The 57,671-nt window shown below is 43.3% G+C and carries 47 protein-coding genes and 9 tRNA genes (2 of these 56 cut by a window edge); 42 read left to right on the top strand and 14 right to left on the bottom strand.

Going from position 1 to position 57,671, the window contains the following annotated elements; translation table 11 throughout:
- From aspS to GSF13_RS16985, 20 genes are all read left to right on the top strand, one after another.
- Positions 1–1,089 carry the 3' portion of an aspartate--tRNA ligase gene (gene aspS, locus GSF13_RS17080; protein ID WP_174170097.1) on the top strand. It extends 696 nt beyond the left edge of the window, so 1,089 of the gene's 1,785 nt are visible here — the last part of the coding sequence; its start codon lies off the left edge, out of view; the stop codon is at positions 1,087–1,089.
- 123 nt (positions 1,090–1,212) lie between these two features.
- Complete coding sequence (ruvC, locus tag GSF13_RS17075; RefSeq protein WP_010605128.1) at positions 1,213–1,734, top strand: crossover junction endodeoxyribonuclease RuvC; 522 nt, start codon at positions 1,213–1,215, stop codon at positions 1,732–1,734.
- Positions 1,735–1,736: 2 nt separating this feature from the next.
- The gene (gene ruvA, locus GSF13_RS17070; RefSeq protein ID WP_010605127.1) at positions 1,737–2,354 is read left to right on the top strand and encodes a Holliday junction branch migration protein RuvA; all 618 of its coding nucleotides are present in this window, start codon (positions 1,737–1,739) and stop codon (positions 2,352–2,354) included.
- Positions 2,355–2,356: 2 nt separating this feature from the next.
- Positions 2,357–3,361, top strand: coding sequence for a Holliday junction branch migration DNA helicase RuvB (gene ruvB, locus GSF13_RS17065; RefSeq protein ID WP_010605126.1), 1,005 nt, complete (start codon positions 2,357–2,359; stop codon positions 3,359–3,361).
- Between the two features lie 993 nt (positions 3,362–4,354).
- Positions 4,355–5,059 carry a protein TolQ gene (gene tolQ, locus GSF13_RS17060; protein ID WP_010605125.1) on the top strand — a complete coding sequence of 235 codons (705 nt, stop codon included), beginning with the start codon at positions 4,355–4,357 and terminating at the stop codon, positions 5,057–5,059.
- Positions 5,046–5,474 (top strand): protein TolR, encoded by a 429-nt coding sequence (gene tolR, locus GSF13_RS17055; RefSeq protein ID WP_010377593.1) that lies wholly within the window; start codon positions 5,046–5,048, stop codon positions 5,472–5,474. Before tolQ ends, tolR begins: the two co-directional genes overlap by 14 nt.
- On the top strand, positions 5,474–6,415 hold the full coding sequence (gene tolA, locus GSF13_RS17050) for a cell envelope integrity protein TolA (protein ID WP_010605124.1): 942 nt from the start codon (positions 5,474–5,476) through the stop codon (positions 6,413–6,415). Before tolR ends, tolA begins: the two co-directional genes overlap by 1 nt.
- A 9-nt stretch (positions 6,416–6,424) precedes the next feature.
- A complete protein-coding gene (gene tolB, locus GSF13_RS17045) occupies positions 6,425–7,783 on the top strand; it encodes a Tol-Pal system beta propeller repeat protein TolB (RefSeq protein WP_010605123.1) in 1,359 nt (452 codons plus the stop codon).
- A gap of 40 nt (positions 7,784–7,823) precedes the next feature.
- On the top strand, positions 7,824–8,360 hold the full coding sequence (gene pal, locus GSF13_RS17040; RefSeq protein ID WP_010605122.1) for a peptidoglycan-associated lipoprotein Pal: 537 nt from the start codon (positions 7,824–7,826) through the stop codon (positions 8,358–8,360).
- A 12-nt stretch (positions 8,361–8,372) separates the two neighbouring features.
- Entirely contained in the window at positions 8,373–9,125 is a 753-nt protein-coding gene (gene ybgF, locus GSF13_RS17035) for a tol-pal system protein YbgF (RefSeq protein WP_211866468.1), read from the top strand.
- 149 nt (positions 9,126–9,274) lie between these two features.
- A tRNA-Lys gene (locus tag GSF13_RS17030) sits at positions 9,275–9,350 on the top strand.
- 29 nt (positions 9,351–9,379) lie between these two features.
- A tRNA-Lys gene (locus tag GSF13_RS17025) sits at positions 9,380–9,455 on the top strand.
- 29 nt (positions 9,456–9,484) lie between these two features.
- Positions 9,485–9,560 (top strand) — tRNA-Lys (locus GSF13_RS17020).
- A gap of 29 nt (positions 9,561–9,589) precedes the next feature.
- Positions 9,590–9,665 (top strand) — tRNA-Lys (locus GSF13_RS17015).
- Positions 9,666–9,820: 155 nt separating this feature from the next.
- A tRNA-Lys gene (locus GSF13_RS17010) sits at positions 9,821–9,896 on the top strand.
- Positions 9,897–10,051: 155 nt separating this feature from the next.
- Positions 10,052–10,127 (top strand) — tRNA-Lys (locus GSF13_RS17005).
- Positions 10,128–10,282: 155 nt separating this feature from the next.
- Positions 10,283–10,358: transfer RNA gene (locus tag GSF13_RS17000), tRNA-Lys, on the top strand.
- Positions 10,359–10,513: 155 nt separating this feature from the next.
- Positions 10,514–10,589: transfer RNA gene (locus GSF13_RS16995), tRNA-Lys, on the top strand.
- A gap of 133 nt (positions 10,590–10,722) precedes the next feature.
- On the top strand, positions 10,723–11,766 hold the full coding sequence (gene nadA / locus GSF13_RS16990) for a quinolinate synthase NadA (RefSeq protein WP_010605119.1): 1,044 nt from the start codon (positions 10,723–10,725) through the stop codon (positions 11,764–11,766).
- A gap of 89 nt (positions 11,767–11,855) precedes the next feature.
- Positions 11,856–11,946, top strand: a tRNA-Ser gene (locus GSF13_RS16985).
- 350 nt (positions 11,947–12,296) lie between these two features.
- On the opposite strand, the gene GSF13_RS16980 is transcribed toward GSF13_RS16985, so the two are convergent.
- Positions 12,297–13,652, bottom strand: coding sequence for a hypothetical protein (locus GSF13_RS16980; protein ID WP_206470994.1), 1,356 nt, complete (start codon positions 13,650–13,652; stop codon positions 12,297–12,299).
- A 372-nt stretch (positions 13,653–14,024) separates the two neighbouring features.
- Here GSF13_RS16980 and GSF13_RS16975 point away from each other — a divergent pair, with 372 nt between their 5' ends.
- The 3 genes from GSF13_RS16975 to GSF13_RS16965 all read left to right on the top strand — a co-directional run bounded on the left by GSF13_RS16975 (position 14,025) and on the right by GSF13_RS16965 (position 16,013).
- A complete protein-coding gene (locus GSF13_RS16975) occupies positions 14,025–14,576 on the top strand; it encodes a hypothetical protein (RefSeq protein ID WP_211866466.1) in 552 nt (183 codons plus the stop codon).
- An 82-nt stretch (positions 14,577–14,658) separates the two neighbouring features.
- Positions 14,659–15,060 carry a hypothetical protein gene (locus GSF13_RS16970; RefSeq protein ID WP_211866464.1) on the top strand — a complete coding sequence of 134 codons (402 nt, stop codon included), beginning with the start codon at positions 14,659–14,661 and terminating at the stop codon, positions 15,058–15,060.
- A gap of 137 nt (positions 15,061–15,197) precedes the next feature.
- Positions 15,198–16,013, top strand: a complete 816-nt coding sequence (locus tag GSF13_RS16965) for a hypothetical protein (protein WP_211866462.1) — start codon at positions 15,198–15,200, stop codon at positions 16,011–16,013.
- Here the strand turns inward: GSF13_RS16965 and GSF13_RS16960 are convergent.
- Positions 16,010–16,588, bottom strand: coding sequence for a TetR/AcrR family transcriptional regulator (locus GSF13_RS16960; protein WP_010605113.1), 579 nt, complete (start codon positions 16,586–16,588; stop codon positions 16,010–16,012). The genes GSF13_RS16965 and GSF13_RS16960 overlap by 4 nt on opposite strands.
- Positions 16,589–16,744: 156 nt before the next feature.
- Here GSF13_RS16960 and GSF13_RS16955 point away from each other — a divergent pair, with 156 nt between their 5' ends.
- The 5 genes from GSF13_RS16955 to recD all read left to right on the top strand — a co-directional run bounded on the left by GSF13_RS16955 (position 16,745) and on the right by recD (position 28,058).
- Positions 16,745–17,785 carry an alkene reductase gene (locus GSF13_RS16955; RefSeq protein WP_211866460.1) on the top strand — a complete coding sequence of 347 codons (1,041 nt, stop codon included), beginning with the start codon at positions 16,745–16,747 and terminating at the stop codon, positions 17,783–17,785.
- Between the two features lie 305 nt (positions 17,786–18,090).
- A complete protein-coding gene (locus GSF13_RS16950) occupies positions 18,091–19,116 on the top strand; it encodes a GGDEF domain-containing protein (RefSeq protein ID WP_010605111.1) in 1,026 nt (341 codons plus the stop codon).
- A gap of 287 nt (positions 19,117–19,403) precedes the next feature.
- Positions 19,404–22,661 carry an exodeoxyribonuclease V subunit gamma gene (gene recC, locus GSF13_RS16945; RefSeq protein ID WP_211866458.1) on the top strand — a complete coding sequence of 1,086 codons (3,258 nt, stop codon included), beginning with the start codon at positions 19,404–19,406 and terminating at the stop codon, positions 22,659–22,661.
- Positions 22,648–26,184 (top strand): exodeoxyribonuclease V subunit beta, encoded by a 3,537-nt coding sequence (gene recB / locus GSF13_RS16940; RefSeq protein ID WP_211866456.1) that lies wholly within the window; start codon positions 22,648–22,650, stop codon positions 26,182–26,184. Before recC ends, recB begins: the two co-directional genes overlap by 14 nt.
- Positions 26,181–28,058: an exodeoxyribonuclease V subunit alpha gene (gene recD, locus GSF13_RS16935; protein WP_211866454.1), complete on the top strand. Its 1,878-nt coding sequence runs from the start codon at positions 26,181–26,183 to the stop codon at positions 28,056–28,058. Before recB ends, recD begins: the two co-directional genes overlap by 4 nt.
- Positions 28,059–28,194: 136 nt before the next feature.
- On the opposite strand, the gene GSF13_RS16930 is transcribed toward recD, so the two are convergent.
- Together GSF13_RS16930 and GSF13_RS16925 are read right to left on the bottom strand one after the other, a co-directional pair.
- The gene (locus GSF13_RS16930) at positions 28,195–30,381 is read right to left on the bottom strand and encodes a cation:dicarboxylase symporter family transporter (RefSeq protein ID WP_029215785.1); all 2,187 of its coding nucleotides are present in this window, start codon (positions 30,379–30,381) and stop codon (positions 28,195–28,197) included.
- Between the two features lie 94 nt (positions 30,382–30,475).
- Entirely contained in the window at positions 30,476–30,964 is a 489-nt protein-coding gene (locus tag GSF13_RS16925; RefSeq protein WP_102057025.1) for a malate synthase, read from the bottom strand.
- A 145-nt stretch (positions 30,965–31,109) separates the two neighbouring features.
- Here GSF13_RS16925 and GSF13_RS16920 point away from each other — a divergent pair, with 145 nt between their 5' ends.
- Positions 31,110–32,600 (top strand): DUF3612 domain-containing protein, encoded by a 1,491-nt coding sequence (locus GSF13_RS16920; RefSeq protein ID WP_211866452.1) that lies wholly within the window; start codon positions 31,110–31,112, stop codon positions 32,598–32,600.
- Between the two features lie 81 nt (positions 32,601–32,681).
- Here the strand turns inward: GSF13_RS16920 and mnmC are convergent, their stop codons facing one another.
- Positions 32,682–34,667: a bifunctional tRNA (5-methylaminomethyl-2-thiouridine)(34)-methyltransferase MnmD/FAD-dependent 5-carboxymethylaminomethyl-2-thiouridine(34) oxidoreductase MnmC gene (mnmC, locus tag GSF13_RS16915; protein ID WP_211866450.1), complete on the bottom strand. Its 1,986-nt coding sequence runs from the start codon at positions 34,665–34,667 to the stop codon at positions 32,682–32,684.
- A gap of 176 nt (positions 34,668–34,843) precedes the next feature.
- On the opposite strand from mnmC, the gene fabB reads away from it, so the two are divergent.
- On the top strand, positions 34,844–36,058 hold the full coding sequence (gene fabB / locus GSF13_RS16910) for a beta-ketoacyl-ACP synthase I (RefSeq protein ID WP_010379118.1): 1,215 nt from the start codon (positions 34,844–34,846) through the stop codon (positions 36,056–36,058).
- 82 nt (positions 36,059–36,140) lie between these two features.
- Here fabB and smpB read toward each other — a convergent pair whose 3' ends face one another.
- Positions 36,141–36,623, bottom strand: coding sequence for an SsrA-binding protein SmpB (smpB, locus tag GSF13_RS16905; protein WP_010379116.1), 483 nt, complete (start codon positions 36,621–36,623; stop codon positions 36,141–36,143).
- Positions 36,624–36,764: 141 nt separating this feature from the next.
- Here smpB and GSF13_RS16900 point away from each other — a divergent pair, with 141 nt between their 5' ends.
- On the top strand, positions 36,765–37,199 hold the full coding sequence (locus GSF13_RS16900) for a type II toxin-antitoxin system RatA family toxin (RefSeq protein ID WP_010605103.1): 435 nt from the start codon (positions 36,765–36,767) through the stop codon (positions 37,197–37,199).
- Positions 37,199–37,534: an RnfH family protein gene (locus GSF13_RS16895; RefSeq protein ID WP_102057020.1), complete on the top strand. Its 336-nt coding sequence runs from the start codon at positions 37,199–37,201 to the stop codon at positions 37,532–37,534. The genes GSF13_RS16900 and GSF13_RS16895 overlap by 1 nt, the downstream gene beginning before the upstream one ends.
- 58 nt (positions 37,535–37,592) lie before the next feature.
- On the opposite strand, the gene bamE is transcribed toward GSF13_RS16895, so the two are convergent.
- Positions 37,593–37,952: an outer membrane protein assembly factor BamE gene (gene bamE, locus GSF13_RS16890; protein WP_010605101.1), complete on the bottom strand. Its 360-nt coding sequence runs from the start codon at positions 37,950–37,952 to the stop codon at positions 37,593–37,595.
- Between the two features lie 181 nt (positions 37,953–38,133).
- On the opposite strand from bamE, the gene GSF13_RS16885 reads away from it, so the two are divergent.
- On the top strand, positions 38,134–38,466 hold the full coding sequence (locus GSF13_RS16885) for a GIY-YIG nuclease family protein (RefSeq protein WP_102057019.1): 333 nt from the start codon (positions 38,134–38,136) through the stop codon (positions 38,464–38,466).
- Here GSF13_RS16885 and GSF13_RS16880 read toward each other — a convergent pair.
- From GSF13_RS16880 to ilvC, 4 genes are all read right to left on the bottom strand, one after another.
- On the bottom strand, positions 38,394–39,329 hold the full coding sequence (locus GSF13_RS16880; RefSeq protein WP_174168678.1) for a M20/M25/M40 family metallo-hydrolase: 936 nt from the start codon (positions 39,327–39,329) through the stop codon (positions 38,394–38,396). The two genes, GSF13_RS16885 and GSF13_RS16880, sit on opposite strands and share 73 nt — an antisense overlap.
- An 8-nt stretch (positions 39,330–39,337) precedes the next feature.
- A complete protein-coding gene (locus GSF13_RS16875) occupies positions 39,338–40,540 on the bottom strand; it encodes a tetratricopeptide repeat protein (RefSeq protein ID WP_174168680.1) in 1,203 nt (400 codons plus the stop codon).
- 195 nt (positions 40,541–40,735) lie between these two features.
- Positions 40,736–42,637: a methyl-accepting chemotaxis protein gene (locus tag GSF13_RS16870; RefSeq protein WP_211866448.1), complete on the bottom strand. Its 1,902-nt coding sequence runs from the start codon at positions 42,635–42,637 to the stop codon at positions 40,736–40,738.
- 270 nt (positions 42,638–42,907) lie between these two features.
- Positions 42,908–44,380 (bottom strand): ketol-acid reductoisomerase, encoded by a 1,473-nt coding sequence (ilvC, locus tag GSF13_RS16865; protein ID WP_039497351.1) that lies wholly within the window; start codon positions 44,378–44,380, stop codon positions 42,908–42,910.
- Positions 44,381–44,485: 105 nt separating this feature from the next.
- On the opposite strand from ilvC, the gene ilvY reads away from it, so the two are divergent.
- The 7 genes from ilvY (at position 44,486) to GSF13_RS16835 (ending at position 52,943) form a co-directional block, all read left to right on the top strand.
- Positions 44,486–45,379 carry an HTH-type transcriptional activator IlvY gene (gene ilvY / locus GSF13_RS16860; RefSeq protein WP_010605095.1) on the top strand — a complete coding sequence of 298 codons (894 nt, stop codon included), beginning with the start codon at positions 44,486–44,488 and terminating at the stop codon, positions 45,377–45,379.
- A 63-nt stretch (positions 45,380–45,442) separates the two neighbouring features.
- Positions 45,443–46,138, top strand: coding sequence for a response regulator transcription factor (locus tag GSF13_RS16855; RefSeq protein WP_010373828.1), 696 nt, complete (start codon positions 45,443–45,445; stop codon positions 46,136–46,138).
- A 309-nt stretch (positions 46,139–46,447) separates the two neighbouring features.
- Positions 46,448–47,707, top strand: a complete 1,260-nt coding sequence (locus GSF13_RS16850; RefSeq protein WP_249122692.1) for a DUF4856 domain-containing protein — start codon at positions 46,448–46,450, stop codon at positions 47,705–47,707.
- A 215-nt stretch (positions 47,708–47,922) separates the two neighbouring features.
- On the top strand, positions 47,923–48,288 hold the full coding sequence (locus GSF13_RS24795; protein ID WP_249122691.1) for a hypothetical protein: 366 nt from the start codon (positions 47,923–47,925) through the stop codon (positions 48,286–48,288).
- Positions 48,289–48,370: 82 nt separating this feature from the next.
- Entirely contained in the window at positions 48,371–49,639 is a 1,269-nt protein-coding gene (locus tag GSF13_RS16845; protein WP_211866446.1) for an imelysin family protein, read from the top strand.
- Complete coding sequence (locus GSF13_RS16840) at positions 49,632–51,839, top strand: TonB-dependent receptor (protein WP_211866438.1); 2,208 nt, start codon at positions 49,632–49,634, stop codon at positions 51,837–51,839. The genes GSF13_RS16845 and GSF13_RS16840 overlap by 8 nt, the downstream gene beginning before the upstream one ends.
- 117 nt (positions 51,840–51,956) lie before the next feature.
- The gene (locus GSF13_RS16835; protein WP_010605091.1) at positions 51,957–52,943 is read left to right on the top strand and encodes a sterol desaturase family protein; all 987 of its coding nucleotides are present in this window, start codon (positions 51,957–51,959) and stop codon (positions 52,941–52,943) included.
- A 150-nt stretch (positions 52,944–53,093) separates the two neighbouring features.
- Here GSF13_RS16835 and GSF13_RS16830 read toward each other — a convergent pair whose 3' ends face one another.
- The gene (locus tag GSF13_RS16830) at positions 53,094–53,381 is read right to left on the bottom strand and encodes a hypothetical protein (protein WP_010605090.1); all 288 of its coding nucleotides are present in this window, start codon (positions 53,379–53,381) and stop codon (positions 53,094–53,096) included.
- A 276-nt stretch (positions 53,382–53,657) separates the two neighbouring features.
- Positions 53,658–55,229, bottom strand: a complete 1,572-nt coding sequence (locus GSF13_RS16825) for a cation:proton antiporter family protein (RefSeq protein ID WP_010605089.1) — start codon at positions 55,227–55,229, stop codon at positions 53,658–53,660.
- 131 nt (positions 55,230–55,360) lie between these two features.
- Between GSF13_RS16825 and GSF13_RS16820 the strand changes: the two genes are divergently transcribed.
- Both GSF13_RS16820 and GSF13_RS16815 read left to right on the top strand, forming a co-directional pair.
- The gene (locus GSF13_RS16820) at positions 55,361–56,104 is read left to right on the top strand and encodes a sporulation protein (RefSeq protein ID WP_010605088.1); all 744 of its coding nucleotides are present in this window, start codon (positions 55,361–55,363) and stop codon (positions 56,102–56,104) included.
- A 106-nt stretch (positions 56,105–56,210) separates the two neighbouring features.
- Positions 56,211–56,657, top strand: coding sequence for a GNAT family N-acetyltransferase (locus GSF13_RS16815; RefSeq protein ID WP_211866436.1), 447 nt, complete (start codon positions 56,211–56,213; stop codon positions 56,655–56,657).
- Positions 56,658–56,692: 35 nt separating this feature from the next.
- Here the strand turns inward: GSF13_RS16815 and GSF13_RS16810 are convergent, their stop codons facing one another.
- Positions 56,693–57,671, bottom strand: partial view of a sodium-dependent transporter gene (locus tag GSF13_RS16810; RefSeq protein ID WP_102057009.1) — the 3' portion only. Its footprint extends 368 nt past the window's final position; the window shows 979 of its 1,347 coding nt (coding positions 369–1,347); its start codon lies beyond the right edge, outside the window; it ends in the stop codon at positions 56,693–56,695.

The raw sequence follows: 57,671 nt of genomic DNA, 5'->3' as shown, positions 1-57,671 counted from the left end.
GATATCGAAACGTCATTTATGAGCTCAGACCAAGTTCGTGGCGTGACAGAAAAAATGATCCGTGAAATGTGGCAGTCTTTCCTAGACGTTGATTTGGGTGAGTTCCCTGTGATGCCATACAGCGAAGCGATGAGCAAATATGGTTCGGATAAACCAGACCTACGTAACCCGCTTGAGCTTATCGACGTTGCAGACATCGTAAAAGACGTTGAATTTAAAGTACTAAGTGGCCCAGCGAATGACGAAAAAGGTCGTGTTGCAGTACTATCAGTACCAGGTGGCGCACAACTTTCACGTAAGCAAATCGATGAATATACTAAGTTTGTAGGTATTTACGGTGCGAAAGGCCTTGCTTGGATGAAAGTGAACGACCGTGATGCGGGTAGCGAAGGCGTACAGTCACCAATCGCTAAGTTCTTGAATGAAGAAGTGATCAATGCACTGCTTGAGCGCACAGGCGCAAACACAGGTGACATTATTCTATTCGGCGCAGACAAGCGTAATACTGTAAACGAAGCGATGGGCGCGCTACGTCTGAAGATTGGTCTTGATTTAGAAATCACAGATCTAACTAAGTGGGCACCACTTTGGGTTGTTGACTTCCCGATGTTCGAAGAAGACGACGAAGGTAACCTACACGCGGTACACCACCCGTTTACCGCGCCTAAAGGCGTAAGTGCTGCGGACCTTGAAGCAAATCCAGCAGGTACACTTTCTGATGCATACGATATGGTACTTAACGGCTACGAAGTCGGTGGCGGTTCGGTTCGTATTCACAACAACGAAATGCAACAGGCTGCGTTCAGGATCCTAGGCATTGAAGAGTCTGAGCAGCAAGAGAAGTTTGGTTTCTTACTTGATGCTCTGAAGTATGGCACGCCTCCGCACGCAGGTTTGGCATTCGGTCTTGACCGTTTGGTGATGCTACTGTGTGGCACTGACAACATCCGTGACGTTATTGCGTTCCCGAAAACGACGCAAGCGTCGTGCTTGATGACTGATGCGCCAAGCCCTGCAAACCCAGATGCGCTAAAAGAGCTTGCTATCTCAATAGAAAAGCAGTTAACAGAGCAAGGTGAAGGCGAGTAAGTTCGTCAACCTGATGTAAAAGAGGCGACTTAGGTCGCCTTTTTTGATCAGATGAACTAGCTTATAACTGGTAATCTATACAGTATTTTGGCATTATAACCAAAAAACCAAGAGACGATGCGTTTGGCTGTCATTTTAGGAATTGATCCGGGGTCAAGATTTACAGGCTATGGTGTGATTGCTCACCAAGGTGCAAAGTTCCAATATTTGGGGAGCGGTTGCATTAAAGTTGGTGAACATGACTTTCCCACTCGATTAAAAATGATCTATCAAGGGATCACACAGCTCATAGAGCAGTTTTCGCCGAGCGACTTTGCGATTGAGCAAGTGTTCGTTGCGCATAATCCAAGCTCAGCCTTAAAACTTGGTCAAGCGCGAGGTGCGGCCATTGTTGCAGCGACCATGCAGTCAGTGGTTGTGAGTGAATATTCGGCAAGGCAAGTTAAACAAGCCGTTGCGGGTACCGGTGGTGCAGACAAAGCCCAAGTACAGGAAATGGTAAAGCGCATATTAAAATTGCCAGGCACACCCCAAGCTGATGCAGCAGATGCGTTGGCGGTGGCGATTTGTCACGCGCACTCAAGGCAAAACTTAATAAAAATGGCAGGCGCAGCGCGTAAAACCGTAAGAGGAAGGTTGAGATAACGATGATAGGAAAATTAAGCGGAACACTGTTAGAAAAGCAGCCACCAGAGATATTAATTGATGTTGCAGGTATAGGTTATGAGGTACAAATGCCAATGACCTGTTTTTATGAATTACCGAGCGTGGGCGAGCCGGTTTCCGTATTTACTCACTTTGTGGTGCGTGAAGATGCGCAGTTACTGTTTGGTTTTAATACCAAGATAGCACGTGCATTGTTTCGCACGTTAATTAAAGCAAACGGAGTCGGTCCAAAGCTCGGACTTGCAATTTTGTCGGGCATGTCGGCAGAGCAATTTGTTAGCTGCGTGAATCATGGCGATGCAACGACTTTGGTTAAGATCCCAGGAGTTGGTAAAAAGACCGCTGAGCGCCTAGTGCTTGAAATGAAAGATAAGCTAAAAGACTTTGGCAATGACTTACTCACACCGTTTAGCGATGCCGCTGTACTTGCGCCGCAAGAGCATCCGACGGTAAGTGATACCCCAGCAGATGAAGCGATTGCAGCCTTAATGGCATTAGGGTATAAACAAGTTCAAGCACAAAAAGCGGTAAAAGCCGTAAACAGAGAAGGCATGACGACCGAGAGTATCATTAAAGACGCTCTTAAATCGATGATGTAACTATGATTGAAGCAGATAGATTAATTGAACCTGAGATCCAAGGTAATGAAGATTTAGTAGATAGGGCGATTAGACCTAAATTACTAAATGATTATACCGGTCAGCCGCATGTCAAAAAGCAAATGGAAATTTTTATAGCGGCGGCACGTTCAAGACAGGAAGCCTTAGATCACTTGCTGATATTTGGTCCGCCGGGTTTAGGTAAAACCACGCTTGCGAACATTGTCGCAAACGAGCTTGAGGTTAATATAAAAACCACCTCGGGACCTGTGCTTGAAAAAGCGGGAGACTTGGCCGCATTGCTCACTAACCTTGAAGAAGGGGATGTGTTATTTATTGATGAGATCCATCGTTTAAGTCCTCAGGTGGAAGAAATTCTCTATCCCGCTATGGAAGACTACCAATTGGACATCATGATTGGTGAAGGCCCTGCAGCACGCTCGATTAAACTGGATTTACCGCCTTTTACTTTGGTTGGCGCAACGACACGTGCCGGCTCATTAACCTCACCATTAAGAGATCGTTTTGGTATTGTGCAGCGCTTGGAGTTTTACTCGGTTGCGGATTTGTCTTCGATTGTAACGCGCTCAGCGCATCATTTAAATCTAGAGATCAGCGAGTCGGGTGCAACTGAAGTGGCGCGTCGAGCGCGCGGTACACCACGAATAGCAAATCGTTTACTACGCAGGGTAAGAGACTTTGCTGAAGTGAAGGGCGATGGCTCTATCACTGAAGAGATTGCACACTTGGCGCTGGATATGGTCGATGTTGATAAATGTGGCTTCGATTATATGGATCGCAAATATCTGCTGGCAATCATAGAAAAGTTTACCGGTGGCCCGGTTGGTCTTGATAACCTTGCTGCGGCGATTGGAGAAGAAAAAGAAACCATCGAAGATGTGATAGAACCATTTTTGATCCAACAAGGCTTTATTCAACGCACGCCAAGAGGACGTATTGTCTCTGATAAAGCCTATATGCATTTTGAGCTAAGCAAGCCAGAATAATCCAAGCTGGGTAACAAACACCTTTGTTCTTCATAGCCGAGTATTCACTCGGCTATTTCATTTCTACATTAGAGTTTTGCAAATCACGTTTGCATAAATCCATAATTTTGTATCAGCTCAATTCAAGCAAGATTCATTACCGCTGAAGTAATTTACCTGTGTGTTATACGTTGCTTAAACTATTTGTAGATTGCCTCGTCCTTTAAACCAAGTGCTAAATAAAAACCGCAAAATAATCGAGTGTTAAAGAAAACGAGGAGAGTAATAAGGGGCGTGCACCAAATTTCAGGCAAAAAAAAGCCCGCAAATAATGCGGGCAAAACAACAAGTTGAAGGAAGTAATCCAGGGAACAAGATGAGTTACTTTGGGTTTTATCCACAAAATGCATCATCTAAGCAATACGAAAAATCAGAATCCTATTGCAAGTAACTGTGCTTTGCTGAAACTTCAGCTGCTCGCTCAGTACAGGGTGTATATTAAAGAGGTTTTGGTTTTTCATCAAACTAGAAAAATTCTTTTTTCAGATAAAAAAAACTAATATCAGAATTTTTATTGAGGCTAAAAAGTGAGCTTAAATGTGGCGATGTATTTGTATAAGTTTATGTAAAATATGGGGTTGTATGTTAAATGCGCAAAATGTAAATATTAGATAATCTGTTGTTAATTGGTAAGACCAATCTGTTTTTTGAGGTTTTATTCTCTATTTTTGCATAAAACTCCTATTTTATGCAGTTTTGGGTCATATTTAGAGACTGTGATGGAGATTGCCGAATTTGCTTAAGTTTGGGTAAAGCAAAGGGAGTTACACTGTTTTGCTCTATTTATCGTCAAATACAATGAATTCGCAGTATTGAGATTGTAAGGTATTTGTAGTGTGGTTAAACTAGCTGAACCTTTTGGTAGTAAATCTAGTCTATTTCTAGATATTGCTCAGTAGAGCGCAAGAATATAAATGGCTACCATTGCCGAAACACTTTTGGGAGTATAATAACGTGGAATCGGGACTAAATTTTGTCGATCTAATTTTAAAAGCCAGTTTTTTGGTACAACTTGTAATGTTGACCCTGGTGGGATTGTCTATTGCTTCTTGGGCAATTATTTTTCAACGTAAAACTGTCATTTCTCAAGCCCAAAGCCAATCAAAGAATTTCGAGCAAAAATTTTGGTCCGGTATGGATCTTAGCAAACTCTATAATGAAATAGCTGCAAGGGCTGGTAGTGCAACAGGGTTAGAAGCGTTATTTGTATCCGGCTTTAAAGAATTTGCAAAGCATAAAAAAGGCAATATCCAATCTCCTTCGATTGTTGTTGAAGGTACTCACCGTTCAATGCGTGTCGCGCTTTCTCGTGAAATTGAAAAGTTAGAATCAAGCCTCTCTTTCTTAGCGACAGTTGGCTCTATCAGTCCTTATATCGGTCTATTTGGTACCGTTTGGGGGATCATGAATGCTTTCATCGCGCTTGGCGAAGTGAAACAAGCGACACTGCAAATGGTTGCACCAGGTATTGCTGAGGCGTTGATTGCAACAGCCATGGGTCTGTTTGCGGCAATTCCAGCGGTTATGGCGTATAACCGATTTGCCAAAAATGTAGAAAAGCTAGAAACTCAGTACATTAACTTTATGGAAGAGTTCGCTAACATTCTTTATCGTCAGGCTGCAACACAAGTAGAGGCAAAACAAAATGTATCAGCGTAAGAGACGTCGTCCCGTCGCGGAGATCAACGTCGTTCCTTATATTGATGTTATGTTGGTGCTGTTAATCATTTTTATGGCAACGGCTCCACTTATCCAACACGGCGTAAAAGTAGACTTACCTCAGATGGAAGAGTCTGAATTGGTTGAAACCAAAGACTCGCCACCGATTATTGCCACCATTGATGCTGAAGGTCGCTATTTTGTTACTGTCGGTACCGATCCTGAAGCACCGATGGATGCCGTAGAAGTAGCTGCGGTGATTAAACTAAAGTTAGAACAAAATCCAGATACTCCTGTGATGATCAAAGGTTCAGGCAGAGTGTCATATCAAGAAGTACTCTATTTAATGGACTTCTTGAAAAAAGCGGGTGTTCCTTCTGTTGGCTTAATGACTAAATCATTTGAGGATGAGTAATGAGTTCATTATCTAGCAGCGTAGTTAAGTCAGTATTGCTTCATGGCGCGATTGGCGGTCTGCTATTTGCTACGGCAAATTTTCAAGTTGAAACACCTACTGTGATGGAAGTCACCTTAAATCCACAGCAGAAAGATCAAAAGCCTGAAAGGGCGGTTTCTGCAGTGTCGGTTGATCAGCAAGCGGTTGAGAAAAAGATTGCTGATTTAAAGAAGCGTGAAGAAGAAAAGCAAGCTGCTGAAGATCGCCGTATTCGCGATCTTGAACAGCGAGCACAGCAAGCTAGAAAAGACCGTGAAGCCGAAGCTCGGCGCATAAAAAAGCTGGAGCAAGAGCGTCAAGCTAAGTTGGAAGAGACTCGCCAAGCTGAGGCGCAAGCAAAACGCGCTCGCGAAATTGAGAAAAAGCAACGTGAACAGGCTGATAAAGCGAGAGCTGAAAAAGCCGCTGCGGAAGAAGCTGCTAAAAAGGCTGCTGCCCAACGCCAAGCTGAGGAAGATCGCTTAAGAAAGGCCGAAGAGGCGAGGAAGCGTCGCGAAGCTGAGGAAAAACGAAAAGCGGAAGAAGCGGAGCGTCAACGTCAAAAGGCACTTGAAGAACAAATGCTGCGTGACCAGCTTGCCAAAGAGCAGGCAGCAAGAGCTAAGATCCGTCAACAGCAAGTATTGAGCGAAGTGGATAAGTTTAAAGCGCTTATTATGCAACGCATTCAAGCAAACTTGCTTATTGATGAAACAATGAAAGGTAAACAATGCCGAGTAAACATTCGTCTTGCCTTTAATGGCCTTGTGACGCATGTAGAGTCATTGGGTGGCGATAAGCTTGTATGTGAAGCCGCTATCCGTGCTGTGAAAATGGCAGATACTTTACCTGTTTCTAAAGATAAAGACGTGTTTGAACAGCTTAAGAATATCAATTTAACAATTAAACCAAATTTTTAAAGGACGAACATGCTAAAGAAGTTCACAACCTTATTGCTGGTTTTTACTCTGGGTGTTTCACAGTTTGCGCAAGCCGCACTTGAAATTGTGATAACAGAAGGGGTAGACAGTGCTAGACCCATCGCAATTGTACCATTTAAATATAATGGCACTGGTGAAATGCCGTCGAGTTTAAGTGACGTTATTTCTGCAGACTTGATGCGCAGCGGTAAATTTAAGCCTGTTGCCGAGGCTGACATGCCTCAATTACCAACAACTGACTCGGAAATCGACTACGCTGCATGGGTCGATGCAGGGGTTGAAGCGGTAGTTGTAGGCACCGTGACCCAGCAATCTGCTGGACGTTACTTGGTAAAGTATGAACTGATTGACGTGATCAGAGCACAGCTGACCGGTGGTGAAACTCGCATAATGTCGAATGGTCGCTTAATGCAAAGCGACGATCATGTGCTTGAAGGACGCCAAAGTATTGTTAGCAGTACAGGCTTTAGAAATTACGCGCACCAAATTAGCGACGTAGTATATGAAGCTTTAACAGGTGAGCGAGGCGCATTTAGAACTAAGATTGCCTACATTATCGTGCGTGACGGACAGGATAAGCCATACCAATTAGTTGTTGCCGATTATGATGGTTACAACGAGCAGGTGTTATTGCGCTCAAAAGAGCCGTTAATGTCGCCTGCTTGGTCGCCAGATGCAAACAAACTTGCGTACGTGACTTTTGAAAATCGCCAATCCCAAATTTACATTCAAGATATCTATACAGGAAAGCGTGAACTGATCACTAGCCATCCAGGTATTAATGGTGCGCCACAGTTTTCTCCTGATGGAACTAAATTACTTGCGGTACTCTCTAAGGACTCAGGTGGTGCGACAGAAGTTTATCTAATTGACCTTAAAACTCGTCAAGAAACACGCTTAACTCGACACCGTAGTATAGATACTGAGCCTTCTTGGCACCCAAACGGTCAAGAAATTGTGTATACATCTGAAAGGGGTGGTAATGCTCAGATTTATAAGTTAAATTTAAAAACTGGTAGGTCTAAGCGAGTGACGTTCGACGGCGACATGAACTTAGCAGGTTCGATCACACCAGATGGAAAGCGTCTGATTATGGTTAACCGCACGCTTGGCCGTTACCACATTGCGAAAAAAGAATTAGATTCCGGGCTGTTTCAAGTTCTCACTCGTACGAGATTAGATGAGTCTCCGAGTATTGCACCAAATGGCTCGATGATAATATACAGCACCTTGCACAATAATAAGCAGGTATTGGCATTGGTGTCTATGGATGGTCGTTTTAAGGCAAGGTTACCTGTCTTGGATGGCCAAGTTAAGGCACCAGCCTGGTCGCCGTTTTTACAGTAATTTTGCTGGTTAGATTTATAAAGATATAGGAATATACTCGATGCAACTTAACAAAACTCTAAAAGCCTTAATGGTCGCGTTGCCAGTGATGACACTTGCAGCATGTAGCTCATCTTCAAGTGTTGACGAGGGCGCGGCGAGCGAAAGCAATCAAGCGGCAACCAATCAAGATAATAACACTGTTGACGTAAACACTATTTCTCGTGAGAAATCAGCAGAAGAAAAACTACGAGAGAAATACGAAGCACTACGTCAAGAACAGATCGTATACTTCGATTTCGATAAATCTACTATTCAGAGTAAGTACGCCGAATTACTTCAAGCGCACGCTGATTTCCTAGTGAAAAACCCAAGTGTGAAAGTACTAGTAGAAGGTCACGCAGACGAGCGTGGTACGCCTGAGTACAACATCGCGCTAGGTGAAAGCCGTGGTAAGGCAGTAGCTAAGTACCTTCAAAGCCTTGGTGTTTCTGACAGCCAAATTTCTGTAGTGAGCTACGGTGAAGAGAAACCTTTAGTGAAGTCACGTACAGAAGAAGCATTCGCTAAGAACCGCCGCGCGGTATTGGTGTACTAAGAAAGAGTTATTATGAAGCCGAATACTATTTTGGCAGCATTCTTACTCATGAGCGGGAGCGCCCAAGTTTGGGCTGCTCCCGCTCCTGTTTCAGAAGCTGCAAATTCAAATCAAACACTGGAAGAACGAGTCTCTCAACTTGAGAGTATGATGAGAACTCGCAATTTGCTACAGGCTGAGTTACAGCAACAACTTAATCTGCTGCAAGAAGAAGTAAGCCAAGTACGCGGTGTGACGGAAGAGCAAAGCTATAAGCTTGAAAAAGTGCTACAACGTCAACGTGAGCTGTATCAAGAGATTGAAAATCGCGTTAGCCAAGCTTACGACCAGTCAAGAACAACTGCTGCGGCAACGCCAGATGTTACGCCCGAACAAGCATTTAGCAGTAATCTATCAGAGAATGAAGCGTACGACCGTACTGTAAACATGATAATGAAGGATAAACGTTACGATGCGGCGATCCCTGAGTTTCAAAGTTTCTTGCAGCAGTATCCAAACTCAGTATATGTGCCGAACGCGCATTACTGGTTAGGTCAGCTATTCTTAATAAAATCTGACGATGGTAAAGCTAAGTCTCATTTCGCAACCGTTGTTGATAATTTCCCTGAATCGAATAAACGTCCAGAAGCGATGTTAAAGCTGGGCACTATTATACATAAACAGGGACAAGCAGCAGAAGCGAAGACACTCCTTAATAAATTGATTAAAGAGTATCCAAGTACGACGCCTGCAAAATTGGCAACAGAGCGTTTAGCGAAGATGTAGTTATCACTTTTTGAGCTGAGTGCCTTAAAATTAGGCGCTTAGTCATAAAAAGTGAAAAAAACTAGCTATTTCAGTTGCACTCAAAATTTAAATAAGTATTATAAGCGCCCGCAGCAGGCGATTGGTAACAAAAAACTGCTGCGTTAAGTGGGTCATTAGCTCAGTTGGTAGAGCAGTGGACTTTTAATCCATTGGTCGATGGTTCGAGTCCATCATGACCCACCACTTATAAGCTTTAGAATTCATGTTTGAGCGGGTCATTAGCTCAGTTGGTAGAGCAGTGGACTTTTAATCCATTGGTCGATGGTTCGAGTCCATCATGACCCACCACTTATAAGCTTGCGAATTCGATTTTGAGCGGGTCATTAGCTCAGTTGGTAGAGCAGTGGACTTTTAATCCATTGGTCGATGGTTCAAGTCCATCATGACCCACCACTTATAAGCTTGCGAATTCGATTTTGAGCGGGTCATTAGCTCAGTTGGTAGAGCAGTGGACTTTTAATCCATTGGTCGATGGTTCGAGTCCATCATGACCCACCACTTAATAAGCTTGCGAATTCGATTCTGAGCGGGTCATTAGCTCAGTTGGGTGAAAAAAGACCGAAGCATCGCTTCGCAGCTTTTTGAACGCGAGTCAGGACGACGAGCCGGAACACCTCTTCAGGATGAATTAATGGCACTTTTAATGCTTGAGCGGGTCATTAGCTCAGTTGGTAGAGCAGTGGACTTTTAATCCATTGGTCGATGGTTCAAGTCCATCATGACCCACCACTTTACAAGCTTTATAATTCATATTTGAGCGGGTCATTAGCTCAGTTGGGTGAAAAAAGACCGAAGCATCGCTTTGCAGCTTTTTGAACGCGAGTCAGGACGACGAGCCGGAACACCTCTTCAGGATGAATTAATGGCACTTTTAATGTTTGAGCGGGTCATTAGCTCAGTTGGTAGAGCAGTGGACTTTTAATCCATTGGTCGATGGTTCGAGTCCATCATGACCCACCATTTTACAAGCATACGAATTCAATTTTTAGCGGGTCATTAGCTCAGTTGGGTGAAAAAAGACCGAAGCATCGCTTCGCAGATTTTTGAACGCGAGTCAGGACGACGAGCCGGAACACCTCTTCAGGATGAATTAATAGCACTTTTAATGCTTGAGCGGGTCATTAGCTCAGTTGGTAGAGCAGTGGACTTTTAATCCATTGGTCGATGGTTCAAGTCCATCATGACCCACCACTTTACAAGCTTTATAATTCATATTTGAGCAAGTCATTAGCTCAGTTGGGTGAAAAAAGACCGGAGCATCGCTTCGCAGCTTTTTGAACGCGAGTCAGGACGACGAGCCAGAACACCTCTTCAGGATGAATTAATGGCACTTTTAATGCTTGAGCGGGTCATTAGCTCAGTTGGTAGAGCAGTGGACTTTTAATCCATTGGTCGATGGTTCGAGTCCATCATGACCCACCATCCTCTTATTCTTCATATATTATTCAAAATACTTTCTTAAACTCGCCATTTAGAGCTAAACAATCGCTAGGATTACCCCTGTATTTTTCGTATAATTCCACCTAATTATGCAATGTGGACTAGTGGTCGAGAAATGAGTCTAGCTGAACGTATTATGCCGGAAGATTATATCTTCCCTCCAAAACCTGCCCCTCTTACCGTTGAAGAAAAAGCAGAGTATAAAGCGCGTATCAAAGCGCTATTAGTTGAAAAGAATGCGGTACTGGTTGCCCACTATTATACTGATCCTGAGATCCAAGCACTTGCTGAAGAAACTGGCGGCTGTGTTGCTGATTCATTAGAAATGGCACGCTTTGGCGCTAAGCAAGAAGACAAAGACATGATCATCGTAGCCGGCGTGCGCTTTATGGGCGAAACGGCAAAAATATTGACACCGCACAAAACCGTTGTGATGCCAACACTCGAAGCAACTTGCTCGTTGGATGTAGGTTGCCCTATCGACGAGTTTTCTGCGTTTTGTGATCAATACCCAGACAGAAAAGTGGTGGTATACGCCAATACTTCAACTGCGGTAAAAGCAAGAGCGGATTGGATTGTCACCTCTTCTTGCGCGCTTGAGATTGTTGAGCACCTTGATGAGCAAGGTGAAAAAATTATCTGGGGTCCGGATAAGCACTTGGGTTCTTATATTCAAAAGAAAACGGGTGCAGATATGATCATGTGGAACGGTGCATGTATCGTTCATGATGAATTTAAAACCAAAGCCCTTAAAGACATGAAGCAGCTACATCCTGACGCCGCAGTACTGGTTCACCCTGAGTCTCCTGCGGAAATCGTAGACTTAGCGGATGCAGTAGGCTCAACGAGTCAGTTAATTAAAGCTGCGCAAGAAATGGATAATCAGAAGTTTATCGTTGCTACCGATCGCGGTATCTTCTATAAAATGCAGCAACTTTGCCCTGAGAAAGAGTTCTTCGAAGCACCAACCGCTGGTGAAGGCGCTACATGCCGTAGCTGTGCCCATTGCCCTTGGATGGCAATGAACGGCCTACAGGCAATTGAAGAAGCGCTTATCAGCCCACAGGGCAAAGAAGTCTTCGTTGATATGGAGTTGCGTGAAGGCGCACTACGTTCGCTCAATCGCATGCTAGATTTTTCTGCATCCTTGCAGAAATAGTAGGATTAATAGACAAATAGATCCTAAAAGCAAAAAACTGCTTGATAAAGTGCGAGGCTTTTCATAGTATTAGCCCCGCAATTCAGTGCGGAGAGATGGCTGAGTGGCTTAAGGCGCACGACTGGAACTCGTGTATACGTTTATAGCGTATCGAGGGTTCGACTCCCTCTCTCTCCGCCATTCCTTCTTTATTCAAATCAATTATCTACTAAAAGCTGCTCGTACTTTTGGGGACATTCTGGGGCTATGATAACCCTAAACATCATTTTTATTTCCTCAATACAGCGCATCTTAAAAAGCCATTCTGGCTTACGTCATTTTTATTTAAAATATCTTTGCTTGTGCATTTAGCCTTAGATTATCGGTTGGAGTTGCAGACAGCACAGCCATCCGAATTTGAGGTGGGTATCTATGATTTATTTTAACTTAAATGTCTCAGCGATAGATATTAAGTCAAACGAACATAAGGTGGAGATAACTTCGCTATCTTATTTACAAAAATACGAAATGCCCGCTTTAAGTTTAAGTAATTACTTTTCTATAAGCCATTCGAACCAGAGTGATTTCTGAGTATCGGGGTCGGTTTGTAGGTGGAATAGGGTATCAAATTGAGCGGGCTTGAACTCAATAGGCGGTGCGAGCACTTGAGTATTTTGCGTTAAGGTTACGCCATTTTTCCGTCCTTTTTCGGTTACCTCACAGACCCCGTTTTTGCATGTCACATCCGGTTCTGGGAGGGAAATACTTTCTTCAGATTGGGTCATGACATAGCGCTCGTTGATGCTACTTGCCTCGGTGAACGTTTTAAATTCCGTTGCTGAGTCACTGGTCGCAATACCGGCTGTTACTTCTGCTATATGTGCCAGAAACTGGTAGCTGCCTTGGTGAGAGAGTGCGCCAAGGCCTGGGTCTGTGATAAAAGATACAAAGCCCGCGTCCAGAGCACTGGAAGATAGTGCACCATTATTCATCAGGCGATCTATAGAGGCTTGATCTCTTTGCGTAAATCCGACAGTGAGCTTTTGGCCTTCGGTATTAAAATGCCCCTCGTTGAAATTACTGAGTAATTTGCCGTCATCATGTCGTCGGTAGTTTCCTATGTCACTAGCAAGTTTTTGAATATACTCGAAATCTATGCCACTTTTTTCTGCATATTCATACATATCAGCCAGCATAAATCTGTCTTTATGAGTCAAGAAGTCATAGTTGCTGCGTTCTAAGTTATGTGAAGACATCCCTTCAGCGCCATTGTGCACTTTAGGTTCATTGCCAGCAAACAGATCTGTAACCATTAGGCTATAGTAATGCTCAGCTTGATTGCTCATTGTATGCGCTGATAAGTTCATGTCTTGGAGCGCTGACTCGAAGTGTGACTGTGCTTGCGAAAGATAATCATCAGGGAGCATAGCTTTACCGAGTTCTGAGAATGTCTGGCTATGTGTGTATAGCGCAGCTTCAAATGATGTCATTGCATTATCATCATTGAGGGCGTTCCGCTTCAGCTCAGACAACGCTCGTTGATCAAGTGCATGCCACTTTTCGTAAGCAGCAGTCTTCTCTGCTTTTGAAAAGGTATTACTGGGATCCATGGCGATAGTCTCCAGTTGAGGTTTTGACAGTTGCTCAAACTCCCACTTAGCCGAATTAATCTCTTCTTGATTGCTTTGCGCTTGCCACGTTAAAACGTTGTTATTCTGTGGAAATGATTGCTGATTTAAACGAGCTGCGTCAATCGCCTGTTGTGCTTCTTTTAGTTTCACAGCCAATGAAGAAACAGACACCTGTGTATTGCGTGCATTGTTCTGGTTGGTATCCGTATTCGAACGATATGAGGTAGCAGGCGAAGCTTTGGTTTTAGCATGCCATTGGGTATTTGATATATCCATATTGTCTGTCCCTGTGCTTACTTAACCCTTTCTTATATGAAGGGTTAAGTCAGCATTCGTTAGTAAAATAGTAGAAAGAAACATTTTTCTCTCTGTTTGGTTTTATATAGTTGAGACTACTTGATGCATTTACATGATGTATTATTGGTGCTAAAACATCCGCTCTTAGTCATAAGATATAGTCAAACCCCCTGAAGCATTAGGAGAAATTTCTGCGTTCCTATTAGGATTTTACTATAAGCTCGATAGTAGCATAATTAAGCTGCTCCGGAAGTTGACTCTGAAAGTCAAAAAAGCAGCGACACTCATCATAATTTAGACCTTAGAAAGTGCTAAATTACATAATAACTCACCTCCAACATAGAGAAAGAGATGGAACTCAACAAAATATCAAATAAGGAATTGAAGTTGGCTCTTAAGGCCAGTGCGGCATTAGATATTGAAATCTCTGATGATGAGTATTTGCGCTGTTTTACTTATACCGAAAATTGGGCCTCTGGTATTGATATCGCGACTTACAAAAATGGGGGCGGCGACAATATTGTTGTTGTGATTAAAGACGAGTCGATCCTTATCAAGGGGTTCGATCATGAGTCGGAAGTTAGCCCTCATGCTCAAGAAGAGTACGGTGTACGGCTTGGGATGTACGAGGGAGCGCCGACAGAGCTGTTGGAAGTACTGAATGACGAGGCTTTCGAAATAGAAGAGGTCACGTTTTGCATTTGGCGACTTGATAATGAAGCGACTAGGTCTCGGGGAGCTGTAGAGTTTAATAATGATGAAGATGACGGTTCGAGCTGGCTTCTGTCAGCTATTACTATCACTCCAAGCGCCTTTATTGAATATGTCGAAAACTATCATGACGGTGATTTCAACCAGCTAACGCGAGAGAAAATACATGACGTATTTGCGGCGCAAATGTAGAGTATGTCAACTAAGCTGCTGAGGGTTTTTCTACGGCAGCAAATTCTCAAAAAATGTGATGTTAGTGGATAAGGAAAATTTAATGAGACGAGTTAAAGTCTATTATCAACACCGTGACGGTGGCACTGAACTCATCAATTATGAAAAAGAATTACAATCTTATCGTGAGGCTTGGGATGTTATTGATCATTACCCTTGGGACAAAGAATTGGAATTGTTTGAGGCACTTGGGGAAGGTGGCGGGTTCTTTTTTATACTTGGCGATGAAGGCGGTAAGTGCGCCTCTTACCAATTGACACCAATAGAAAATAACAGCGGATTACTGACTTTGGATGTTGTGTCTAAGCCAGCTACTTTTGGACTATTTGGTGGTAAATCTGTTTCCGTCGATTTTGAGCTTGTCTCAATTCCAGAGGCTAAAAATCATATAAAAGCGCTATTTGAATACTCCATTGACTCTTTCTATGAAAAGTATCGAAAGTAAATAAAATGGTTGTGTGAAAACATCCGGAAGAGGACGAATTGCAGTTTTACTTATTTTGAATCTGTTCCAACGATATAATTTGCAGTATAAAATAGACTACTGTGGGAAGTATCAACAGGAAATAAAAGGACGTATCAATGAATAGACTTGGCATACTATCTGGTTTGCTACTTTGTTGTAGCTATTCAATCGCTCAGCCTCAGCCGCAAGCAATCACAATTTACAATAACCCTTCTCAAGGTGTCCTCACTGAGAGTCGTGTATTTTCCTATCTGCAAAGCCAATTAACTCAGTTTGAGATTACACAGTCTGATGCCAGTGTTGATCGTGCGCTTAAAAATATTGCAGGTGGTGAAGGGGAGTGTGTTAGAAACTTAGTTGTGAATAAAGCGCGCAGTAAAACATTACTATTTTCTGAGCCGACCACTTACTTTTTAGGGCTACAAGTTTTTGCTGCACCTTCCGCGCAATTGTCGTCTGCACAAACCGAGCAAAACCTAGAAGCATTGTTAACGAGTCATCCCAAATGGTTGTTGGGCGTAGAAAAAGAGCGCTCATATGGTGATATTGCCGATGCCATAATACAGCAGACGCCACCAGATCAGCTCTACGTGAAAGAAGGCAGCGAAAACGAAGCACAAATGTATTCTATGTTGATGAGCAAGCGCTTTGAGTTGCTGCTTGAATATCCCTCGGTTATTGCATACCACGCGAAAGACGCATCAGAAAAACCCGTACCAATTGCGATTAGTGGTTTTGCTCCATTTATTACTGGGCATATCGCTTGTCGGGATACACCCGTTACACGCGGGTTTTTAGCGGCGGTTAATTCTGTATTGGCGGGCTTGACGGTGGACGAGCGCTTTATTAACTGGCATCTCGAATTCATAGACAAGAGTTTACACGATACGTTTAAACAGCAGTTTAGCCAAGCTCAAAGCTCCCGGCTTTAAATAGAGACTTCCAATAACCTATCCGCCAGTGCATTTAGGTGTGAGCTGTCGCACTGAGTCGCTGCATAAGTCCGAATACCATATACAGACATAATGAAAAAACGCGCTCTCTTTGTGGCTTCATCTTCACTTAATGCTTCACTATCGGGCCAAACCATTAAAAATTGTTGCCTGATCAGTGATTCAAATTGGTGCAAGTTAGCGCTGAGTGCCGTTTGAATTTCCGCATCCTGCTCGCCAATTTCATTAAGCGTTTTGGTGAGCAAACACACTTTCTTTGACTCGTCGCCCAAACACTCACCGACGAGATCTTGTAAGAATCGCTCAAGTGCGCAGCGAAGGCTGGTGCTGTTTTCGAACAGCTGTTGATAATGCACTCGTCGGTCTGCTTGATATTGATCTATAGCGGCTAATAGCAAACCTTTTTTATTTTTGAACGCACAGTAGATAGAACCAGGATGGAGTCCGGTTACTTCGGTCAGTTTGGGCATACTGGTTTTATTGTAGCCATAAGTCATAAATGCTTGCATGGCATTTCTCAGTACGGTTTCTCTATCAAACTCTGCTGTTCTCATCGATTTCCTAGGTGCACCAAGTGGGTTTAAACGTCGTCATTATACCAATACTTCACCCCTATTTTTGATAACAATGAAAAAAATGTAAAGGTTTAACTTGAATAATGATTCAAGAATCCATATCTTGAATGTATATTCAAATATGGAGAGACACGCATGCCACAGGTACTTTTTGAAAATGTTAAGCTAAATAACACGATATCACTCAATAATCGCATCTTGATGGCGCCATTGACGCGCTGTATGGCAGACGACGATTTAGTTCCTACCGATGACATGGTGAAGTACTACGCTAAGCGAGCCAAAGCAGGATTAATCATTAGTGAAGCGACGATTATTCGTCCTGATGGGCAAGGCTACCCGAATACACCAGGTTTGTTTACACAAGCACAAATTGCAGGGTGGAAAAAAGTAACCGATGCTGTACACGCTGAGGGGGGGAAAATGTTTGCGCAATTGTGGCACGTTGGGCGTGTTGCGCACCCGTACTTTTTTGACGGAGAAGTTTTAGCACCGTCGGCTATTGGAGTTGAGGGCACGGTTCCAAGAATGCGTGAACTCACCTATCAAATCCCTAAAGCGGTAACTCAGGAAGAAATCACACAACTTGTTGCCGATTATGCCCAAGCAGCAGCAAACGCGATTGAAGCAGGCTTTGATGGAGTGGAAATTCACGGTGCCAATGGTTATTTAATTGACCAGTTTTTACATCACGCCGCGAATCAGCGTACCGATGAGTATGGTCAAACACCAGAAAATATGAGCCGATTTGCTTTGGAGGTGACAGATGCTATCGCTGAGCGTATTGGTGCCGACAGAGTGGGTCTGAGAGTGTCACCGGGTGCTTACTTCAATATGGATGGCGACCAAAGAGACAGAGCGGTATTTGACTACCTACTTAAAGCGTTAAACAGTCGCAACTTAGCCTATCTGCATCTGGGCATTTTCGACGATGCAATGGAGTTTGATTATTTGGGCGGCAGTGCTTCAGCTTACTTACGCAGCATTTATAAAGGGACGTTAGTAGGTGTGGGGAGTTATACGGCTGAATCAGGTGCTGAGGCTATCCAAAATCAACAATTTGACTTATTAGCCATTGGTAGGCCGTTTATTGCTAATCCTGATTATGTGGAGAAGGTGCAAGCTGGTCAAGCCGTGAAAGAGTATGATGAGTCTATGCTTGCAACATTAGACTAAAACCAATCCATAAGTATGAATTTATAGCAATGCCAAACACTTAAGTTTGGCATTTTTTTGTACATTGCATAAGCTTAAAGCAGGCGTCAGTGGTAAAGCGAAAACTTTTGATGCAAAAGTTGTCATCTTTATCAATTAAGTTTGAGAGCAGTTAAGTGTTTAACCCTCAAGTATTTGCTAATTAATAATCAACTGGATTGTAGCTTATTTTTTAACATTGATAGGAATAAAGGAGTACTTTGGAGTTTATTTGTTCGCTAAGTGTGTAATAATATGCCAGCAATGCAGTTGTGAGTGCGTCGGACATGCAAGAAGATTTACTAAATTCCGTTATCAAAATAACAAAAACGAGAGACGTTGATTCTCTTGAATATAGCTTAGTATCTACTATTCAAGAGTTCATAGGCTGTAAAGAGGTCGCTGTCTATAAGGACTTGCTCGTTCCTGGAGAGATCGCGATAGAGAGAAGCCTGCTCTTAAGAAAACTCTCCGATAAGGAATTTGATTGGGAAGAGCGAAGCCTAGTTAAAGAGCCAGATAAGGAATTAATTTCTTGCTTGCAGTCGGCCTGTATCATTACGGTACAAGCGAAAGATGGCACTGAGCATCGTTGGGTGCCAATCAGCCTTCAGGAAAAGCCGGTTGGTGCAATAGCAGTTATCAGTACGGGCTTGTCGAGTGCAGATCAAGTACTACTTAATGCATTTTGCCGCATTTTTGAAAATTATCTCACCATTCTTCACGAAAACGAGCGTGATAAACTCACCGGACTACTGAACCGTCAAACCTTTGAAAAACGTTTAAAGCAACTGATTGAAAAGCAAGTTATCAAACAACACAAAACGGTATGGCATGGTGATGTGCGCTCGGTGCATAAAGGCGCAACCTCGTGGCTTGCTATCATGGATATCGATCACTTCAAAAAAGTCAACGATAACTATGGACATGTATGCGGAGATGAAGTTTTACTGTTATTAGCGCAGCGTATGCGTCAGTTTTTTCGATCCACAGACTTATTGTTTCGCTTCGGTGGCGAAGAATTTGTACTGGTCTTTGAGCCAACCGATTACGATTCGATAAAAGCTAAGATGGACGAGTTTATGGAGTTGGTACGAAATACTCACTTTCCATTCGTAAAAAAGCTCACCGTCAGTGTTGGAATGTCTCGCATTAGTCCATATGATTTCCCTATCACTGTGCTTGAAAATGCCGACAAAGCACTTTATTACGCAAAAGATAACGGTCGCGATATGCTTTGTTTTTACGAAGCGTTGCTGTCTGAGCATAAAATTGAAGCGCCGGAAGAGAGCTCTGATATAGATTTGTTCTAATACCAATTTGGTTTAATAAGGTGCTCAATTTGAGGGATTAAATCTGACGCTGGCTGTGTTAAAAATTTCTCATTTAGAACAAGTGAATGCAATGTAGTTAGCGCTAAAACTTTCTGCTAGAAAGGCATTAATTATACGAAACTCAGGTTAAATGGGTATAAAAGTGTTTCTGAGAAGCGGCGGTTGTTGATTTTCTACTCAAGCGCACTCGCAATAACTTCAATAACTACCGCTTATAGGAAGATTCCGATACACTTAATACAGCGTTAAACTGCATGGCAGACAACATGTTACACATCATCCAATCGAATCGAATGGAAATCTTGCAGGCACAACTCTGCACACTCATAAAATCGGCACCGCTCGCAAATCCTTTTGCAAAAGAAGTGGTGTTAGTACAATCTCCTGGTATGTCTGAATGGCTCAAACTAGGCATGAGTCAACACTTAGGGATAAGTGCACAAGTCGACTTTCCATTACCATCTAGCTTCATTTGGAAGCTATATCAAAATTTCATTGATGATGTTCCCAAGGAATCCGCTTTTAATAAAGGCAATATGACTTGGAAACTATTTACGCTATTACCCGGCTGCATTGATAAGCCTCAATATATTGCGCTTAAGCACTATTTAGGTGACGACCCTTCAGGAATTAAACTCTTTGCGTTGTGTGAAAAAATTGCCGACGTTTTTGACCAATATTTAATGTATCGCCCCCAGTGGATTGAGCTTTGGGATCAGGGCCAAGATACGCTGAACGATGTGGATGTTGAAGCCATCGCGCCTTGGCAGCCTGATCTCTGGCGTCGCTTAGTTAGCCATGTTGAAGCGCTTGAACAAAGTCCATATCACCGTGCCAACATGCACGATAAGTTACTGCAAGGGCTGGCCAATGCACCAAGGGGCAAGCTTCCCGAGCGGATCTGTATATTTGGATTGTCGGCAATATCAACCAGCCAACTTGATATTTTTCAAGCGCTTGGCCAAAAAACGAATGTATTTTTATTCTTTTTTAACCCTAGTGAACACTACTGGGGGGATTTAGTCGATGAGAAGACTCAAGCTAAAGTCGCCGCAAAATACGCCAAAATGCCAGAGCTCGAAGCGAAAGACGGCGAGTATTATTACGTTGGCAATCCACTACTCTCTTCATGGGGAAAGCTCGGGCGTGACTATTTTGAGCAATTATTGCAGCTTGATGCCAGTTGGATTGATGGATTTGATGACGCGTTTGATGACAGTCTGCTTGGTCAGGTTCAGCAAGAGATCTACCAGTTGGCATTTAAAGGAGAGTCGTTAACTGCTGATCCAAATTGGTTTGTTTCGCAGCAGGGCAAGTTACCCATTATGGCCGATGATACCAGTATCGTTTTTCAGGATTGCCATACGCCACTGCGTGAGGTCGAGCGGCTCCATGATTATTTACTCAATCAGTTTGAACAAAACCCTAGTCTGACGCCTAAAGACATTATCGTCATGATGCCTGATGTGGGCACCTATTCGCCATTTATTAAAGCTGTGTTTGACAGTAGTGAGGACAATCTGCGGATCCCCTATGCGATTTCTGATCTTGCAATTGAGCAAGAGCGGCCTATTTTAACGTCTTTTGTAACGTTGACAGACTTACCCAATAACCGTTTTTGCGTGTCGGATATTCTCGATTTGCTGGGCGTTGCGCCGATCGCCGAACAGTTTAACCTTGAAAGCCATGAGTTTGACTTAATTCGCTATTGGCTTGATCAGGTCAGTGTTAAATGGGGCCTAAACGACAGCCATAAAAGCGAATATGGCTTGCCAAAAATACCACTAAATACGTGGCAGCATGGACTCAACCGTTTGCTCTTAGGGGTTGCAACAAACGATGAACAGACGCCGTTCGCTTCCATTTATCCTGCTGATGAAGTCGAAGGTATGTCGGTGGCGGTACTTAACAAGCTTATCGGCTTTGTTGATGCGCTGATTTGGTTAAAACTACAACTCAGGAGCGAAAAGACCTTAACGAACTTCGCAGCAATTCTACGTGAAGCCATGGCGCTATTTTACTCGTCAGAATCTGAACAGAGTTGGGATTTACTTAAGCTTGAGCAGATTATAGAGAATATCGAAAAACACCATGAAAATGGCGATATTCAAGCGCCAGTCTCAGCAAAAATATTAGCGTATTTGGTTAAGCAAGGCGTCAGAGAAAAAGGGGTTGGGCAGCGCTTTTTAGCCGGAGCGGTAAACTTTTGTACGCTGATGCCGATGCGTGCTATTCCATTTAAAGTGGTGTGTATGCTTGGTCTAAATGACGCGGACTATCCTCGTACCGTGCAGCCTATTGGTTTTGATTTAGTCGCACACTCCACGAGACGTAAAGGCGATCGCTCACGAAAACTAGACGACAGATACTTGTTCTTAGAAGCCTTACTCAGTGCTCGAGAAAACTTGTATATCAGTTATATTGGCCGCTCTTGTTTTAACAACGAAGCCCAAGTGCCATCCGTTTTAGTCAGCGAATTGACAGAATATCTAGATCGCAGCTTTTACTTCGAAGACATGCCAAAGCAGTCTTTAGTCACTCGATTAACTTCACAGCTGCCATTACAACCTTTTAATCCCGAACATTTTAAAGCGGGCTCACTACAGAGCTACAATCGTACTTGGCTTTGGCAGCATAGGGCGGCGCATGCTGATGAGGTAAAACCGTTAGTACCAGTTTTAGACGCAGAAATTGAGTTTAGCGATTTGCTGCGAGGCGTTTGCGAGCCGCAAAAGTTATTTTATCAGCAAGCGCTGGGCATTAAACTCAAACCAATAGAAGCGTTAACACTTGATGAAGAGCCTTTCGCCTTAGATGCATTGGAGCGCTATCAATATTTAGATGAAGTGCTGGATGCTCAGCTACAACAACGGTCCTTAAATCTTGAACAGATTTTACAACGAGGCTCGCTGCCACAAGCGAACATCGGCAAACTACAGCTAGAGGGGCTGCTGACCCGCGTTGAACCTATGGTTAAGGTACTAACGCCTTTGCTTAATGAAGCAAAGGAGCCTCTAGAGCTAAAACTTGGTATTGCAGAGCATTTGCTGGTTGGCTGGCTTGATTGTGTGTATGAAAACAGGCAAGTGTACTATCGCAGCGCCAGTATTAAAGCGAAAGATTTAATTAAAGGGTTTTTACATCACTGCGCGGCTTGCGTAATGGGGCATGAAGTCACGACTTATATTGTTGGGCTAGATCAAAGCGTGCACTTTACCGCTATTTCACAACCACAAGCTCAGCAATATTTGGAGCAGTGGCTGGCTTTTTATAAACAAGCGCTGAGCGAACCTGTGGCATTTTTCCCAAGTTCTAGCATGGAATACGCCAAGACACAGGATATTAAAAAGGCCGCATATAAATTTAAGCCGCAATATGTTGGTCGAGGAGAGGGAGAAGATCCCTATGTTCAACTATGCTTTAGCGATTTGTCAGCTCATGAAGCGCGTTTTTGCGCACTTAGCCTTACTTTGTTAACACCTATTCTTAATGCCGCTGAGGAGGTACGTCATGGAGATGCTTAACCCCATTACTATGCCTTTAAGTGGCCAAAACCTAATTGAAGCCAGTGCAGGCACGGGGAAAACTTACACCATCACCGGTTTATATCTGCGTTATTTACTAGGCTTGCGCACTTCTGATCAACAACATGAGCCGTTAAGCGTTGAACAAATCTTAGTGGTAACTTTCACAGAAGCGGCAACACAAGAGATCAAAGACCGAGTGAGAAAACGCATTATTCAAGCTCGAGACGTGCTACTAGGTGAAGTCTGTAAAGATGAACTGATCAATGCCATTTTGGCGCAAATTGAAGATAAAAAGCGCGCCTTTGATCTCCTTGATGCTGCCGCTAAGTCAATGGATGAGGCCGCGATATTCACCATTCATGGCTTTTGCCAAAGAATGCTGAAGCAACACGCTTTTGAGTCTAAGGTGGCATTTAACCTCGAATTTATTCTCGATGAGAGCGAGCTGATTGATGCCGCGATGGCAGATCATTGGCGACGTTTTGTCTACCCGCTAGACACAGAAAAAACACAGGCTGTGATAGAGCAATTTGCTACGCCTTATGCACTGGCGAAGCAAGTTAGACCGTTATTAGCAAGAGAAAATGCCGAAATTAAACCCTCTGTTTCCTTAGATGCAGTGTTTGCCGCACGTGAAAAATACCAAACATTAGCACTGTGGCTAAAGGCCGAAATAGTCAAAACTGACTACATCAATGTGTTGAAAAAATCGGGGCTGGCAGGCAATCGTGCACCAGGGCGAAAGGATAACCTTCAAGCTCTTGAGAATTATGTCAACAGTGAGCAGTGGTGGTTTGAGTTTGGTAGCAGCAATCACTCGTTTGGACTTTGGGGCAGTGAAAGCCTTGCTGATGTTGCTCAATATAAAAAGAATACAACGCCGCTGGAGCACGAACTTATTCGTCACTTTGATACCTTGGCAGAGCTCCACCAATTGGTCGGGAGTGGGCTTAAATTCGCGTTAGTGCAACAAGCGGTGACTGAGGTAAGAGCTTTGCTTCACGCCCACAAAGAAGAATATGGCTTGATCTCTCCCGACGATTTACTTAAGCAGCTGTATCAAGCGCTGATGGGCGATAGTGGTGAGCGCTTAGCCGAAAAAATCGCACTGCAATATCCGGTTGCTATGATAGATGAGTTTCAGGATACCGATCCCATACAATATGGGATCTTCAGCCGAGTTTACGCAAAGGAAAATACGGCATTAACCTTGATAGGCGACCCAAAACAAGCCATTTACGGCTTTCGCGGGGCGGATATTTTTACTTATATCGGTGCAAAGCAAGGAGTCGCGCAAGACAGGCAGTATACGCTTGCAACCAATTATCGCTCCGATAGTGACGTGGTTGCCGCAGTGAATACGATATTTACTCGTCACCCCAATAGTTTTATCTACAACAAAGATATCCCTTTCATTGAGGTGAGCGCACAAGGTAAAGCCGAGGATGCGCAATTTACTATCGCGTCTAAAAAGTCGTCAGCTCTGCGCTTTAGTGTATTACCAAGTGAGGATGAAGCGCTTAACAAAAGCGCCGCGCAAGCGCGGCTAAGCCAAGCATTCGCTGGTCGAGTTGCAGCGCTTATCGAGCAAGGGCGGTCGGGGGTTGCGAAGATTGGCGAAAACCCAGTTGTGCCAGCGGATATCTGTGTGTTAGTTCGCGACCGCATAGAAGCGAGCTTGATAAAACGAGCCTTAAATCAACTCGATATTGCCAGTGTGTACCTTGCCAGAGATAGTGTATTTAGGCAGCCGCTAGCAATCGCGTTGTATCAACTGCTTGATGTACTGCACGGGAGTTACGACGAAGCGGCGCTCAGAGGCGTGCTTGCGGGACCATTATTTTATTTAAACAACCAAGCACTGTACGACTTGCAGTTTAATGAACAGCAGTGGCAAGGTTATTTGCAGCTATTTAGTGAGTTAACACAGCTGTGGTATCGCTCTGGTGCAATGGCGATGCTGGAACACTTATTGATAACTTGTGAGCTGCCAGTGATTTGGCAGCAGCAGGGAATGGAAGTGGAGCGTTGGCTTACTGACTTCCGTCATTTGGCTGAGCTTTTACAGCATAAGCAATTAGAGCTTGATGGCACGGGTCGTGTGTTACGTTGGTTTTTATCGCAGCTAAATAATGCTCAGAGTGGCAGCAGCCAAATTCGCTTAGAGAGCGATGCCAATTTGGTGAAAATTGTGACCATGCACGCATCAAAAGGTTTGGAGTATCCGATTGTCTTTATGCCATTTGCACTTGGGTTTCGTGAGCCTGATACGTTAGTTTATCACCAAGGGGATAAGTTAGTTGTCGACCTTGAAGCCAGTGATGACGCGAAAGAAAAAGCAGAGCAAGAACGACTGGCTGAGGATATTCGCTTACTTTACGTTGCGCTGACGCGAGCGGTGCATTATTGCGAGCTTGGGCTTTACGACATTCAACAAGGGCGTAGTAAAAAGTCTGCACTGCACAAAACGGCCTTAGGATTTGCCTTGTTTGGCACGGAAACTTTCGACAGTGCCGAGGCGTGGCAAAGTGCCTTAAGCCAGTTATGTAAAGCACATGCGGCAATGGAATGTGTAAGATTAGATGAAATCTCCACGCCACAGCAAGCGATAAACACCAGGCTTGAAGACAAGCCTTTAGCTCTGTCTGCGAAAACCTTCAGCGGTCAGGTTGAACGACATTGGCGTACCACAAGCTTCAGCCAGCTAAGCTATCACACGCATCATGGTGATAAACCAGCCGGGGCCGTGGACGAAAACCATTTACTGGACTTACCTGAGCAGCATCAAGAGCGGGAAAAAAACTCTTATACATTTCCTAAGGGCGCCAAGCCGGGCAGCTGTTTGCACGAAATCTTTGAGCTAATAGATTTTACCGCACCGAATTCCCCCAAAAACGAAGATAAGTATACGTTGACCGAAGCGGTAACTAAATCTTTGGATAAGTTTGGTATTGCAACTGAATGGCAAGAGACAGCTGAGCGTTGGATAACAAGCTGCTTGGCTGCATCTCTTGCGCCACATCCTCATTTACAACTTGGTGTGCTGCCACCGGACGACTGCATTGTTGAAATGGAGTTTTACTTGCCACTAAAACCACTCAGTGCGGTGAAGCTGAACAAGATCCTCAGTGACATTACTGGACAAAAGTCGTTTTTAAACTTTGATGATGTGACAGGCATGTTGAAAGGGTTTATTGATTTAATCTTCAAGTGGCAAGGACAGTTTTTTGTTCTCGATTACAAGTCCAACTACCTTGGCGATAGCCCAGAAGATTATCACTACGATAACCTCAATGCCGCGATGTCGTCTCATCAGTATCATTTACAGTATATGATTTATACCGTGGCACTTCACCGCTTGTTAAAGCAGCGCCTCGTGGACTATAACCCTGAGCAGCATTTAGGTGGAAACTACTATTTGTTCTTACGTGCATTACCGGACAATCAGGGGATTTTCTTCAATCAGTTAAGCGTAGAGCAGGTGTTAGAATTAGATGCATTATTTGAGGAGTCTGTATGAGCCAGTTAAGTATGGACTTTGAGGCATTCGATCATCATAGCTTTATAGCGTTATTGCTTGAACACAAACGGGTTGGTAAAGCCGATATCGCGTTAGCCAAGTTGTTGAATCAGCAAGGCTACGACGATTACTTCTATGTATTTTTACTATTATTAATCGCTCATGGACGTCAGCATAGTTGTTTAGAGTTAGACAGTATTAATTATCAGGATCCGTTTGAGCTCAGCTACGCGGTTGCGGATGAATCTGTAAAGTTGTCGCCATTTTCAAGCACAGGTATAGCCGTTGCTGCGCTCGCACAGCATCCTGCGATCGGTGAAGATAAGCCGCTTCGGCTATACGCTGATAAGCTCTACTTGGCGAGATTAGCAAATTATGAAGCAAGGCTTGCGGGACACTTTGAAATGTTGGCGAAAGCCGATGTAACGCTGGACGAAGCAAAACTGGGTGCACTGTTGGCATCGTTTTTTCCAGCCAGTGAAGAAGACATTGATTGGCAAAAAGTGGCTTGTACGCTTGCTATCATTAAGCGATTTTGTGTCATCACGGGCGGCCCCGGTACGGGAAAAACCACGACGGTCACAAAACTGCTTGCGATTTTACAATCGCTTTATAACAGTGCGCCGTTGACCATCAAGCTAGTGGCGCCAACCGGCAAAGCGGCTGCGAGGCTCAGTGAGTCAATTATTGGTGCGAAAGCGAGGTTAAACCTGCCGCCAGCGCTTGCCGACTTACTGCCGGAGCAGGCGCAAACTATTCATCGCTTATTAGGCGTTATTCCTAATAGCGTTCACTATCGTCACAATCAAGATAACCCGCTGCATGTTGATGTGCTGATTGTTGACGAAGCATCCATGGTGGACTTATCGCTTATGGCTAAGCTGGTGGATGCACTACCAAAACATGCACGGCTTATTTTGCTTGGCGATAAAGATCAGCTCGCATCGGTAGATACTGGTAACGTACTCAGCGACTTATGTGAAAACTTAGCGCTTGGGCAAGCACCACATTACAGTCAGGCACTGAAAGCAAAACTAGTTGAGTTGAGTAAACAAAACTTGCCTGAGTCGGGTGATACCAGCGCTGACTTTATGTTGGAAGATAATCTGGCGTTTTTACAAAAAAGTCACCGTTTTGACAGTCGAAGTGGGATTGGTCAGTTAGCATTTGCCGTAAATAGTAACAATAAGCGGCAATTAGACAGCGTGCTGGGGCAAGGTTATAGCGATATACATCATCATGAATTAAATAGTGAAACCTACAATGCCCTAATTGCCAGAGCGGCGGAGCAATACCAACGATACCTTCTTGCCATTCATCATGGTGAGAGTGAGGCCATAATTCATAGCGAGTTTGCCAGTTATCAATTGCTTGCGGCCGTGAGAGAAGGCCCTTACGGTGTGAACGAGTTAAATCGCAGAATAGAGCTTAAGCTTAGTCAAATGGGATTAGTGCAACCGACAGGACGGTTTTACGTTGGTATGCCCATTATGATCACCCAAAACGATTACCAGTTGAAACTGTTTAACGGTGATATCGGGATTATTTTACGCGATGAACAGGGTGAGCTACAGGCATCATTTATTGATGAACAGGGCTGCGTTAGGCGCTTTTATCCTGCAAGATTGCCGAGCTTTGATAGAGTATACGTGATGACGATCCACAAATCGCAAGGCTCTGAGTTTGCTTACACGGCAATGATACTACCACCCATTCAACGTGCGCAGCAGGGGATAAATCGCCAGCTTATTTATACTGGGATCACCCGAGCTAAACAGCAGTTTGAATTGGTGGCGCAATATAAAGTGATAGTGCAGGGTATGAATCGAAGTGTAAGTCGCAGTAGTGGTTTGCGAAGTCGGCTATCAAAATAATGAATTTTTTGTTAAAAACTTGTTTTATTTTGTGGTTTGGCTAAGGTTAAAGTGAGCTTGAAAGCTAGCTCGCCCAGTGAGTAGACTTGCCGTCAGTTAACGTGTTAACTGACGGCGTTTTTTTATTCCGTTAGTATTAGAACTTCAGTTTATCAATAAGTGTGTTAGGGTCGATTTCAAGTTCATCCATTAACGACCAGCGAGTTTGCTTTTGTACACTACCTTTTCCTAAGATCCAGTAATCATAAGTTTTTTCAATACGGCCATTGGTATGCTGTATAGTCAGCCACGCATTTACATAACTCAGTAAATCTTGATTACGCTTGGCGACAGCAAATCCAACGGGGTATTTCAAACTCGCCCCTTCCGGGACCACAACACCAAACTCAGGGTAAAACATGCTCCATGCAAAGCCCGCCTCTGCGCTGATCACTAAGGCGTCATATCTTTCTGGGTGCTTAAAATAGCTTTGCAAATTGTTAATACCGGATACTTTTACCTTAGGGTTTTGCTGCGCCAATTGTTTGAGTAACGGAGCATACTCAACGTGAGCTAAATTCAGCTTATCAAGCGTAAGTAGGGCTGACTTGTCAGCAAACTTCTTCAAATCATGATCTTTGGCCAAGAGCGCTAGTTGCAGTTCCAATACCTTGTCACTAAAGCGCACGCTTTGTAAGTCGGCAATATTAATTTCAAGGCCGGACATTGCAATATCGAAATATCCCTTGTTGAGATACTCTGCCAGTTGTGGCTTTTTAAAAGGAATAAACTCGATTTTAACCCCAAGGTCGGATGCGAGCCTATGTGCTAGGCTGACATCAAAACCCACTAACTGGTCTTTTTGATTAAAGTAACTAAATGGCACATTATCGATAAGATATCCGACACGCAGCAGGTTACGTTTTTTAATCACATCGATATTCGTCAAAGACAACTCACCACTTTGGTATGCTTTAGGGACATAGCTAAGCACATGAGCAGGGACGGTATCTGAGATCACCATATTAGCAATGGCCTCATCGGCCGATTTAGTTTGTTTACCGAGGTAATTATTTGCCGTAAAACTCAACAACATAAATGCTGGGAGTAGTGCAGATAGTAGCGTTAAATAATAAACCGAGCGCACGCGTTTTAGGTGTAATTGTCTACGGTTGATGAAAATACATAAAAATACAAATGCGAAGATATATACCACAGTGGTCGGTGAAACCACCTTTGCGGTGAGTACTGACATCGATAGATATAACTGATAAGTATCAGCCGGGACACGCAAGGTATCGAGCAAATAGGGAATAGCGATATGTACGTTAGCAAAGTAACTTAGCATCGCCGACAAAGACACATTAGGAATTTGTTCGATGCCGATTTGGTTGCCGGTAAGCCATGCTGCAAAAGAGACAAAAATGAGGGTCGTAAGCTTTCCTAAACTCGGGAAGGTATAAGCGATAGGCACTAACACCTCAGCGATGTGATCAGAGCTTTCGTCGCTTTGCTTAATTTTGCGTAAATGATCTTTGATCCCCTCGGTGATCACTGGCAATACAATAAAAACGTTTCCGGTACTAAATGCGGTGATCCATGCATTGCGCATAACCATGATGAGGTCGCGGTATTTAACAGGGGTGAGTGCGGCAACAAGCATAGGGAGTAGTACTAACATCAAATACACGCCGACACATAAAACGACAACCCAGTATACTTGCAATTCAGACAATTCTTCTGCGCTCATCGTACCTGCGGTGCTTGCAGTCATCGCAAAAATGCCGATAGGGAAGATGGCAATGATCTTCTTGGAAATCACCGACAGACCTTGACCGACGACTTCTAACACATCCAGTAAACGGTTTTTCTTTTGATTAGAAATAAGTGCCATACCTAGCGCAATACAAAATATGACTAAGGCAGGTACATTACCTTCCGCCATAGAAGCAAATGGATTAGCGGGAATATAATGTTTGACGAAGTCTACTTCGGGAGCAGCGGCGACCAGTGCCGGGGAGAAAAAGGTCCCGGCATCATGCGCTGGTAATGTCATAATAAAGCACCAGATCACAGCAAGACCTACCACCCAAATGGAGACCATGACTAGCGCCGCTTTTGCAAGAATACTTTTAACCTGTTCGGGATTAAATTTGCCTAAACCCACGATAAGGCTGACGACAATATAGGGGAGAATGGTGATTTGCATCAGGTTTACAAAACCTGTACCGATAGGTTTTAAAAATGATAACCGTTCACCGAAAACTAAACCAGCAAAAATGCCAAGTATGAGCGCCCAAAGCATCCAGTTAATGTTTTTTAGAAAATTAAGCAATTTAGTCATGTGCTCAGTCGAAAAAAGAGCGGTATTTTAATTAGCTTAGCTTAAAACTTACTGAATGTTTGAGCGATTTGATTACAAATTATCGAGTGTTTACTCAAAGTTCATAATCATCCCCATTTTTGGCACGATAACAGGCTTTTCCTGCTGGTTGTTGCACCCCGTGATAAAAGCTCATCCATAGTTTTTGTAGCTGGGTTTTAGTCTTTTTACCAACCACAGACGCCAGTGGCGTTTCGACGATGATATCTTCGATATGGGCGCTATCAAATTGGCCGAGCATTCCGGTGCGATTGAAGGTAATTTCAATATGTAAGCCATCGTCCTGTTTTAGCAAAACAGCCTCAGGCGTTTCTCGGTGACCGCAAAGCGCGACGAATTGGCTACAATTTTTTAAACCACAATGGGTGCCGTTGGCAAAAAACGCAAGCAGGTGATTGTAGTAAACCACATAGTCTGTCACCTCCATGTGTGAGCCAAACTCTAAAGGACATTGTTCATCAAGATACTGTTTTGCCAGCATTGACTGTTGCGCTTTCGTATCGTCAATTGGTTGCTCTGTATGCGGTTGTAATTGCGCTGCCATGATCCACCTCACTTGTTCATGTTGTCATAAATTGGGAAATATATTCTGGTTGTTTCGTGTACATTTTGAGTGTAAGTTAAATATTCAAATAATTTCACAAAAAGAATTTCACAGTGTGAATTTCACAAAAATGGGGTGTGAAATCATGGCAAAAGTTGCAAGCTTAATTAGAAAGTCTCACTTTTTGGGTACTAAAATAAGAAATCTAAGAAAGCGTAACCATCTGACTTTAGAAGATTTATCGGCTCGATGTGTTAAGCAAGATCCAACCAGCGCGCCTTCCGTTTCCTACCTGTCAATGATTGAAAGAGGCCAGCGTACACCAAGCGAAGCGATGCTCGAAAACTTCTCTAATGTATTTCAAAAACCGATTGAGTGGTTTTTAGACAGTCAACCTGAAGCACCGGAGATAGCGCCAGATAAAGGCAATTTCGGTGGGATAATGGGGATGGCTTTAGAGCCCAACTTTCTATTTGCCAAAGAGATATTACAAATTGCGATTCCAGAAATGCTATCCCAAGCGGGGATCAGTGGTAGGCAGTTTGCGCACCTTTTGATCCGTGCCCACCAAGAACACCATCAAAACCACTTTCCTGATTTAGAGCGAGCAGCCGATGAAGTGGGAGGTAAAAATCTCTATCTCAGCTGTGATGATCTCATGGCAATTTTGATAGCAAAAGGTCGAAAAGTGGAGTGGTTTGAGCAATCATCGCCTGACGGAGAGGGGATGATCACTTCTTATTTCAAAGAGCCAAACATGGTGTTTATAAATCGCGCATTGCACGCACATTCCGCGAGAATGAAATACGATTTAGCCGTTCATATTGGCCATGCCGTACTTCACAATAGTGAAGGTTTAGAATGTGTACTCACTACTGGAGAAAGTCGTAAAAGTAACGATAACCCCGATCATGATACTCCAAATGCTCAGGATATTTTGAGCGCGTGGCAGGATTTTGAATCGAGCTTCTTTGCAGGGGCCTTATTGTGTCCCCGTACACCATTTCGGCAGTTACTCGAAAGCCGAGGTTACGATGTACGCGTCCATGAGCAACTTGGTATTTCTGCTTCCGTCGCAATGCGCAGAATGACATCGGTTTCACCTTATCCACATTGGCATTATTTTGATGCTTATCAAGCCGGTAAACTCAAGGCGGTGTATCGGGGCAATGGCATTCCCTTACCTTGGGGCAATATGCGTAGCGTTGCCGATCCGTGTCAGCACTGGGCCGTATTTCGTAAATTTCATGATGATAGCAATAGTGCCAGTGCTCAGCTTTCGATCCTGAACGTCAATGGCAAACCGCGTCTGTATTGCTGTGAGTCAGTAAAAATTGTTGATGTTGCGAATCGTCCAAGGGTGCTGTGCGCGGGTCTTGATCTCAATCCTGCTATTAATGCACAAGGGATTGATGCTGACGCCTTGATTGGAGAGTTACAAAAAGCTTGTATTAGCCATGGTGGCGCGAGCGTGGTGCCCTATCATATGAAAACCCAATTACTCCGTGTCGCCAAGATTTTAAATATCCAGTGGATTGAAAGAGGACTTGAGGGCTCAGTTCGGGTGATTTGTACTCGAGGAAAAAGCTGCCCGAGAAAGCCTAGTTGTTATGCGCTCTCCTCCGTTAGCAATTGATATTGAAATTCTACCGTGTAATGGGCGTATAGCGCTAAGGCATAATATCTAGATCTAGGTGATGTTATGCCTTAGCCATTATTAGATTTTACTTCTAATTAAATCTCTGACGAGCAATCTGGCAGGGTGGATTGCCTGATTTACTCGCTCGCTTAAAGGTCTTGCTTCGCCAAGTAGAGTTGCAACTAAATGCTCAGTAACCAGCGGAGCGCTGCACAGTCCTCGTGCGCCAAAACCGGTAACAATATGAATTCCTTGATAGGGTAGTGCTGGATTTCCAAAACCATAGTGTTTTCCCTTTCTTAAATTGGCAAAGGCCGAGCAAAAGTCATCGTTATGCTGGACTTGACCAAGCATAGGCAAATGATCGTTAAAACAACAACGTACAGCGGCTTTTGCCGAGGTGACTTCGCCAAGACTCGCGGCTAACTCCGTGTCTTTGTAAAAGCGTTCAAGCTGGGCACGGTTAGCTGCATCATCTTCAGCTTTTATCTCTCGGCTTTTGCTGTTTTTTTCAAATGTCGCGCCCATACAATGTTGCCCATCCATTGCAGGAGTAAAGTACCCTTTATGGCAAAGTACGGTATTGAGTTTTTGTGATTCTTCTCCTGCATCAACATGAGAGACCTGACCGCGGACGCCGTGTAAAGGAACATGTTTGGTTTGCTCGAATCGGTCAGAGTGCTCACCGCCACAGACAAATACATCTGAAAACGGCCCAAACGTATTATCTTCACTGTGTAACAGCCAGCCGCTCTCGGTTTTTTCGAGCTTTTGTATGTCAGTATTAAAATAAGTCGAAACTGCTTTTAACGCGTGAGCTGCATCAAACACTGCTTGCGTTACCTCTGCAGGGTTTAGCCAACCGGCCTCTGGAATATAGAGTCCACCGTAGGGCAGCATGGTGTTTGCGATAGCTGAAGCCTGCTTGGCGTCGACGGCATGAATTAAATCATGTGGCCAAGTTGCCTTTTCGGCTAGGTTTTGATGTTGCGCTCGTTTGGCCTCACTAACGGACTGCAAGAGTACGCCACACCAATCGTGTGCGAAGTGGTAGCCTGTATTTGCAATATGCTGATAAAGGCGCTTTGCATATAAAAAGCTGTGGGCGTAAAGCTCGCTCGATGGCGTGTGATCTGCTTGCAGGTTTGGATATAGCGCGCCTTGACGATTGTGAGAAGCGCCTTTGGCTAACGCGTCGTCTTGGCAAAAAAGTGTTGCGCCAAGATCACGTTTACTAAGGTGATACAACAAACAACTTGAGGCAATACCGCCGCCAATAATAGCGATACTCTCTAGCTTACGCGGTGTGGTGCTGTAATACGCTGGAGTATTGGAGTTTTTATTGGCACGGCTCAGCGTTCCGACCACCATTTCGCGTTTGCGACCAAACCCTTTGACTTTTTTGCACGCAAAGCCGGCGTCTTGTAGTCCCCTGCGGACAAAACCCGCTGCGGTAAATGTTGCTAAAGTAGCGCTATCCCGGCTCATATTGGCCATGGCATCAAATAAGCTTTGTTGCCACATATCTGGGTTTTTACTCGGAGCAAAGCCATCTAAAAACCACGCATCGACAAATCCGGCTTGTTCGAAACTTAGTTGTGGTAAATTATCGTGAATATCACCAAACCATAAATCTAAGGTCACTTGACCATTATCAAACTCTAGGCGATGGCATCCTTCAAGGGCCATCGGATATTGCTGGCAGAGTTTTTCGGCGAGCGGGGCAAGCGTAGGCCAAGCTTGTAGCGCTTTAACTAAATCATCGATATGGATTGGATATTTCTCAAATGAGACAAAGTGGAGTTGGTTAACGCATGCGTCTTTGCTACGCTGGTTGAAGTGATACCAAGCGTTGAGAAAGTTTAATCCAGTACCAAAACCAGTTTCTGCGATGACAAATCGGTCTTTGCCATGATTTTGTAACCGCTCGTCGATATGGTTCTGAGTATAAAAGACGTAATGTGACTCAGCTAACCCATCATCGTTGGAAAAATAGACATCGTCAAAACTATCGGCAACAGGGGTACCAGCATCGTTGAAGTGTATTTGAGCGTTTTTTATCATGAAAGACTCTATGTTCGACTATTTGGGAACTATTTTACTGTCTTTCGACTCAATAGTCTGGTTGCATTTTTAGTTATTTAGGTTCAGAGTACATGTGTACGCTGGAAAGCTGACCACTTGGCGCTAAAATTCAGCGTATACTACGCATAATTTGTAATATCGAAGGGAATAAACCCATGAGAAGAGCCGTTATTACGGGGATCGGTGTTGTTTCGAGCATCGGCAACAACAAGCAAGAAGTTTTAGAGTCATTAAAAGCAGGTAAGAGCGGTATTGCTTTTAACCAAGAATTTGCAGACTACAACCTACGTAGCCAAGTGTCTGGTAAAATAGATATCGACGTAAAATCTCTCGTTGACCGTAAGGCACATCGCTTTATGGGGGACGCGGCAGCGTTTTCCTATATCTCGATGGCGCAAGCAATTGAAGATTCAGGGCTATCAGAAGAGCAAGTATCAAACGAACGCACAGGCCTTATCGTAGGTTCTGGTGGTGGTTCGTCTAAGTACCAAGTTGAAGCAGCTGATATTCTGCGCGAAAAAGGCGTAAAGCGTGTAGGGCCTTATATGGTTCCACGCACCATGGCAAGCACGACTTCTGCGTGTTTGGCAACACCATTTAAAATTAAAGGTGTGAACTACTCAATCAGCTCTGCATGTGCAACATCAGCACACTGTATTGGTAATGCTGTTGAACAAATTCAACTAGGCAAACAAGATGTTATCTTTGCTGGTGGCGGTGAAGAGCTACACTGGACATTGGCGATGGAATTCGATGCCATGGGTGCGTTGTCAACTAAGTATAATGAAACGCCTGAGCGCGCATCACGTACGTACGATGCAAATCGTGATGGTTTCGTCATCTCTGGCGGTGGCGGTATTGTGGTAGTTGAAGAGCTAGAACACGCACTTGCTCGCGGCGCGCACATTTATGCTGAAATCGTTGGTTATGGTGCAACATCAGATGGTTACGATATGGTAGCACCATCAGGTGAAGGCGCTGTACGTTGTATGAAACAAGCGATGCAAGGTCTTGATGCACCGATTGACTACCTAAACACGCACGGTACCTCAACACCAGTTGGTGACGTGAAAGAGTTAGGTGCTATTCAAGAGTTGTTTGGCGATAATTCTCCGGCTATTAGTGCAACTAAAGCGATGACAGGCCACGCACTCGGTGCGGCTGGTGTGCATGAAGCGATTTACTCTTTGCTGATGCTAGATAATGACTTTATTGCACCATCAATTAACATTGATGAATTGGACGAACAAGCACAAGGTTTAGACATTGTCACAGAGCGCCGTGATGGACCGCTTAACACCGTGATGTCCAACAGCTTTGGCTTTGGTGGTACTAACGCAACACTTGTGATGCAAAAGTACAAAGGTTAAGCGCTTTACGCTTAACTTAATATCAAGCACAAAAAAGCAGGCTTAGCCTGCTTTTTTCGTTTTGTTCGTATATTAAAATAAATTAACGTACATTGTGTTTCATCAAACGTTCTTTATCACGTGACCAGTCACGGTCTTTAATATCAGCACGCTTATCGTGTTGCTTTTTACCCTTCGCAAGATAGAACTCGAGTTTTACCCAGCACTTTTTCCAGTACATTGCTGTGGCTATCAGAGAATAACCATCACGCTCGGTTGCACCGATAAGACGTGAGATTTCACGTTTATTTAGTAACAGTTTACGATAACGAAGCGGATCACATATCACATGTGTAGAAGCACTATTTAACGGTTGAATTTGACTGGCCAACAAATAGGCTTCGCCGTTTTTGATATGGATGTAAGTATCTGAGATATTGACTTTACCGGCGCGGATACTTTTTACTTCCCAGCCTTGTAATTCGATACCTGCTTCGAACTTTTCATGTAGTGAATACTCATGACGCGCTTTTTTATTTAGCGCTATGGTATTGCTATTTGATTTACTTGAATTTTTCTTTGCCATAATGGCTTAGTCTACCTATAAATCCTGTTTTAAGACAGCGCTTTTTCATTAATGTGACGTATTTTTACTTAGTCAGTGGCTGCAAACAAGATAAATCTGCAAAACCTTGGTAAAATCCTTGTATTAAGATTTGGAGTGTCTATGCCACAGATAGAAAAAAGTGCTTTGGTGATGTATAGCACCAAGGAAATGTTTGAATTGGTCAATGATGTTGACGCTTATCCCGCATTTCTACCGCATTGTTCAGATGCAAAAGTTATCAGCAATGATGAACAAGGGATGACCGCGAGCCTAGAAATTTCAAAAGCCGGCCTAAAAAAGTGGTTTACCACAAAAAATGAATTTGATGGCAACCGAGTAAAAATGTGTTTAGTTGATGGGCCATTTAAGTCTTTAAACGGCTACTGGGAGTTTACCGCGCTTGATGAACAGGCTTGTAAGGTGAGTTTAAAGTTAGAGTTTGAATTTGCGAGCAAATTAATTGAGATGGCGTTTGGCAAGCTATTCAATGAAGTGGCCAAGAATATGGTATCTGCGTTTACCCAGCGAGCCAAAATTGTTTACGGAGCGAGATGATGATAAAGGTTGAAGTGGTATTTGCATTGCCTGACAGCGCGACGTCATTGTCGGTTGATGTGCCTGAGGGGACGTCAGCTGAGCAAGCGGTACTACAGTCAGGGATATTAGAAAGATGCCCAGAGATAGATGCGAATGACTTGACGCTTGGGATCTGGAATCGCACAGTAAAATTACATCAAGTAGTGAGTGACGGTGACAGAATAGAGATCTATCGTCCATTAATCGCAGACCCAAAAGAGGCGCGCAGACGCCGTGCGGAAAAAGCAAAAGAAGAGGGCCGTGCAAGCAAAGTTACCGGTGGGCGACCTGTCTCTTTAGGAGATAAGGAATAATTAAAAAAGGGGAAATACCTTTCCCCTTTGACTACGAAATAATGTGTGTCCCTTGACTCTATGAGTCTAAAGGGGTGTTAAATTCTTCCGGCTCTTCGAAGTCGCCGCTCACGCGAACTAGTTTGTCATTCTCGAAATAAACGCTAAACGACTTTCTGACCTCTGAGTCTCTATCAATATTAAATACGTACTGGTAATGCCAGATATTGTTGTTAAAAGTATCTTTAGCAAGCGGTGTACCTAGCACATATAGCACTTGCTCTCTGGTCATTTGCACGCGAAGTTTATCTACATCTGACTGCTCTAAGAAATTACCTTGTGGCACGTTGATGCGATAAATCCAGCTTGAACAGCCAGACATAAATACCGTCATAACTACAGCACTGAGCCAAACAGAAAGGGTTTTATTAGACAGCATGAAATTGTGTATCCTTATTATCAGTTATTTGCATGATACCGATTGCACAGAGAAGGTAAAGTCTCTTAGCGGAATTGGACTGCACTAAGTGTAAAAAGTTCGCAGATAAGTTGCAAGAGCTGCCATGTGTGGTAGAAGTCATTGATAAGATTTTGAGGAGAGCCTGTTAGTGCTAGGAAAAATGTTACTTAACGAGCCCAATAAAACGGATCACCAAGCTATTTGGAGCTTATATATCCTAGAAACGCGCTTTGGTCATTGGTACACAGGAATAACAACCAATGTAGAGCGGCGCATAGAGCAGCATCAGGCTGGGAAGGGGGCAAAAAATTTAAAAGGTAAAGGGCCCTTAACGTTAAAATTTCAATGTGCTGCAGGTACTAAATCTCAAGCTGCAAAACTTGAGTGGCATGTTAAGCAGCTGACAAAAGCACAAAAAATTCAGCTGGTAGAGTCAAAAGGTGAACGAGTTAATGACAAAATAAAGTCATTGATGAGGTTAACCCCTGCCTGATACTTATTTAGATCCATATTCTCTAGTGTATCCCTGGTGGTGTGATGATGTTTATCTTCACCCATACCAAAATAAATATAGGGGATCCCTTGGCGATAAAAGGCGTAGTGATCGCTTGCTTTGTGCCAATCAACTCTTGGGTTATTTATATAACGCTCAATTTGTCGTTGTGACGATACTATGGTCAATTTTACTGAAGATTGCGCCTTGTTCTGGAGCTCAGATTTATATTCCTTGAAACCCGGTGAAAACAATGCAAATAAACGGTTGTTGTTATTTATTCCTAACATATCAAGGTTGATATTGAGCTCAACTTCTCGTTTAAGGTGCTTGGCATAATGTTTCGCTCCATGTAAGCCGCGCTCTTCTGCATCGGTTGCGACAAACAATATATCGCGAGCGCGATTTGTTTTACTAAGTTGCCTCGCAATGTGCAACATTGCAGCGGTGCCAGATGCATTATCATTGGCACCTGGATAATGTCTTTGTCCTGTGGTTCCTAAATGGTCGTAATGCGCGCTGATAACGATGGCCTTATCACATCGAGGTTGAGTGCAAGGTAAAATCGCCGTGACGTTGTGACCTGCGTCCTTACTAAAAATACCTGCTCTAAAGGTAAAGTGCTGATAGATCGGGTTTCCACCTAATTGCTCAAAAGCAGCAAAAATATATTGGGCACTGATGTTAGGCGATTGAGCACCACTTTTACGGCCTTGGTGACGAGCACTTGTGAGAGCTTGTAAATCTTGCACCAATATATTATCAACATTAGCAATACTTTGATGTCGCGACTGAGCCAATACATTCGTGGTACATATCGCGGCCAGCATCATGCCGATTAGCTTGAAAGAACATTTCTTCATTATTATTGTTATCTCTCATCGTTGTCTGTTAAATTCAATTGGTTGCTTGCAACTCCTCTCAATAAGGCCAGTTTGCCTTCGTAGCGCGCTTTGTCGTGTTCGAAGACAGAAGCTTTGTATGCCTTGTTGAGGTAATACTCCGCTTTTTTTCTATCGCCTTGCTCATAGGCAACTTTTGCCAGCCCAAAGTAGCTACCATGAACGTTGCGATCAAGTTGATAAGCTTTTTGATAAAAATGCTTAGCGCGATTTAACTCTCCTTGTTTAAAGGCTTCGTTCCCTAATACCAACATGTAATAAGGGTTGCTTTTTCTCAAATTATGGATATTTGCTTCAATAATGCCAGCTTCATGATCTCGTTCCGTCAGGTGGTAGAGTTTAGCAAGGTTACTTAGTGCATTTCGATTATCGTGGTTAATGGCAATGGCCTGATTATAGGCTCGCTCGGCGAGGTCGTACTGGTTTGTTATACGGTATAAAATACCGAGGTTCCCCCAGGCGCCGTCATGATAGGGATCACTTTCTACGGCTGCCTTGTAGTAGCTATATGCCATATCTAAGTTACCACTAATCATTTCCATTGCTCCTTTGTTGTTATAGAACATAGATAAGATAGTATTTGTACTAATTGGTGAAGTACTAAAGTGTTGAGAGCGGCTATTAGGATCAAAATCAACAGTGACCGCAGTTGGTTTAACATATAAAGTTTTAACTGAGTCCTGTGTGTTATCTACTTCAAAAATTTTGATGTTGACGTGGCCTGTTAGCAGGCTATAGCCTTGGCTCTCATCCCAATATTCAGGTATGTGTACTTGTTGAAATTGGCTGCGTAAGCCTAGCTGCTTAGCAATAGCGTGAGTTAGTATAGACAAGGACAAGCAGTTCGCGTTCATATTATTAAATGCTTGATTTGCAGTTAAATTTGCACCTGAAAGGTAAGAAAGTGAATCATCTCCACTACTTACCAAAAATCTCATCAGCATTTTAGCACGTTTAAGGCCTATCTCTCCGTTGTGAAAGTATTGTTCTAATTTAATGCGAATTTGGTTATTGAGTTGAAAGACGTCAGAATACGACTCAACTTTGTGAACAGTAAATTGGTGATTTGCATTAAGAATTGATCTATCAATCGTCGCTTTGGGAGTGCTATTACAAGCACTAAGTAAAATAATGCTAAGCACAATAATAGAGAACTGAATTACTATCTTCATACAACCTCCAGATTGGGCATTCGGCTGACTTTTAGTTATGGCTTAATTGCTTACCTTTGACCCTTACTATTATTGAATTTAGACCATAATTGCAAAATTTGCGCGGTGTGATTGTTACACCATGTAACAAAGAGACAATTTGAAAGGGTAAGCCTACAAGGAAACATGCAGGCTTACTTTAGAGTTGAGCAGAGGTTAAAAGCTCGCGACGAGATCATCAAGCGCTTTTGCTGATGCAGCAAGACGCTGAATTGCTTGTTCCGTGTCAAGTTGCTCGTTCATCACGGCATCGCTAATTTCGCTAATTTGCTCGATGTTGCGGCCGACGTCCGCAACGACATTACTTTGCTCTTCTGTCGCTGTTGCGATAAGCGCGGTCATGTCATTTATTTGATTTGCGGTTTCCGAGATTTCCAACATTAACTCCACTGACGATTGCATCGTTTGAACACTTTGCTCTGCTTGTTCACTGGATTGTTGGATTTGGTTTACGACAGCGCCAGACACCTGAGTTAATTCAGATATCGTTGCTTGGATCTCGTCGGTAGATTGTGATGTACGACTCGCAAGTGCTCTCACCTCATCTGCAACAACGGCAAACCCACGACCGTGCTCACCCGCTCGCGCAGACTCAATCGCTGCATTGAGTGCAAGCAAGTTGGTTTGTTCAGATATGCCTCTGATCACATCAACGATATTGGCAATTGACTGGGTTTTATCGGCCAACGTAGCGACTTGACCTGCCATATTTTCGATGTCACCTGCAAGCAAGTGAAGTGTTTCTTGGCTTTCTTGCACACCTTGACGGCTGCGCTTGGTTGACGCTTTACTTTCTTCTGTCAATTTTGCCGTGTTGGTCGCGCTGCTCGCTATCTCTTGTACTGTCGCACCCATTTCATTGATTGCCGCGGCAACAGACATGGTTTGAGACTTTTGTTCATCCAGAGACTGAGAGTTTTGCTGGCTCTGTTTAAACACGGCTTCGCTCGTCACGCGAATTGAACGGCTCTCTTCCGCAACCATGTGGATAGCTTCTTCGATCTTAGCCATAAACTGGTTGAAGCCGCCAGCCAAAGCATGAAGTTCAGGTTGTGCTGAGTCTGGTAAACGATAATTGAGTTTTGCGTCGCCGCTACCAAGCTGTTCAAATAAATCTGCCATCTTTTTAAGTGGCGCGCTTAAGTTCTTAGCCAGTAGCATACTAAAAAAGCTCGCCACTAGCGCAATCACTATCGAAAAACCAATGATTTGCCACTGCAAAGAAGTGATCCCACTATTGATTTCACTGGTTGGCACTTGGGCAATAACAAGCAAATCTGTGTTTGGAATTGGGCTCGCTGCAACTAAATTAGTTTCGCCATCTACTTCCAACTCTTTAACGATAAATCCACGTGTGGAGGTAAAATCGCGACTGTGCTGGCCGTAAAAATCTTCAATTGAGGACTTTGCAACTTTGCTTGCATCTGGGTGCAATTGCACGGTACCTTGCCTGTTAATGACGAAAACAAAGCCACTTTGCTCGATTTTCATATTAGCAAGCATCGCCTGCATATCATCAATACTTTTCGCAAGTCCAGCTAAACCAAGACCGCTTAGTTGTTGATGGTTTACAAACATTTTTACATCGCCCGGCGCTTCTTGATAGATACTAATAGAGTATGGCGAGCCACTAGTGGTAAAGCCGAAAAACCAACCATCTTGCTCTCTATTTAGTACTCGCAGAAAGCCGTTTTGATTCCAATATTGATTGGTTTCGCGGTTAGCCCAAGAAGCCGTAACTAAGTCATACTGCGCCGCAATACGCTTGAGTTCGTTGACAAGAAGTTTTTCGTCCAAAGTATTTTGCTTGGCACTTTGGGTGATTAATAAATTGCTTGAAAGCTGCTCGGCTGCATTTTTCAACGTGTCTATCTGCTTGCTTAATGATTTATTGATACTTTCTATCTTGCTTGGCAATTCAGATTGCATCATGCGTTCATTAATGAGCGTTTTGGCGCTGTAAAGCGAGGTAAACCCGATTAAACAAGCGACAGCAATCGCAATGAGACTACCCAAAAGGGTAATTCTTTGAGTAATTGTTAAACCTGTGTTTTGCATTCGATTTGTGTGTGTAATCCCGTGGAACCGATTATTCTAGCATAGTAAATAACCAGCTCGGAACAAGTAACAATCCAAGTCACAAAAAAATAATTTTGGTTTATAAAATAAAGTTAATCTCAGTATTTAGTGTTAACTGTATTTGAGTTAAATGGGTGGTTATGTTGAGAAATAGAGATAAAAGGCCACAATCTCAGGGTGGAAAGTGGCCTTGGTTACTAACAAGCGAACTAGTTTGCTATATTATTGACGCAAATTTATTTCTACTTACTAAACAATCTTTTTCATATCTGACATGTAACCGCGAAGGATTTCACCTATTTTTTCTACCGGATGGTTACGGATCGCACGGTTTACAGCGATGAGCTTTTGGTTGTCAGCATAATTGTCACTGTCTAACAAACCTTCACCAATCTCACGTTTTGTGATTGATTCCATAAATGGCTTCAATAGTGGTAGGCATGCGTGATTATACAGGTAACAACCATATTCTGCGGTGTCTGAAATAGTACGATTCATCTCGAACAGCTTTTTGCGCGCAATGGTATTCGCGATTAGCGGCGTTTCGTGTAGTGATTCGTAGTAAGCAGATTCATCAATAATGCCAGCTGCTGTCATGGTTTCGAACGCCAGCTCAACACCGGCTTTAACCATAGCAACCATTAGAATACCTTGGTCGAAGAAAGTCTGCTCTGAAATTTCAGCATCCGTATTCGCTTGCTTTTCAAACGCGGTTTGTGCGGTTTCTGCACGCCATGTAAGCAATTTATTGTCGTTTTCAGCCCAATCAGCCATCATACCTTCTGAAAATTCACCACTGATGATGTCGTCCATATGCTTGTTGTAAAGTGGGCGCATGATGTCTTTTAATTGCTCGCTCAGTTCAAATGCGCGTAACTTGGCGGGGTTAGACAGTCTGTCCATCATATTGGTGATACCACCGTGTTTTAGTGCTTCGGTGATGATCTCCCAGCCATATTGTACAAGCTTTGATGCATATCCAGGTTCGATGCCTTCTTCTACCATTTTGTCAAAGCATAGTAGTGAGCCAGTTTGCAACATACCACATAGGATGGTTTGTTCACCCATTAGATCTGATTTTACCTCAGCAATAAATGATGACTGCAATACGCCAGCACGATGACCACCAGTTCCCGCCGCATATGCCTTAGCTTGCGCGAGACCTTTACCCTCTGGGTCGTTTTCAGGGTGAACTGCAATCAGCGTAGGTACACCAAAGCCGCGCTTGTACTCTTCACGTACTTCTGTACCAGGACATTTTGGTGCAACCATGATTACGGTGATGTCTTCACGCACTTGCATACCTTCTTCGACAATATTAAAGCCGTGAGAATAAGCAAGTGTTGCGCCTTTTTTCATTAACGGCATTACTGCGTTTACAACTGAAGTATGTTGCTTGTCAGGCGTTAAGTTTAGGACCAAATCCGCTTCAGGAATGAGTTCTTCATAAGTGCCAACAATAAAGCCGTTTTCAGATGCATTAAGAAACGATTGACGTTTTTCTTCAATTGCTGAAGGACGTAGTGCGTAACTGACGTTCAAGCCAGAGTCTCTTAAGTTTAGACCTTGGTTCAAGCCTTGTGCACCGCAACCAACAATGACTAGTTTTTTACCAATCAGAACGTCGACACCTTGTTCGAATTCTTTTGGATCCATGAATTCACATTGAGAAAGCTGAGCTAATTGCTCACGTAAAGATAAAGTATTAAAGTAATTCGACATGATATTTCCTGATTCTGTAGAAATAGATTGAAGTCAGAGTAGGGCGAACTTTTGATTGCGTAAAATGATATATTTGAACTATAGTGTTTCAAAAGGTGAAATACTATGAATCACAAACAACTTAAATATTTTTTGGCACTTGCAGATACGCTGCACTTTTCCCGAGCGAGTGAGCGCTGTTTTGTAAGTCCTCCGACATTAAGTCGTCAAATCAAACAGTTAGAAGAGGAAGTTGGCGCGCCTTTATTCCTACGAGATAATCGCACCGTTGAGCTGACTCAGCAAGGCAAAGCGTTTGTTCATTACGCGCAAGCGACGTTGGCAAGCTGGCGGCAGTTTAAGAGTGAATGCGTTGACGATGATAAGCCTTTGACTGGTGAGCTGAGTTTATTTTGTTCAGTGACCGCGACTTACAGTTTTATTTATGATCTTTTTTCCAAGTTTCGCCACCTATACCCGCAAGTAGAGTTAAATCTTATTACTGGTGATCCCGCGCATTCAATAGCAGAAGTGGCTAGTGGTAAGGAAGATGTTGCGGTCGCGGTGAAGCCAAAACATCTACCGAACGGTATAGAGTATTTGCCAATCGGCCGTTCGAGATTGGTGTTCATTGGTCCAACGATGGACTGTCCGCTTAAGTCTATTATTGATGAATACAGTCATAGTGAAATGCCGTGGCAGAGGCTGTCTTTTATTATGCCAGAGCAAGGTGTGTTAAAAGATCGAATCGATAACTTTTGCAAAAAACACAATTTTGTTCCTAAAGTCTATGCGCATGTTTCGGGCCATGAAGCTATGGTTGCGCTTGCGAGTTTAGGGTTTGGTATTGCGTGTGTCCCCGAGATAGTAATTAGTCAAAGTCCATTTAAGAATCAAGTTCAGCTTTTGCAGCTTAGATCGGACGAGATTGAAATTGGACTTGTAACTAAGAATAAACGGTTATATGACCCAGTTGTTAAAGCACTTTGGGATACGGCAAAAGGATTATTTACGCTGTAAAGCATCCATTCAGGTTGCGTGACTACACTGTGTTCATCCATGTTGAATGAATGAGGTGCGTCCGTGTCCACTATCTTGGTTGCACAAAGCAATAACAATATATTGACATCACAACAAAAAATGCTTGAAGAGCAAGGCTACACTGTTGAGTTGTTGAGGGAATTAGGTCAATTGAACGGTTTTTCAGGGAAATCCATTAACGGTATCGTGCTTGATCAAGCTATCGCATCCGTACCAACCTGCGATTCAATCAGCCAATTTAGACAAAGATTCAAAGCTCCCGTGATCGTCAGTCTTGACAGCGATGACGAGGATGTTCACAGCCTGTTTTTAGAGCTCGGTGCTGACGAAGTTATTTCCAAAGACGCAAAGCCTAGATTATGGCGAGCTCGACTTGATGCAGTGTTAAGAAGGCAAGCTGCAAACTCGCAGTTTGACGATGAGCCAGAGCAATTAACCTTTGGCCAGCTGCATATCGACAAAAACACCAGGCGCGTGAGTTATGGGCAGGAGCGCATTGACCTCACAACCCATGAGTTTGAGTTGCTATGGTTACTTGCGAGCAATGGCGGCAAAGTAGTGAAACGTGACTTTGTATACGAGCAGATCCTAGGCAAATATTATCGCCCAGATACTCGGACAATAGACGTTCGCATCTCTCGCTTGCGTAAAAAGCTACACGATAATCCGAGTCGTCCAGAGAAGATCAAAACGATTTGGCGTCAAGGTTACTTATTTGTTACCGATGTTTGGAACTAAAAAGTAACAATTTGATTTAACGCAAAGATACTTCGAATTTTTCGAATGCTCAATTCGGAGAAATTTGTGAAACAGGTTTCTGAGACAAAGGGATAACGTCATTTTTATGATGTTATCCCTTTGTTTTATATGGAGTATCCGTATTCTCTTTCACAAGTGATAGCGCTGGAATAGTTAGCTGTTACGTAGCACTTTTAAAAAAATTGTTATTTATACAATGCAAATAATATTGATTGCTATTTAGGTGTGTGTATACTTTACGCCTAGTTATGAAAATATAAACATAATTAGTCTCAAAGGAACAATTCAATGGCACTTAAAAAGTCTCTGTTAACGACTGCTATTCTCGCTGCAACTTTAGGCCTCACCGCATGTGGTGGCTCTAGCAGCAACTCAAACGATAACGATGATAACAACACTACACCTCCTCCAGCCGCAACTAATGCTGCACCTACTATTACCGTAGACAGTGCGTCAGTATCTGAAGATACACTTGGCGCAGCGGTTACAAATATTACTTTTGCTGACGACAATGATGAAGTAAGTGCACTGACACTAACCATCTCCGACAATCGTTTTGAAATTGTTGACGGTGCAGTCAAGCTTAAAGCTGCAAACGCACTAAACTTCGAACAAATTGAAGGTGGAAAAGTATCGGTAACTATCACGGCAACTGACAGCAAAGGCGAAAAAACAGAAGTTGAAGCTGAAATCGCTGTTCAGCAAATTGCTGAAGAAAACAAAGCGGGTGCAAACCGCTATGACTTTAAGAACGCCCAAGGCGAATCTTCAGTGTCTTATTCTGGCCAAATCGCACGTCACGCGGCTATGGTTCATATCAAAAGCTTAATGGGTAAGCTTAATAATGAAACTGTGGGTAACGCTTCTGGCCAAAAAACAGCTGAAGCAGCAATCGCAGAGATCAAAATGTTCTTGATGCCGACAGATACAGTGGTGTTGGATGAACCTCTAGATTTCGCTGTTGCGGCAAACGCTGCACAGACCACGTTAGGAGATATTTCAAGCTCGCTTAAAAACGTTGCTGGCGAAGGTGGTAAAATCGCCGGTCGTGATACTTCTCATATGCATAAAGCGTGGGAAGAAGAGGGTGCTATGGTCGGGTGGACTGACTTTGGCACTCAAGCAAAGACCCCAGAAGGCTTAGTATTACATTATTTAGATTTGCTTGAGGGTCAACTTAAGCAGATTGAAAGTGGTGCTAAAATTAAAGCTGAGCATAATGGTACATCAGTACCCCTGAACAATCTCTATGTCACTCCCGAAGGCCTAGATCTTGCTCAGCTAGTACAAAAGCACTTAAACGGTGCGGTATCACTGTCGCAGGCTGCTGATGACTATCTTGATGATAAAATGCTTTTTGGTGTAAATGATGAAGGTAAACCATACGCAGATAACACAAGTTCAGGTGGTAGTTATACCGATTTAGAGCATAAATTTGACGAAGGTTATGGTTATTTTGGAGCTGCAATCGACTACTTAGATTATTCAGATGATGAGATTGCGGGTGAGGGGGACGTGAAGCTTATGCCAATGGTTATCATGACCTAGATAAAGACGGCAAAATTGATTTACTGTCAGAGTTTAACTTTGGTAACTCAACAAATGCGGCAAAACGTGACCGTGGAACAGCGACTGGTTCTAACCCAACAGATTTTACAGCTCAAGCACAGCTGGCATTTATTGAAGCTCGAAAACTTATTCAAACGAACATTGGTAATTACGGTGCGCAGTGGGAAGACGAAGACAAAGCGCGCTTAGAAGCTTTGCGTGATCAAGCATTGCTTGCATGGGAAAAGTCGATTGCAGCGACAGTGGTTCACTACATCAATGATACAATCTCTGACGATGATGGTGATTTAGACGATATCGCATCAGGTAACTTTACTGCTGAGCAATTTTATACAGTAGCTAAACACTGGTCTGAAATGAAAGGCTTCGCATTAAATTTCCAGTTTAATCCGTTTTCTCCTGTCGCAGATGCAGATTTTGTTAAAATCCATAACCTGATGGGTGACAAGCCTGAGCTTACGGCAGACAAGGTTGAAGCTTATAAGGCTGATTTATTGAAAGCGCGAGAAATCATTGCCAATGCATATGGTTTCGATGCTGAGAATGTTGCCAACTGGTAATCTAAATTTTCGTTTATAACGTTAAAAGGTTAGCCGTTAATTCTGCTAACCTTTTGTTGTATATAGATAATAGAGAATACAAATGAGAGTATCTAAACGTTTAAGTGCCGCAGCCATAGCAGTAGCCTTGGTGTTGTCGGGTTGTGGTGAAAGCACTTCAAGTAGTCAAGGTCCAGGGATCAAAGACAACAACTCGGGAACGGATAACCCAACCTTACCCACGCAATTTGATGAAGCGGCCTTGGTTAGTAACTTAGTGAATAATGTGCTTACCCCTGCAATTGAGCAATTCAATGAACTCGCGGTAACACAGCAACTTGAAGTTGCGAGTTATTGTAGCGCTGAAAAAGTACAGGCTGAAAATACCGCCGCGTTAAAGCAAAATGCTCAACAAAGTTGGCGCAGCGCTATGGTGGGGTGGCAGTATGTTGAATTGATGCAAATGGGTCCACTTACAGCCAATAGTAAAGAGCTTAAAAATAATATTTATGTTTGGCCCGCTACAGGCTCTTTATGTGATATCGACTTGGATGTAGTGTATTTTGAAGATGGCGTCATTAATGGTAATGCTAGCAATCCTTATAATATCTCTGAGCGTACTGCAAACCGTAAAGGCTTAACTGCCTTAGAGCATCTTCTATTCAATGCCAATCTTGACCATAACTGCTCGTCAGTGAATGATGCTTTGGCACCATGGAATAGCCGTTCAACTCAGGAAAGAGCGGTCGCGCGTTGTGAGTTTGCGATGGAAGTGGCTAAAGACATTGAAGCACAGAGCAATATACTCTTGTCTCAATGGACTGGAGAAAATGGCTACGCAGTTAAACTCGTTAATGCAGGACAACCAGGCTCTCCGTTTGACACGCCCCACTTAGCGCTTAATGAAATATCAAAGGCGTTATTTTACATGACCGAAGAGTTAAAAGACGGCAAAATAGCGACGCCGTTAGGCCTAGGTTTTCCGAACGCATGTGGTTTAGAAGCTTGCCCAGAAGCGGTGGAGTCGCCAATTGCAGAACATTCTAAAGAGAATTTACTTGTTAACATCAGAGCATTTAGAAACATCTTCACTGGTAATGGCCAAGATGCTGAGAATACATTGGGCTTTGATGACTTTTTAGATGCTGAGAATGGTAGTGATGTTAAAGAGCGTATGCTTGCAGGGCTTGCTGATGCAGAAGCCACGTTGCTTGCGATGAATGCGAGTCTTAAAGTTGAGCTTGCGGGTTCTACAGAGCAAGTGACGCAAACGCATACAGACGTTAAAAAAGTGACGGATGACTTAAAGACTGAGTTTATCGAAAAGCTCGCCCTAGAACTTCCACAAACTTCGGCAGGTGACAATGACTAAGCGCATGAACATGAAGAAATCTTTATTAGCGGTAGCGGTAATTTTTGCACTACCTCAAGTGCAAGCTGCTGATGACAATCAAGATATTGAGCATATCTCTATTATCAGCCACCACGATAAATTGCGAAAAGAAGCCGGTTCTGCAACCTTGTTGTCAGAGGCGCAGTTGGCAGAATACGAGTATGATGATATTCACCGTATTCTTTCTAACGTACCCGGCGTTAATATTCGTGAAGAAGATGGCTATGGCTTGCGACCAAATATCGGGTTTCGTGGTGTAACACCTGAGCGAAGCAAAAAAATCACCATAATGGAAGACGGTGTGCTTATTGGCCCAGCTCCTTATTCTGCGCCGGCTGCTTATTATTTCCCGGTTACGACTCGTATGACAGCGGTTGAGGTGTTTAAAGGACCTGCGGCTATCAAGCATGGCCCGCAAACAGTTGCTGGTGCGCTTAACTTAGTGACTCGCCAAGTGCCAGAGTTTACAGAAGGCGGTATTGATGTTGCGGCTGGCAGCGACGGTTATTCCAAAGCACATGGTTACTACGGTTCAGTAGTAAATAATGTCGGCTTCTTATTCGAAGCGGTAAATCTACAAGCTGATGGTTTTAAAGAGCTTGATGGCGGTGGTGATACGGGGTTTGAGAAGAACGATATCTTAGCCAAGTTTAATTATAAACTGTCACAAGGTGAGCTAAATCATACTTTTGGCTTAAAGTTCAGCTATGCTGATGAGTTATCCGATGAAACTTACCTTGGTTTAACGGATGCAGATTTTGCTGAAAATCCGTATCGTCGATACGCAGCGTCTCAGCCTGCAGAGATGGATACCAAGCACACTCAGGTAATGTTATCCCATGTACTTGATGGCAAAGACTTTAACGTTACGACAAGGCTGTACCGTAATGACTATGAGCGAGCTTGGCTTAAGCTTAATAGTCTAGGTAGTAAAAGTGGACCATCCCTTTCAAAAATCATGGCAAACCCAGAGGCTTTCGCAAATGAGTACGCTGTGATCACAGGGGCACGGGACTCTGTCGTTGTAGGTTCAAATATCTTTTTGAATATGGGGACTAATGACCGTGAGTATTTCTCACAAGGTCTTCAAGTCGATGCCAATACGAGCTTTAGCCTGTTTAACTTAACCCATGATATTGCTGTTGGCGTGCGTTTTCATGAAGATGAAATTGAGCGCAAACATTTTGAGCAAGCATATGCAATGGAAGGTGGTTCACCTGTGTTGCTAGAGGGTTCAAAGCAGTTTACCTCGCTGAATACTGAAAATACTAAAGCGTGGTCGGTATATCTAGAAGATAAAGTACAACTTGATGCGTTGACTTTGGGCCTTGGTCTTCGTGGCGAGCTGATGGACATGTCTTACCAAGATAATAAAGATGCCGATGTTTGGATTGATAAAACCACCCGTATTTGGCTACCTAGCCTAAGTGGTTTCTATCAGCTTTCTGATGATGCCGGTCTTTTATTTGGTGTGCACCAAGGTTTTGTGCCTTCTTCACCCCAACAAGATCCGGATATAGAGCTTGAGAAGAGTGTTAACTACGAATTTGGTGGGCGCTTTAATGATGGTGTGACGCAGTTTGAGATTGTGAGCTTTTTCAACGATTATGAGAATCTGAACGAAAGCTGTGGTCAGTCTAACTGTGGTGTCAATGACCAACAAGATCAGCAATTCAGTGGCGGTGAGGTGGATGTTTACGGTCTCGAAATGCAGTTTGCACAACGTTACCCTTTGAACCTTCAACTGGATATCCCTTATAGTCTCACCTACACCTATACGAAAGGTGAATTCCAGAATGAGCGTGCGACAACGTTCGCACAATGGGGTTATATTAAAAATGGTGATGAGCTTCCGTATTTACCATCTCATCAAGCCACTTTTAACATCGGCCTTGCAGCAAGTGATTGGAAAGTTAACGTAGCCATCAAATACATCAGTGAGATGAGCGAAGCTGCTGGTAGAAGCACTGAAGACTTTGAGCTTGTCCTTGAAGGCGCAAAGGTGCCCAGCACAACGATCGTTGATGTATCCGCAAGTTACGAGCTAGGCCAGTATGGTCAAGTCTATGCTAAAATCGACAACTTGTTCGATGAAGCAGAAATTGTTAGTCGTCGTCCGTATGGCGCGCGCCCAGGCAAACCAAGACAATTTAGTTTAGGTTATAAATACCAGTTTTAACTGATTGTCTATGCGGCTCTTGAGTAAGAGCCGCAGCTTCATGGCGGCTTGTCGCTAGAGCTATGGAGCTGTTCCAAAGATATGTGAATTCATTATTTCTTTTTGATGGAAATGACTATGTTAGAGCAACTATGGCAAAGCATTACTGAACTCCCAGGCTACTTGTTCGATGCCAATAAAAGAGTGTATTTGCCATACTTGTTTAGTGCCATTTTGATGGCTGTTCCTGTTTATATCGCCACAGAAAAAGCGCGCTCTGGTAAAGGTTTTTTAAAGTTTCTGTTTCCCAAGCAAGTCTGGTGGTGCAAAAGCGCCAAGCTCGATTACTGTTTATTGATCACAAATCGGTTGATAAAGGCGGCGACGTTTACGCCTATCGTGTTGACTATGGTACCGGTGGCACTAGGATTATCCGGTGGACTTGAAGCGCTCTTTGGTCCTGCGTTATATCTAGAAGCGCCAGAATGGGTAGTGATTGGACTATTTACGTTATTTTTGTTTATAGTCGATGACCTCACTCGATTCCTGCTGCATCTGATCCTACATAAAATCCCATTCTTTTGGGAGTTTCACAAGGTGCACCATTCTGCAAAAGTCCTGACCCCCTTTACCATTTATCGCTCACATCCCGTTGAAAGTTATCTGTACGCCTGTCGTATGGCATTAACTCAAGGAATTGTGGTTGGAGTAGGGTATTATGTATTTGGCAGCAGCTTGAGCATGTACGATATTCTGGGTGCGAATGCGTTTGTCTTTTTGTTTAATATTTTTGGGGCCAATTTAAGGCATTCACATATATGGCTGAGTTGGGGTGACAAGCTAGAAGATTGGTTTATTAGTCCTGCACAGCACCAAGTACATCACAGTGACAATCCAATCCATTTTGATACCAATTTAGGCTCAGCACTTGCCATTTGGGATCGTATGTATGGCTCGCTTATTAAGGCCTCGAGTGCGGGTAAAATTACCATTGGAGTTGGGCAATATGATGCGGGACATGATTCACTTACCGCGATTTATTTGAAGCCATTTAAGCAGGCTTGGAAAACCTTATTACCGAAGAAAAAAAGTAACCCACCACTTAAATCATCTCAGGGTGACTAGATCTTCACTATTCAGAACTACATATTTGCAATGAATTAATTTCGGTATGGGAGAGTTTTTCAAAGGTGAAGCTCGTGCTTGGAAGGGGAAAAATAGGCTGACGACGGGCATTGTCAGCCTATGTGGGAGAGTAGGCTCCCTAAATCTTTACTAGTGTAGTTGTGATGAAGGCTTGCTGCGGAAAAAGCCTAGTTCATTTAACTTTTCAATTAGTTTTGGATCGTCCAACCGGTTCGGGGTTTCTTCATCCCTTAAATAGTGATCGTTTGGTACCGCATGCATATCGAGCATTTTATGAAATAGGATATTGCGAATTGCCAACGCTGTCATACCACCGTCCTGAATTGCATCCAGCCTTTCTTGGAGGTCTGAAAAAGGCGCAGCCTTGACGTCATCCACTACTGCAGAAAATTGACCATTAGATTTATTCTTAATCATAAAACCCCCAAAGGTATAGCTTGTTCACAATCCAGTGACACGATGTTCAAAAGGCATTTGGTATCAATTTTTTGTTCATAAAATAGATACTTACGCCATGTCCGATGTGATCAGTTTACTCTGAAGTGAGGGCAAATTACCATCTTGGATGTAAAGCTTTGTAAATCGAATAATGAGTGGAATGAAATAATAAGATGGACGTCTAGATGTAACACGATGATCTGAATATGAAAATAGTTCTCAGTACCAATTATGATACTGAGAACCAATACTAATTTAAGTAAATAATTTCTCTTTTACGTGTTCTGCAAAGCCACTACCCGCTTCTAAATAGAAGTTGTAGGTAGAATTCACACCCATTTCTTCTAATTCTTTCTGTTGATCTGGGTAGTTTGCAATGGCGGTAACTTGGCCGTTGTAGCCTGATGCTTTGAGCTGCTCGAGTGCATAAATATTCTGCATATGTTTAGGCATCGCGAGCATAACCATTTCTACTTCAGAATGATTTACACGCTGCCAAAAATCAGGGTCGGTTGCGTCAGCAGTTAATACCCTGCGCCCTCGGGAAACATGTTTTTCAACTACTTCAGGCTTAATATCTACACCAGCAACGGTATCTGGGAAGCTGGCCTGTATTGTTTCGTAAGCACCCGTTCCAATCCTTCCCATACCAAATATAACGATCTTGGTGTCGGTAAGATTTACCGGAAGCTCTTCTTCTAAACGGTCTTGGTTCTCAAACTTTAATAACCAAGGCTCTAATTTAACGTAGACCTCGTTCGAGCGTTTGTTGAGCGGAGACGCGATCACAAAAGTAATAGAAACAGCAATAGCAACTACTGCTAGCCAGTCAGGAGCAACCGCACCAGAAGCAGATGCAACGGCACACACGATAAGACCAAACTCGCTATAGTTAGTGAGTGTGAAAGCGCTCAATAGCGATGTACGAGCACGCAATTTGAACATATTGGTGAAGAGATAATAAAGTGAGACTTTAATCGGTAGAACAATTACCAGTAGAATCGCTATTAAAAGTGCGTCCAGTGTAATCGTGGCATTCAGACCAATATTCAAGAAAAAACCAACAAGCAAGATGTCTTTTACATTCAATAGTGATTTTGATAACTCACCGGCTTTTTTATGTGGGGCGAAAATCATACCCATGATCAGCGCACCGAGATCACCTTTTAGGCCCGCAAATTCAAAGGCATGATAACCTGCGACTAACGCAAAAAAGAAGCCAAAAAGAGGGAGTAGCTCACCATGCTTTGAGCGGCTTAATACCCAAAACATAGCTGGACGTACAAGCGGTAGCACCACAAGCAGTGCCAGTGCCCAAATATTGGGTACTTTGCCCGTACTGACGGCGAGAAAGATAACCGCAAAGATATCTTGCATAACCAAAATACCGATTGAGATTTTACCGTGAAGACTTGCCATTTCACCACGTTCTTCTAGCACTTTTACCGCAAAAACGGTACTGGAAAAGCTAAATGCAAAACCAACCAATAAAGCGCTTTGCCAGTCTAGATCAGTAAATAAAGGTAGGCTCATCGCCCCTAGCATCAACAACAGGCTAGCGAAAAACGCCGTACTGGTAATAATGTGCATACTCGCAGGCGCCCAAACCTGAGGCTTTATCAGGTTACCAACTCGTAATTTTAAACCTATGCTAAAAAGCAGCAGCGTTACACCAAGATCTGCAAGTTGAGTAAGTAAATCTGTGGTTTTATGGCCAAGTAGATTTAAGACAAAGCCCGCCATCAAAAAACCAATCAAAGGAGGAAGCTTTAATTGATAAACAGAAAATCCGCATGCAAATGCGACAGCAAAATAGAGCAGTTCCATAACTTTAAATTTTTATCCAAGATATGAGCAGTGTACCAAAACCTCCTGATATATAAATTATAAATTTTCGCTGACAAGTTGGAAAAAATATGGTTATGATGCAGGTAAGGACATACCGGACAGGAGACGTAATGTTTAAGAAGATCCTAGCATCTGTCGGTATCGGTGCGGCAAAAGTAGACACTGTATTGGAAACAGAGCATTTGCACCCGGGACAGAAATTTCAAGCGCAAATTGTAGTAAAAGGCGGTGACGTTAGCCAAGAAGTAACAGGTTTAGAACTTGCGCTAATGACAAGAGTTAAGGTTGAAGGGGAAGACGGAGAATATTTTAGTAATCATGTTATTGACCGTTGGCGTGTAGGTAATAATTTCACGATAGGCCCAGGCGAAGAAAAAGTTATTCCTTTTGAAGCTCGACTTCATTCAGAAACACCAATCACAGAAATCAATGCGGGCTTCAACCGCTGTCATGTTTGGATTGAAACTGGCTTAGACATTGATTTAGCAATCGATCCGTCAGACAAAGATGCTTTACACATTTATCCAAATGAAGCAGTGAAAGCATGTATGACAGCGATGGAGCGTTTAGGCTTCCATTTAGTGAAAGCGGATGTAGAAAAGGGCTATTTACGAGCGTCTGAGTTTCAGTCTGTTTCTGGTTGTTACCAAGAACTAGAATACCGACCAAACTCACGTGCATTATTTGGACTACAAGAAGTTGAGCTTTCGTTTGTACCTGAAGCACATCGAACTCATGTACTGATAGAGTTGGACAGAGCGTTTCGAGGGGATGGATACGTCGATCTCACAATTGAGCACGATCACGTCAATATCTCTCAATTGTGCGATCAGTTGGAGCGGCTGTTCTCATAATCACTTAATTTACTCTAAAACGCCCAGCTTTGTCTGGGCGTTTTTGTTTTAAGCATAACGATAACAATCAGTCTTAATAAAGCTAATTGGTATGACAGAGAAGAAAATGAATTGGAAAATTAGAAGTTATGATGCGCTCACTAAAGATGAGCTTTTTGAGATTTTAAAGCTAAGGGTTGATGTATTCGTTGTGGAACAGGCATGTCCCTATCCAGAAATTGACGATACCGATAGGGCGCCTGAAACTCAACATCTGTTTTTGGTCAAAGATGAACAAATTTTAGCGTATGCACGTTGTTATAGAAAATCCGCAACTACTGCGTCCATAGGCCGTGTTATTGTTTCGCCAACGCTGCGAGGACAGGGCGTTGCACATGATCTTATGCATCGTGCGATTGCTTGTTGTGAAACGGAGATTACTCATGAGAATCTAGTTATTTCTGCGCAGTGTTATCTAGACAAGTTTTATACGGGGCTCGGCTTTGTGAAGCAAGGTGAAGATTATCTAGAAGATGGGATCCCGCATCAGGATATGTTATTTGTGAAAAAGTAAAAGAGGCTATGCGTAGCCTCTTTTTATGAGCGAAATTATAGTGAATTTAAAAATACCGCAGCAATGGCAATTGGACAAACGAAGCGGATGTACCAAGGCCATACTTTCCAAAAGAAACTACTGCCAACTTCCGGGCATCCTGATTCAATTTCTTTAAGCAGTTTTGCTCTGTGCCAAATCCAACCGACAAATACACAGCACAGCATGCCAAGTAGTGGCTGACCAAACTTCGTTGTCAGGCTAACAATAAAACCGAACAGCGTCTCGATGTTTACCAAAATGGTGAAGCTCACGGCTGTTACCAAGGTGCCGATGATCCAGGTGGCCTGTACTCTGCCTAGTGCAAAACGTTCAACAGCATAGGAAACAGGCGCTTCTAACATCGAAATAGACGAGGTGAGTGCGGCAATACTCATCAGAGCAAAGAAAGCGAAGCTTACCACCAGGCCAATGCTACCCATGCTATCAAACAATGCTGGCAATACCTGAAACACTAAGGTGTCTTCATTTAGCAGTGAGCCGTCAGCTGCAAAAATCTCTACGCCTTGCGCTTGCGCGACATACATGGCGGGAATGATAAGTAAGCCGGCAACGAATGCGATAAAAACGTCAATTAAGGTAACCATTGCACCAAGTGAAACTAGATTCTCTTTTTTACTTATGTATGAGCCGTAAATGATCATCACGCTGGTACCGAGCGAAAGCGAGAAAAATGCTTGCCCTAGGGCATCAACGAGTAACTGTGGATTAAGCACAGAAGAAAAGTCAGGAACAAGATACACCTTAAGACCTTCAACGGCACCTTCTTGGGTTAATACATACGCAATTAACGAGAATAAAATACCGATAAGTGCGGGCATCAAACGCTTTGACCACTTTTCTATCCCGTTTTCTACGCCTTTACTAATAATGAGCACGGTGAGTGCAATAAAGGCGGCTGTAAAGACGATGTTGCGTGACATAGAGGAATCAGCAAGCCAAGATTGCACTTGAGTCATTGAGGCAACTTCCGCG

This window comes from Pseudoalteromonas sp. M8 (assembly GCF_018141365.1).
GTDB lineage: Bacteria > Pseudomonadota > Gammaproteobacteria > Enterobacterales > Alteromonadaceae > Pseudoalteromonas.
Note: the sequence above shows the minus strand (reverse complement) of the source record. Positions and strands in the feature narration are given on the sequence as shown.

What these genes read in the sequence shown, in the direction of transcription:
- GSF13_RS16950 (WP_010605111.1), top strand. Translation starts at nt 18,091, where the DNA reads ATGCAAGAAGATTTACTAAATTCCGTTATCAAAATAACAAAAACGAGA.
- ilvY (WP_010605095.1), top strand. Translation starts at nt 44,486, where the DNA reads ATGAATCACAAACAACTTAAATATTTTTTGGCACTTGCAGATACGCTG.
- ruvA (WP_010605127.1), top strand. Translation starts at nt 1,737, where the DNA reads ATGATAGGAAAATTAAGCGGAACACTGTTAGAAAAGCAGCCACCAGAG.
- GSF13_RS16960 (WP_010605113.1), bottom strand. Translation starts at nt 16,588, where the DNA reads ATGAGAACAGCAGAGTTTGATAGAGAAACCGTACTGAGAAATGCCATG.
- nadA (WP_010605119.1), top strand. Translation starts at nt 10,723, where the DNA reads ATGAGTCTAGCTGAACGTATTATGCCGGAAGATTATATCTTCCCTCCA.
- GSF13_RS16880 (WP_174168678.1), bottom strand. Translation starts at nt 39,329, where the DNA reads ATGAAGAAATGTTCTTTCAAGCTAATCGGCATGATGCTGGCCGCGATA.
- mnmC (WP_211866450.1), bottom strand. Translation starts at nt 34,667, where the DNA reads ATGATAAAAAACGCTCAAATACACTTCAACGATGCTGGTACCCCTGTT.
- bamE (WP_010605101.1), bottom strand. Translation starts at nt 37,952, where the DNA reads ATGCTGTCTAATAAAACCCTTTCTGTTTGGCTCAGTGCTGTAGTTATG.
- ruvB (WP_010605126.1), top strand. Translation starts at nt 2,357, where the DNA reads ATGATTGAAGCAGATAGATTAATTGAACCTGAGATCCAAGGTAATGAA.
- GSF13_RS16955 (WP_211866460.1), top strand. Translation starts at nt 16,745, where the DNA reads ATGCCACAGGTACTTTTTGAAAATGTTAAGCTAAATAACACGATATCA.
- GSF13_RS16920 (WP_211866452.1), top strand. Translation starts at nt 31,110, where the DNA reads ATGGCAAAAGTTGCAAGCTTAATTAGAAAGTCTCACTTTTTGGGTACT.
- GSF13_RS16875 (WP_174168680.1), bottom strand. Translation starts at nt 40,540, where the DNA reads ATGAAGATAGTAATTCAGTTCTCTATTATTGTGCTTAGCATTATTTTA.
- smpB (WP_010379116.1), bottom strand. Translation starts at nt 36,623, where the DNA reads ATGGCAAAGAAAAATTCAAGTAAATCAAATAGCAATACCATAGCGCTA.
- GSF13_RS16820 (WP_010605088.1), top strand. Translation starts at nt 55,361, where the DNA reads ATGTTTAAGAAGATCCTAGCATCTGTCGGTATCGGTGCGGCAAAAGTA.
- recB (WP_211866456.1), top strand. Translation starts at nt 22,648, where the DNA reads ATGGAGATGCTTAACCCCATTACTATGCCTTTAAGTGGCCAAAACCTA.
- GSF13_RS16895 (WP_102057020.1), top strand. Translation starts at nt 37,199, where the DNA reads ATGATAAAGGTTGAAGTGGTATTTGCATTGCCTGACAGCGCGACGTCA.
- GSF13_RS16870 (WP_211866448.1), bottom strand. Translation starts at nt 42,637, where the DNA reads ATGCAAAACACAGGTTTAACAATTACTCAAAGAATTACCCTTTTGGGT.
- recC (WP_211866458.1), top strand. Translation starts at nt 19,404, where the DNA reads ATGTTACACATCATCCAATCGAATCGAATGGAAATCTTGCAGGCACAA.
- fabB (WP_010379118.1), top strand. Translation starts at nt 34,844, where the DNA reads ATGAGAAGAGCCGTTATTACGGGGATCGGTGTTGTTTCGAGCATCGGC.
- GSF13_RS16970 (WP_211866464.1), top strand. Translation starts at nt 14,659, where the DNA reads ATGAGACGAGTTAAAGTCTATTATCAACACCGTGACGGTGGCACTGAA.
- GSF13_RS16835 (WP_010605091.1), top strand. Translation starts at nt 51,957, where the DNA reads ATGTTAGAGCAACTATGGCAAAGCATTACTGAACTCCCAGGCTACTTG.
- ilvC (WP_039497351.1), bottom strand. Translation starts at nt 44,380, where the DNA reads ATGTCGAATTACTTTAATACTTTATCTTTACGTGAGCAATTAGCTCAG.
- GSF13_RS16840 (WP_211866438.1), top strand. Translation starts at nt 49,632, where the DNA reads ATGACTAAGCGCATGAACATGAAGAAATCTTTATTAGCGGTAGCGGTA.
- GSF13_RS16845 (WP_211866446.1), top strand. Translation starts at nt 48,371, where the DNA reads ATGAGAGTATCTAAACGTTTAAGTGCCGCAGCCATAGCAGTAGCCTTG.
- GSF13_RS16975 (WP_211866466.1), top strand. Translation starts at nt 14,025, where the DNA reads ATGGAACTCAACAAAATATCAAATAAGGAATTGAAGTTGGCTCTTAAG.
- GSF13_RS16965 (WP_211866462.1), top strand. Translation starts at nt 15,198, where the DNA reads ATGAATAGACTTGGCATACTATCTGGTTTGCTACTTTGTTGTAGCTAT.
- tolB (WP_010605123.1), top strand. Translation starts at nt 6,425, where the DNA reads ATGCTAAAGAAGTTCACAACCTTATTGCTGGTTTTTACTCTGGGTGTT.
- recD (WP_211866454.1), top strand. Translation starts at nt 26,181, where the DNA reads ATGAGCCAGTTAAGTATGGACTTTGAGGCATTCGATCATCATAGCTTT.
- GSF13_RS16885 (WP_102057019.1), top strand. Translation starts at nt 38,134, where the DNA reads ATGTTACTTAACGAGCCCAATAAAACGGATCACCAAGCTATTTGGAGC.
- tolR (WP_010377593.1), top strand. Translation starts at nt 5,046, where the DNA reads ATGTATCAGCGTAAGAGACGTCGTCCCGTCGCGGAGATCAACGTCGTT.
- tolA (WP_010605124.1), top strand. Translation starts at nt 5,474, where the DNA reads ATGAGTTCATTATCTAGCAGCGTAGTTAAGTCAGTATTGCTTCATGGC.
- pal (WP_010605122.1), top strand. Translation starts at nt 7,824, where the DNA reads ATGCAACTTAACAAAACTCTAAAAGCCTTAATGGTCGCGTTGCCAGTG.
- GSF13_RS16815 (WP_211866436.1), top strand. Translation starts at nt 56,211, where the DNA reads ATGAATTGGAAAATTAGAAGTTATGATGCGCTCACTAAAGATGAGCTT.
- GSF13_RS16830 (WP_010605090.1), bottom strand. Translation starts at nt 53,381, where the DNA reads ATGATTAAGAATAAATCTAATGGTCAATTTTCTGCAGTAGTGGATGAC.
- GSF13_RS16850 (WP_249122692.1), top strand. Translation starts at nt 46,448, where the DNA reads ATGGCACTTAAAAAGTCTCTGTTAACGACTGCTATTCTCGCTGCAACT.
- GSF13_RS16900 (WP_010605103.1), top strand. Translation starts at nt 36,765, where the DNA reads ATGCCACAGATAGAAAAAAGTGCTTTGGTGATGTATAGCACCAAGGAA.
- GSF13_RS16980 (WP_206470994.1), bottom strand. Translation starts at nt 13,652, where the DNA reads ATGGATATATCAAATACCCAATGGCATGCTAAAACCAAAGCTTCGCCT.
- GSF13_RS16930 (WP_029215785.1), bottom strand. Translation starts at nt 30,381, where the DNA reads ATGACTAAATTGCTTAATTTTCTAAAAAACATTAACTGGATGCTTTGG.
- GSF13_RS16825 (WP_010605089.1), bottom strand. Translation starts at nt 55,229, where the DNA reads ATGGAACTGCTCTATTTTGCTGTCGCATTTGCATGCGGATTTTCTGTT.
- ybgF (WP_211866468.1), top strand. Translation starts at nt 8,373, where the DNA reads ATGAAGCCGAATACTATTTTGGCAGCATTCTTACTCATGAGCGGGAGC.
- GSF13_RS16925 (WP_102057025.1), bottom strand. Translation starts at nt 30,964, where the DNA reads ATGGCAGCGCAATTACAACCGCATACAGAGCAACCAATTGACGATACG.